At 62.6% G+C, this 57,671-nt stretch carries 46 protein-coding genes (2 of these 46 cut by a window edge); 28 read left to right on the forward strand and 18 right to left on the reverse strand.

The features are described from left to right. Nucleotides 1–334, reverse strand: the 5' portion of a protein-coding gene (locus ACEN84_RS05905) for a methyl-accepting chemotaxis protein (RefSeq protein ID WP_199628988.1). Its footprint begins 1,592 nt before the window's first position; only the first 334 of its 1,926 coding nucleotides appear in the window; the start codon lies at nucleotides 332–334; its stop codon lies beyond the left edge, outside the window. A 419-nt stretch (nucleotides 335–753) separates the two neighbouring features. Here ACEN84_RS05905 and ACEN84_RS05910 point away from each other — a divergent pair, with 419 nt between their 5' ends. Beyond that, nucleotides 754–1,713, forward strand: coding sequence for an acetylxylan esterase (locus ACEN84_RS05910; RefSeq protein ID WP_413710276.1), 960 nt, complete (start codon nucleotides 754–756; stop codon nucleotides 1,711–1,713). 7 nt (nucleotides 1,714–1,720) lie between these two features. Here ACEN84_RS05910 and ACEN84_RS05915 read toward each other — a convergent pair whose 3' ends face one another. Next, entirely contained in the window at nucleotides 1,721–2,785 is a 1,065-nt protein-coding gene (locus ACEN84_RS05915; RefSeq protein WP_413710277.1) for an ABC transporter substrate-binding protein, read from the reverse strand. A 134-nt stretch (nucleotides 2,786–2,919) separates the two neighbouring features. On the opposite strand from ACEN84_RS05915, the gene ACEN84_RS05920 reads away from it, so the two are divergent. The 14 genes from ACEN84_RS05920 (at nucleotide 2,920) to ACEN84_RS05985 (ending at nucleotide 26,929) form a co-directional block, all read left to right on the forward strand. Then, nucleotides 2,920–4,833 (forward strand): TPR end-of-group domain-containing protein, encoded by a 1,914-nt coding sequence (locus ACEN84_RS05920; protein WP_413710278.1) that lies wholly within the window; start codon nucleotides 2,920–2,922, stop codon nucleotides 4,831–4,833. Nucleotides 4,834–4,859: 26 nt separating this feature from the next. Further along, entirely contained in the window at nucleotides 4,860–5,537 is a 678-nt protein-coding gene (locus ACEN84_RS05925; protein ID WP_413710279.1) for a response regulator, read from the forward strand. After that, complete coding sequence (locus tag ACEN84_RS05930; protein WP_413710280.1) at nucleotides 5,534–6,916, forward strand: sensor histidine kinase; 1,383 nt, start codon at nucleotides 5,534–5,536, stop codon at nucleotides 6,914–6,916. Before ACEN84_RS05925 ends, ACEN84_RS05930 begins: the two co-directional genes overlap by 4 nt. Nucleotides 6,917–7,025: 109 nt before the next feature. After that, the gene (locus ACEN84_RS05935) at nucleotides 7,026–10,349 is read left to right on the forward strand and encodes a DUF2126 domain-containing protein (protein WP_413710281.1); all 3,324 of its coding nucleotides are present in this window, start codon (nucleotides 7,026–7,028) and stop codon (nucleotides 10,347–10,349) included. 11 nt (nucleotides 10,350–10,360) lie between these two features. After that, entirely contained in the window at nucleotides 10,361–12,775 is a 2,415-nt protein-coding gene (locus ACEN84_RS05940; protein WP_413710282.1) for a circularly permuted type 2 ATP-grasp protein, read from the forward strand. A gap of 4 nt (nucleotides 12,776–12,779) precedes the next feature. Then, nucleotides 12,780–13,661, forward strand: coding sequence for a transglutaminase family protein (locus ACEN84_RS05945; RefSeq protein WP_413710283.1), 882 nt, complete (start codon nucleotides 12,780–12,782; stop codon nucleotides 13,659–13,661). A 195-nt stretch (nucleotides 13,662–13,856) separates the two neighbouring features. Continuing rightward, nucleotides 13,857–15,059, forward strand: a complete 1,203-nt coding sequence (locus ACEN84_RS05950) for a pilus assembly protein TadG-related protein (RefSeq protein WP_413710284.1) — start codon at nucleotides 13,857–13,859, stop codon at nucleotides 15,057–15,059. Nucleotides 15,060–15,335: 276 nt separating this feature from the next. Next, the gene (locus ACEN84_RS05955; RefSeq protein ID WP_413710285.1) at nucleotides 15,336–17,798 is read left to right on the forward strand and encodes a glycogen/starch/alpha-glucan phosphorylase; all 2,463 of its coding nucleotides are present in this window, start codon (nucleotides 15,336–15,338) and stop codon (nucleotides 17,796–17,798) included. Continuing rightward, nucleotides 17,795–20,002, forward strand: a complete 2,208-nt coding sequence (gene glgB, locus ACEN84_RS05960) for a 1,4-alpha-glucan branching protein GlgB (RefSeq protein ID WP_199628981.1) — start codon at nucleotides 17,795–17,797, stop codon at nucleotides 20,000–20,002. The genes ACEN84_RS05955 and glgB overlap by 4 nt, the downstream gene beginning before the upstream one ends. Before the next feature lie 22 nt (nucleotides 20,003–20,024). Then, on the forward strand, nucleotides 20,025–21,287 hold the full coding sequence (gene glgC, locus ACEN84_RS05965) for a glucose-1-phosphate adenylyltransferase (RefSeq protein WP_413710286.1): 1,263 nt from the start codon (nucleotides 20,025–20,027) through the stop codon (nucleotides 21,285–21,287). Nucleotides 21,288–21,291: 4 nt separating this feature from the next. Beyond that, nucleotides 21,292–22,734, forward strand: a complete 1,443-nt coding sequence (gene glgA, locus ACEN84_RS05970; protein WP_413710287.1) for a glycogen synthase GlgA — start codon at nucleotides 21,292–21,294, stop codon at nucleotides 22,732–22,734. A 6-nt stretch (nucleotides 22,735–22,740) separates the two neighbouring features. Further along, nucleotides 22,741–24,372, forward strand: coding sequence for an alpha-D-glucose phosphate-specific phosphoglucomutase (locus tag ACEN84_RS05975; protein ID WP_413710288.1), 1,632 nt, complete (start codon nucleotides 22,741–22,743; stop codon nucleotides 24,370–24,372). Nucleotides 24,373–24,382: 10 nt separating this feature from the next. Continuing rightward, nucleotides 24,383–26,353: a glycogen debranching protein GlgX gene (gene glgX / locus ACEN84_RS05980; RefSeq protein WP_413710289.1), complete on the forward strand. Its 1,971-nt coding sequence runs from the start codon at nucleotides 24,383–24,385 to the stop codon at nucleotides 26,351–26,353. 90 nt (nucleotides 26,354–26,443) lie between these two features. Next, nucleotides 26,444–26,929, forward strand: coding sequence for a MaoC family dehydratase (locus tag ACEN84_RS05985; RefSeq protein ID WP_112719715.1), 486 nt, complete (start codon nucleotides 26,444–26,446; stop codon nucleotides 26,927–26,929). A gap of 37 nt (nucleotides 26,930–26,966) precedes the next feature. Here the strand turns inward: ACEN84_RS05985 and soxG are convergent, their stop codons facing one another. From soxG to ACEN84_RS06010, 5 genes are read right to left on the reverse strand one after another with little or no spacing between them, the layout of a single operon-like run. Beyond that, nucleotides 26,967–27,515 (reverse strand): sarcosine oxidase subunit gamma family protein, encoded by a 549-nt coding sequence (gene soxG, locus ACEN84_RS05990; RefSeq protein WP_413710290.1) that lies wholly within the window; start codon nucleotides 27,513–27,515, stop codon nucleotides 26,967–26,969. Then, a complete protein-coding gene (locus ACEN84_RS05995; protein WP_413710291.1) occupies nucleotides 27,508–30,501 on the reverse strand; it encodes a sarcosine oxidase subunit alpha in 2,994 nt (997 codons plus the stop codon). The genes soxG and ACEN84_RS05995 overlap by 8 nt, the downstream gene beginning before the upstream one ends. Then, nucleotides 30,498–30,836, reverse strand: a complete 339-nt coding sequence (locus ACEN84_RS06000; RefSeq protein WP_130282178.1) for a sarcosine oxidase subunit delta — start codon at nucleotides 30,834–30,836, stop codon at nucleotides 30,498–30,500. The genes ACEN84_RS05995 and ACEN84_RS06000 overlap by 4 nt, the downstream gene beginning before the upstream one ends. 12 nt (nucleotides 30,837–30,848) lie before the next feature. Then, the gene (locus ACEN84_RS06005) at nucleotides 30,849–31,250 is read right to left on the reverse strand and encodes a hypothetical protein (protein ID WP_112719719.1); all 402 of its coding nucleotides are present in this window, start codon (nucleotides 31,248–31,250) and stop codon (nucleotides 30,849–30,851) included. Beyond that, nucleotides 31,250–32,503 (reverse strand): sarcosine oxidase subunit beta family protein, encoded by a 1,254-nt coding sequence (locus ACEN84_RS06010; RefSeq protein ID WP_413710292.1) that lies wholly within the window; start codon nucleotides 32,501–32,503, stop codon nucleotides 31,250–31,252. Before ACEN84_RS06010 ends, ACEN84_RS06005 begins: the two co-directional genes overlap by 1 nt. A gap of 181 nt (nucleotides 32,504–32,684) precedes the next feature. Between ACEN84_RS06010 and ACEN84_RS06015 the strand changes: the two genes are divergently transcribed. From ACEN84_RS06015 to ACEN84_RS06030, 4 genes are all read left to right on the forward strand, one after another. After that, nucleotides 32,685–33,368, forward strand: a complete 684-nt coding sequence (locus ACEN84_RS06015; RefSeq protein WP_112719721.1) for a response regulator transcription factor — start codon at nucleotides 32,685–32,687, stop codon at nucleotides 33,366–33,368. Further along, nucleotides 33,365–34,717, forward strand: a complete 1,353-nt coding sequence (locus ACEN84_RS06020) for a sensor histidine kinase (protein ID WP_413710293.1) — start codon at nucleotides 33,365–33,367, stop codon at nucleotides 34,715–34,717. The genes ACEN84_RS06015 and ACEN84_RS06020 overlap by 4 nt, the downstream gene beginning before the upstream one ends. A 71-nt stretch (nucleotides 34,718–34,788) precedes the next feature. After that, the gene (locus tag ACEN84_RS06025; RefSeq protein WP_130282188.1) at nucleotides 34,789–35,349 is read left to right on the forward strand and encodes a methyltransferase domain-containing protein; all 561 of its coding nucleotides are present in this window, start codon (nucleotides 34,789–34,791) and stop codon (nucleotides 35,347–35,349) included. Nucleotides 35,350–35,415: 66 nt separating this feature from the next. After that, nucleotides 35,416–36,402 (forward strand): FecR domain-containing protein, encoded by a 987-nt coding sequence (locus ACEN84_RS06030; protein WP_413710294.1) that lies wholly within the window; start codon nucleotides 35,416–35,418, stop codon nucleotides 36,400–36,402. Here the strand turns inward: ACEN84_RS06030 and ACEN84_RS06035 are convergent. Continuing rightward, entirely contained in the window at nucleotides 36,399–38,576 is a 2,178-nt protein-coding gene (locus ACEN84_RS06035; protein WP_413711267.1) for a CHASE2 domain-containing protein, read from the reverse strand. The two genes, ACEN84_RS06030 and ACEN84_RS06035, sit on opposite strands and share 4 nt — an antisense overlap. A gap of 268 nt (nucleotides 38,577–38,844) precedes the next feature. Here ACEN84_RS06035 and rpsU point away from each other — a divergent pair, with 268 nt between their 5' ends. The 5 genes from rpsU to ACEN84_RS06060 all read left to right on the forward strand — a co-directional run bounded on the left by rpsU (nucleotide 38,845) and on the right by ACEN84_RS06060 (nucleotide 43,569). Further along, nucleotides 38,845–39,057, forward strand: a complete 213-nt coding sequence (gene rpsU, locus ACEN84_RS06040) for a 30S ribosomal protein S21 (protein ID WP_003585885.1) — start codon at nucleotides 38,845–38,847, stop codon at nucleotides 39,055–39,057. A 139-nt stretch (nucleotides 39,058–39,196) separates the two neighbouring features. After that, a complete protein-coding gene (locus tag ACEN84_RS06045) occupies nucleotides 39,197–40,066 on the forward strand; it encodes a tetratricopeptide repeat protein (protein WP_112719725.1) in 870 nt (289 codons plus the stop codon). Nucleotides 40,067–40,090: 24 nt separating this feature from the next. After that, entirely contained in the window at nucleotides 40,091–41,155 is a 1,065-nt protein-coding gene (locus ACEN84_RS06050; RefSeq protein WP_413710295.1) for an NAD(P)/FAD-dependent oxidoreductase, read from the forward strand. 209 nt (nucleotides 41,156–41,364) lie between these two features. Continuing rightward, nucleotides 41,365–43,023, forward strand: a complete 1,659-nt coding sequence (locus ACEN84_RS06055; RefSeq protein ID WP_203428000.1) for a sensor histidine kinase — start codon at nucleotides 41,365–41,367, stop codon at nucleotides 43,021–43,023. A gap of 63 nt (nucleotides 43,024–43,086) precedes the next feature. Continuing rightward, nucleotides 43,087–43,569 (forward strand): DUF992 domain-containing protein, encoded by a 483-nt coding sequence (locus tag ACEN84_RS06060; protein WP_130282194.1) that lies wholly within the window; start codon nucleotides 43,087–43,089, stop codon nucleotides 43,567–43,569. A gap of 76 nt (nucleotides 43,570–43,645) precedes the next feature. Here the strand turns inward: ACEN84_RS06060 and ACEN84_RS06065 are convergent, their stop codons facing one another. The 6 genes from ACEN84_RS06065 to ACEN84_RS06090 all read right to left on the reverse strand — a co-directional run bounded on the left by ACEN84_RS06065 (nucleotide 43,646) and on the right by ACEN84_RS06090 (nucleotide 50,292). Beyond that, a complete protein-coding gene (locus ACEN84_RS06065) occupies nucleotides 43,646–45,040 on the reverse strand; it encodes an NAD(P)(+) transhydrogenase (Re/Si-specific) subunit beta (RefSeq protein ID WP_112719729.1) in 1,395 nt (464 codons plus the stop codon). Nucleotides 45,041–45,050: 10 nt separating this feature from the next. Next, nucleotides 45,051–45,449, reverse strand: coding sequence for a proton-translocating transhydrogenase family protein (locus ACEN84_RS06070; protein WP_112719730.1), 399 nt, complete (start codon nucleotides 45,447–45,449; stop codon nucleotides 45,051–45,053). Then, on the reverse strand, nucleotides 45,449–46,597 hold the full coding sequence (locus ACEN84_RS06075; RefSeq protein WP_112719731.1) for a Re/Si-specific NAD(P)(+) transhydrogenase subunit alpha: 1,149 nt from the start codon (nucleotides 46,595–46,597) through the stop codon (nucleotides 45,449–45,451). Before ACEN84_RS06075 ends, ACEN84_RS06070 begins: the two co-directional genes overlap by 1 nt. A 97-nt stretch (nucleotides 46,598–46,694) precedes the next feature. Continuing rightward, entirely contained in the window at nucleotides 46,695–46,919 is a 225-nt protein-coding gene (locus ACEN84_RS06080) for an aa3-type cytochrome c oxidase subunit IV (RefSeq protein ID WP_112719732.1), read from the reverse strand. 178 nt (nucleotides 46,920–47,097) lie between these two features. Continuing rightward, nucleotides 47,098–47,850, reverse strand: coding sequence for an N-acyl amino acid synthase FeeM domain-containing protein (locus tag ACEN84_RS06085; RefSeq protein ID WP_112719844.1), 753 nt, complete (start codon nucleotides 47,848–47,850; stop codon nucleotides 47,098–47,100). 144 nt (nucleotides 47,851–47,994) lie between these two features. Beyond that, nucleotides 47,995–50,292 carry a putative bifunctional diguanylate cyclase/phosphodiesterase gene (locus tag ACEN84_RS06090; protein WP_413710296.1) on the reverse strand — a complete coding sequence of 766 codons (2,298 nt, stop codon included), beginning with the start codon at nucleotides 50,290–50,292 and terminating at the stop codon, nucleotides 47,995–47,997. Between the two features lie 323 nt (nucleotides 50,293–50,615). On the opposite strand from ACEN84_RS06090, the gene ACEN84_RS06095 reads away from it, so the two are divergent. Both ACEN84_RS06095 and ACEN84_RS06100 read left to right on the forward strand, forming a co-directional pair. Further along, nucleotides 50,616–51,155: a TRAP transporter small permease subunit gene (locus ACEN84_RS06095; protein ID WP_112719734.1), complete on the forward strand. Its 540-nt coding sequence runs from the start codon at nucleotides 50,616–50,618 to the stop codon at nucleotides 51,153–51,155. Between the two features lie 21 nt (nucleotides 51,156–51,176). Next, nucleotides 51,177–52,715, forward strand: a complete 1,539-nt coding sequence (locus tag ACEN84_RS06100; protein ID WP_413710297.1) for a TRAP transporter large permease — start codon at nucleotides 51,177–51,179, stop codon at nucleotides 52,713–52,715. A gap of 57 nt (nucleotides 52,716–52,772) precedes the next feature. On the opposite strand, the gene ACEN84_RS06105 is transcribed toward ACEN84_RS06100, so the two are convergent. Next, nucleotides 52,773–53,879 (reverse strand): TRAP transporter substrate-binding protein, encoded by a 1,107-nt coding sequence (locus tag ACEN84_RS06105; protein ID WP_130282204.1) that lies wholly within the window; start codon nucleotides 53,877–53,879, stop codon nucleotides 52,773–52,775. A gap of 292 nt (nucleotides 53,880–54,171) precedes the next feature. Between ACEN84_RS06105 and ACEN84_RS06110 the strand changes: the two genes are divergently transcribed. Further along, nucleotides 54,172–54,942 (forward strand): gamma-glutamyl-gamma-aminobutyrate hydrolase family protein, encoded by a 771-nt coding sequence (locus tag ACEN84_RS06110; protein ID WP_413710298.1) that lies wholly within the window; start codon nucleotides 54,172–54,174, stop codon nucleotides 54,940–54,942. Here the strand turns inward: ACEN84_RS06110 and ACEN84_RS06115 are convergent. From ACEN84_RS06115 to ACEN84_RS06125, 3 genes are all read right to left on the reverse strand, one after another. Next, nucleotides 54,939–55,901 carry a 2-hydroxyacid dehydrogenase gene (locus ACEN84_RS06115; protein WP_413710299.1) on the reverse strand — a complete coding sequence of 321 codons (963 nt, stop codon included), beginning with the start codon at nucleotides 55,899–55,901 and terminating at the stop codon, nucleotides 54,939–54,941. The genes ACEN84_RS06110 and ACEN84_RS06115 overlap by 4 nt on opposite strands. Nucleotides 55,902–55,929: 28 nt before the next feature. Continuing rightward, complete coding sequence (locus tag ACEN84_RS06120) at nucleotides 55,930–56,952, reverse strand: LacI family DNA-binding transcriptional regulator (RefSeq protein ID WP_112719739.1); 1,023 nt, start codon at nucleotides 56,950–56,952, stop codon at nucleotides 55,930–55,932. Between the two features lie 121 nt (nucleotides 56,953–57,073). Next, on the reverse strand, nucleotides 57,074–57,586 hold the full coding sequence (locus ACEN84_RS06125) for a MarR family winged helix-turn-helix transcriptional regulator (RefSeq protein ID WP_112719845.1): 513 nt from the start codon (nucleotides 57,584–57,586) through the stop codon (nucleotides 57,074–57,076). A 72-nt stretch (nucleotides 57,587–57,658) separates the two neighbouring features. Between ACEN84_RS06125 and ACEN84_RS06130 the strand changes: the two genes are divergently transcribed. Further along, nucleotides 57,659–57,671, forward strand: the 5' end (the start) of a protein-coding gene (locus ACEN84_RS06130; protein WP_413710300.1) for a creatininase family protein. 779 nt of this gene lie beyond the right edge of the window; 13 of the gene's 792 nt are visible here — the first part of the coding sequence; it begins with the start codon at nucleotides 57,659–57,661; the stop codon falls past the right edge of the window.

The following is a 57,671-nucleotide window of genomic DNA, read 5'->3' on the forward strand; positions in this document are numbered from 1 at the left end:
CCTCACGCTCGGCGTCGGTATCGACCTGATCCTTGAAGTCGGCAACGGCCTTCAGCAGCGCTGCCTGCTTCGACTTGATCTTCTTCACGAAGCCATCCGGACCGCCTTCGGTGCGGCCCATGACGTAGTCGCCGTAGGAGCCGCGCAGCGAGTAGCGCGCCAGCTGGATATCGGTCGCCTTCGAAACGCCCGGCAGATAGCTGGTCGCGAAGTCGTCGGCATTTTCGTTGAACGTGTTGAGGCTGCGCAGCGAAATAAAGCCGGTCAGGCCGAACAAGACCGCGATGACCGCGAATATCGCCACCATCGATGTTTTTACGTTTGGACGCTTCATGAAAAAGAACCTCTGAAAAAGGGGGCCCCGCGCTCTCGCGCTCCCCCGCCCCGTCATTGTGGAGAGATATGATTTGCAGCTTCATGCCGCCCGCACGGACATTCTGACGGCCCCGCGCAAGCCGTTTCATATCGAGAATAACCACCGGTTTTCGATTAATTTTCGCTAAATGCGACACAGAAAAAATAATAATAAAAACAACGAACTTGTAAAATCAGATGTAAAAAAGCGGCATTTTCGGCGACACTCGGACGAAGTAAATTTTTCTTACTTTCAGAGTAAAATTTTCTTTTGTGGGATCCGCATAAATATTATCACTTGAGAATATGCGTAAGTATAAATTCCCGCTCTCACCCAGCTTCAAAATAGCTGGATCAAAGCCGCTTGCGCACATCAGGCTTTCGGGAAATGAATGTGCCATGAGCATCCCAAAGCAACATCCGTTTCCCTTCGATCCCACCTACGGCGCCACCCTGTCGGCGCTGCAATCGATCCGTCCGCCGGAAGCGCCCGATGGCTTCGATGCCTTCTGGGAAGAGCGCTACTCCCGGGCACTCACCATCGACCCGACAACTGCCGTTTCGCGCAGCGAGACCGAGCATGCCCGCTGGCATGTGCTGGATATCACCTACGCCTCGACGGACGGCGTGATGATCGGCGGATGGCTGCTTTTGCCGAAGCACGGACAGGTGCGCCGCGGCCTCGTCGTCGGTCATGGCTATGGCGGCCGCGATCAGCCGGATCTCGACATACCCGTCGAAGACACCGCCGTTCTGTTCTTCTGCGCCCGCGGCATGTCGCGAAGTGCCCACCCACCAATCCCTAGTGAGGCGAGCGGCCATGTGCTGCATGGCATCGAGAGCCGCGACAGCTATGTCATCGGCGGCTGCGTCGAGGATATCTGGCTTGGCGTGTCGGCGCTGATCGCACTCTACCCTTGGCTCGATGGCGCGATCGGCTATTCCGGCGTCAGCTTCGGCGGCGGGCTGGGCGCCCTAGCGATCCCCTTCGACCGGCGTATCGACCGCGGCTTCCTGACTGTGCCGACCTTCGGAAACCGGCCGCTCTGGCTGCGGCTGCCGACCGTCGGCAGCGCCGATTCCGTGCAGCAATATCAGCGCAAGCACGGCAGCGTTCTGGAAACCCTGCGCTTCTTCGATGCCGCAACGGCCGCAACGCGCATCCGCGTGCCGATGCTCGTCGCACCCGCCCGTTTCGATCCCGCCGTGGCACCCCCCTGCCAGTTTTCCGTTGCCAATGCCCTGCCGGGCGAGAAGGAGATCTTCATCCTCGATGCCGGCCATTTCGACTATGACAGCGCGGCCGAACAGAATGACGAACTGAGAGGCCGGACCGCGGCCTTCTTCAAGGGACGCTGAGCCGGACTTACTGCCGGCGCAGCACCTCGTTCCAATGGGCGATCAGCCGTGCCCGCTTCACCTGATCGAGATAGACCATCAAACCGGGGCTGACCGGCACCGGCTTCAGCTGCGCGCCGAGCAGCTCCTGCATGGTGTTGGCAGTATTGTCACCCGCCACCTCGGGGCTCACGGCAGGTATCTGCAGCTCGCGCGCCATGATCGTCTGCCCCTCCTTCGACATGAAGAACGAGAGATATTGCCGCCCGAGTTCAGGATCGGCCGCTGCCTGCGGCACCAGCCCGATGCGTGACATGACGACCGTATAATCCTTCGGCAGCACGATCCCGACATCCGGATGCCGGGCCGCCCAGTCAGCGGCATAGGAGCCGAGGATGTTATAGCCAAGCACGAAGCGCCCGTCGGCAACGCGCTCGAGGATCGCTGAGCTCGTCGAGTAAAGCTTGACGCCCGCCGCACCCATGGCGCCGATCACCGACCAGATATCGCCGAACTGCTCCTGGTCGCGCGCCATGAACAGGAAGCCGACGCCCGACCGCTCGATGTCATAGGTGCCGATACGGCCATAAACGGCGTTGCCCTTGCGCGTGAGGTAATCGACGAATTCGGCACGCGACGACGGCACCGCCTCATGCTTGAAGCTCGGCTTGTGATAGACGAAGACGGCGGGTTCGAAGGTCAGTGCATAGGCGGTGTTGCGCCAGTTCGCCCATTTCGGCCATCGCCCGCTCATCGGCAGGTTGCTGACCTGCGCGTAACCGTCGTTGGACAGCTTTACCTGCAGGTCCATGGCCGATGAAAAGGCGAAATCAGCCGTCTTCTTGCCGGCATCGGTTTCCCCCACGATCCGGTCGTAAATCTCCCCGGTCAGCATATCCTCATAGCGGATCGCCACATCGGGATTGGCATGCTGGAAGCCCGTTATCATCGGCTTGGCAAGCGGCTCGTCCAGCGACGAATAAACCGTCAGCACCCTGGCATCCGCCTTGCCCGACTTTGCCGGATAGAAGGTCTGGTTGCCGTAAGCAAAGCCCGGACAGAGTATTAGTAAAAGAATGAAAAGTCTCCTCATGCCCCAAGGATTGCATGCGTGCAAAACGGGAGCAAGCGCCGATACTCTAGTCAAAGCGGCAAAATCGCAGTCGCCCCGCGACAAGAACTTCAAAAGAAGTTAAGCTAAATTAGACCGTTTTCATGGAGGGGATGTTGGAACGACGGCTGAGTGCAATACTCGCTGCCGACGTCGTGGGTTATAGCCGCCTGATGGGTATCGACGAGTCCGGCACCCTCCAGGCTCTCAACCGTCACCGCTGCGAACTGATCGATGTCAGGATCTCCGACTACAAGGGTCGGACATTCAAGCTGACAGGCGATGGAATGTTTGTCGAGTTCCAGAGCGTCGTGAATGCCGTTGCCTGCGCGGTCGAAATCCAGCGAAACATGGCGGCGCGCAACGAGGGCGTACCGAAGGAACAACGCATCGAATTCCGCATCGGCATCAATCTTGGCGACGTCGTCGTCCAGGATGGTGACGTGTTCGGCGATGGCGTCAACGTGGCGGCGCGGCTGGAAAAGCTCGCGCAGCCCGGCGGCATCTGCGTGTCCGGCTCGGTGCGCGATCAGGTCGGTACGCGGCTGAATGTCGGCTTCGAGCTGCAGGGCGAGCATGCGCTGAAAAACATCAAGCAGCCGGTGCAGGTCTATACCATCGACATCACCAAGGGTTCCGGCAGCAGCCGCAGCGCCACCCAGCGGCGCAACACCTGCTTCATCGCCGTCCTGCCCTTTACCAATATGAGCGGCGACACCGAGCAGGACTACTTCTCCGACGGGATCACCGAGGACATCATCACCGATCTCTCCAAGGTCTCCAGCCTGCATGTCGTGCCGCGCCACACGGTTTTCACCTACAAGGGGACTTCGGTGCGCATCAAGCAGGTCGCCCAGGAACTCGGCGTCCGCTATGTGCTGGAGGGCAGCGTGCGCATGGCGGGCACCCGCGTGCGCATCTCCAGCCACCTGATAGACACCACCGATGGCGACCACCTCTGGGCCGACCGCTATGACCGGAACCTGACCGACATCTTCGCCATTCAGGACGAAATCGCCAACTCGATCGTCGGCCAGCTGAAGATCCGGCTGCTGCCGGAGGAGCGCAAGGCGATCGCCGAAGAGCCGACCGCCAATGTCGAGGCCTATACCTATTACCTCCGCGGCCGGCAGCTCTCCCATACCTGGACGAAATCCTATCTGGTGCTTGCCCGCCGCATGTTCGAAAAGGCCGTCGAGCTCGATCCCGAATATGGCCGCGCCTATGCCGGCATTGCCGATTGTGACGCCGCCATCCGCGACTGGGATCCGGACCAAGTCTCCGTAGAGCAAATCCTGAAGGCGAGCGCCCGGGCGCTGGAGCTCAATCCTGATCTGGCCGAGGCCCATGCCTCGCACGGGCTGGCGCTGCATCAGAACGGCGAGGAGCAGCAGGCGATCGAATCCTTCGAGCGCGCGCTGGCCCTCGACCCGAACCTCTATGAAGCGAATTTCCACTACGGCCGCTTCTTCTTCATGCGCGGCGACTATGCGAATTCGGTGCATTATTTCACCCGCGCCGCCCATATCCGCACCGACGATTACGTATCGCCGATCCACCTGATGAGTGCCTACCGCTCGCTCGGGCGCGCCGCCGACACCGAAAACTGGGCAAAGCTCGGGCTGCTGCGCGCCGAACGCGCCCTCAACCTCAACCCGGAAAATTCCGGGCCGGCGCATCGCGGCGCGCTGGCGCTCGCCCATCTCGGCGATGCCGGGCGAGCCCGCAACTGGGCGGCGCGCGCCATCGCTATCGACCCGGATGATATCGTCGCGCAGTACAATCTCGCCTGCGTCTATTCCGTTCTCGGCGATGTGGACGAGGCGATGGTGCTCCTGGAAAGGCTGCTGGTGCGCAGTTCGATCTACCATATCAAATGGTTCGACAACGATTCCGACCTGGACAACGTCCGTACCCACCCGCGCTTCATCAGGCTGCGCGAGATTGCGCAGCAGGAAGAGGCAGCTCACCCCCGCATCAGCAAAAACACCGACAGCACGGCTGATGACAGCGGCACACCCGCCCTGTAATCTCCTTTCCAAAAAAGGAAACATCCGTGCGCATCCTGCTGACCGAAGACAATGTCGCGCTTGCCGATGGCCTGTCCGCGATCTTGCGCGGTACGGGGCATGCGGTCGATGTCGTGCATGACGGAGCCTCCGCCAATGCCGTCATCGCCGCCGAGAATTTCGATCTCGTCATCCTCGATCTCAACCTGCCGGAAATGGACGGCCTCGACGTTCTGCGCAACATGCGCGCCCGCCAGAGCAAGGCCGCCGTCCTGATCCTGACCGCCCGCGGCACGCCGGAAGAGCGCGTCCGCGGCCTCGATCTCGGCGCCGACGACTACCTGATCAAGCCCTTCGATATCGCCGAATTCGAGGCCCGCGTGCGTGTGCTCCTGCGCCGCCAGGCCGGGCTGCATTCGGCGACCGTCATGTATGGTCCTGTTTCCTTCGATCTCAATTCCCGCACCTTCTCGGCGGCCGACGTACAGATCGATATCCCCGCCCGCGAACTCGGCCTGCTCGAAATCCTCTTCATGCGCGCCGGAAAGGTCGTCGCCAAGGAAGCCATCATCCAGTCGCTGACGGCCTTCGACGACGACATATCGGCCAATGCGATCGAGCAATATGTCAGCCGCCTGCGCAAGCGGCTCGCGCCCTATGGCCTGACGGTCAAGACCGCCCGCGGCATCGGCTACTATCTCGACAAAATGACCGAGGCCGCATGAGCGCTGCCTATTCGCTGCGCCGCCGGCTGCTGTTCTGGCTGCTGATCTCGACCGCCATCATCGGAACGCTGGCGCTCGCCGATACCTATCGCGAGGCGATCCAGACTTCGAACATCGTCTCGGACCGCGTGCTCGCCGGCTCGGCGCTGGCCATCGCCGAGCGCGTCGTCGTCGCCGAGGACGGAACGCTCGAAGTCGACATACCCTATGTGGCGCTGGAAATGCTGACCTCCGCCGCCCAGGACCGCGTCTTCTACCGCGTCGACGGACCGCCCGGCGAGTTCATCACCGGCTACCAGAACCTGCCGACGCTTGCCGACATATCCGGCGAAGTCGCAGGCTTTGCCGATGACACTTTCCGCGGCGAGCCGATCCGCGTCGCCACGCTCCGGCGTTCGGCCTCGACAGGCATCCGCTCCGTGCCCTTCGCCGTCACCGTTGCCGAGACCACCATCGCCCGCCGCCAGCTCGCGCGAGCCATCCTGCTCCGCTCGGCGCTGCGCCTGCTGTTCATGATCGCGGGGGCGGCCGTCATCGTCTGGATCTCAGTCACTGTGGCGCTCCGCCCGCTCTACAAGCTCCGTGACGCCATCGGCGAGCGCAGCCCCGACGACCTGCACCCGATCCGCCAGTCGGTCCCGACCGAGGTCGAGCCGCTGGTCGATACGGTCAACAGCTTCATGGTCCGCCTGCAATCGGCGCTCGACGCGCTGCGCAATTTCACAGGCAATGCCAGCCACCAGCTGCGCACCCCGCTGGCAATCATCCGCACTCAGCTTGCGCTCTCCGCCCGCTCCGCGACCTTGGACGAAGCCCATCAATCCGCGCTGAAAGGCGATCAGGCGGTCGCTCACGCCGAGCGCATCCTTGCCCAGCTGCTGCTGATGGCGAAGATCGATGCCGCCACCGCCAAGGAAGCGCTGACGGCGACGGCGATCGATCTCACCCCGATCGCCCAGGAAATCACCGGCGAGCTGATCCCGACCGCCGCCGAGGCGGGGATCGATCTCGGTTTCGAAGGCGAAGGTGCCGCGATGATCCGCGCCGAGCCGCTGCTGATCGGTGAACTCCTGCGCAATCTCACCGGCAACTCCATCGCCTATGCCGGAAAGGGCGCCGAGGTGACCGTCCGCGTTTGCCGCAACGGCGAGACGGTGGCGCTCGAAGTCGAGGATAACGGCCCCGGCATTCCACCGGAAAAGCTTGAAGCCGTGCGCCAGCGCTTCTCGCGCGGCAACGATTCGGGCGCGCCCGGCGCCGGTCTCGGCCTGCCGATCGTCGAGGAGATCGCCAATCTCTTCAATGCCAGCCTGACGCTCGCCAACGGCCCGGATGGAAAGGGCCTCAAGGCTTCGGTCACCTTCGCAAAACTGTCGTAAAGCCTTCCAGCCGTTAACCTTTGTGCCTTGCATTCTTTCGCTGCATTGCACACTATCGCCTTGGGAACAGCTAAGCCGCACAACGATGCGGCGCCGGATAAGGCGAAATATGTCGATCAAGGCCAGCATCTATCATCTAACGCACTATACCTATGACAAGCCGGTCCGGCTCGGGCCGCAGGTCATCCGCCTGAAACCCGCCTCGCATTCGAAGACCCGCGTGCTCAGCCATTCGCTGAAAGTGACGCCGTCGAACCATTTCGTGAACCTGCAGCAGGATCCCTACGGCAACTATCTCGCCCGCTTCGTCTTTCCGGAGCCGGTCACCGAATTCAAGATCGAGGTCGATCTGGTCGCCGACATGACCGTCTACAATCCCTTCGACTTCTTCGTCGAAGAGGAAGCGACGAAATGGCCGTTCGATTATCCCGAGACCATCCGCGAAGATCTGTCGATCTACATGAAGCCCGAGGAGCCCGGCCCGCGGCTCAAGGCGCTTCTGGAAACGCTCGACTACACGCCGGGCCAGCCGACCGTCGATATGGTCGTCGGCCTCAATGCCCGGCTGCAGCAGCAGATCGGCTACGTCATCCGCATGGAAGCCGGCGTCCAGACGCCGGAGCAGACGCTGGAAACCGCCAAGGGCTCCTGCCGCGACACCAGCTGGCTGCTAGTGCAGATCCTGCGCCATCTCGGCCTCGCCGCCCGCTTCGTCTCCGGCTACCTGATCCAGCTGACGCCTGATCTGAAGGCGCTTGACGGCCCCTCCGGCACCGAAGTCGATTTCACCGACCTGCATGCCTGGGCGGAAGTCTATCTGCCGGGCGCCGGCTGGATCGGCCTCGACCCGACCTCCGGCCTGCTCACCGGCGAAAGCCATATCCCGCTCGCCGCCACCCCGCATTTCCGAAATGCCGCGCCGATCTCCGGCGGCTATTTCGGCGAGGCAAATACCGAATTCGCCTTCGACATGACGGTCGCCCGCGTCGCCGAGCATCCGCGCATCACCAAACCGTTCTCCGACGAGAGCTGGGATGAACTGAACGAACTGGGCGAGAAGATCGACCGCATTCTGGAGGCTGAAGACGTCCGGCTCACCATGGGCGGCGAGCCGACCTTCGTGTCGATCGACGATTTCGAATCCGCCGAATGGAACACCGCCGCCGTCGGCCCGACCAAGCGCGAAAAGGCCGATAGCCTGATCCGCAAGCTGCGCGAGCGCTTCGCGCCCGGCGGCTTCCTGCATTACGGCCAGGGCAAGTGGTACCCAGGCGAAAGCCTGCCGCGCTGGACCTTCTCGCTCTATTGGCGCAAGGACGGCATGCCGATCTGGCAGGACCCGAACCTGATTGCTGCCGAAGGCAAGGATACCGGCGTGACACCGGCCGATGCCGAACGGCTGATGACCGGCATCGCCCGCGAACTGGCAATCTCGCCGGACATGGTGCTGCCTGCCTATGAGGATCCCGCCGAGTGGATCGTCAAGGAAGGCAATCTGCCGGAGAATGTGGATCCCTCGAATTCGAAGCTCAAGGACCCCGAAGAGCGCAACCGCATCGCCCGCGTCTTCGAACGCGGCCTGACGGTTCCGACCGGCTACATCCTCCCCGTCCAGGCCTGGAACGCCCAGGCCTCCGGCCGCCGCTGGATGAGCGAGAAGTGGCAGACACGCCGCGGCAAGATCTTCCTCGTGCCCGGCGACAGCCCCGTCGGCTACCGCCTGCCGCTCGGCACCCTGCCCTATATCTCGCCCGCGCAATTTCCCTATATCCACACCGCCGACCCTTCGATCCCGCGTGAACCGCTGCCGAAGCTGATGACACCGCCCGGCCGCGCCATGCTGGAAGCATCCCGCCATGCCGAAGAGGGCGGCCAGACCCGCGTCGAGCAGACGATCGGCGAGATCGGTGGCTCCGTACGCACGGCGATGTCCGTCGAGCCGCGCGACGGAAGGCTTTGCATCTTCATGCCGCCGGTCGAGCGCATCGAGGACTATCTCGAGCTGATCGCCGCTGCAGAGCATGCCGCCCGCGACCTCGGTCTTCCCGTCCATATCGAAGGCTACTCGCCGCCGCAGGATGAGCGCATCAACGTGATCCGGGTCGCGCCCGATCCCGGCGTCGTCGAGGTCAACATCCACCCGGCTTCGAACTGGCAGGACTGCATCGACATCACCACCACCATCTATGAGGAAGCCCGCGAGACACGCCTCGGCGCCGACAAGTTCATGATCGACGGCCGCCACACCGGCACCGGCGGCGGCAACCATGTCGTCGTCGGCGGCGCCAATCCCGGCGACAGCCCGTTCCTGCGCCGCCCGGATCTCTTGAAGAGCCTCGTGCTGCAATGGCAGCGGCATCCCTCGCTCTCCTACATGTTTTCCGGCATGTTCATCGGCCCGACCAGCCAGGCGCCACGCATCGACGAAGCCCGTCACGACAGCCTCTACGAACTCGAAATCGCCATGGCGCAGGTGCCGATGCCCGGCCGCGGCGTCCCACCACTTCCCTGGCTCGTCGACCGGCTCTTCCGCAACCTCCTGACCGACGTCACCGGCAACACGCACCGCGCCGAAATCTGCATCGACAAGCTGTTCTCGCCCGACGGCCCAACCGGCCGCCTCGGCCTCGTCGAGTTCCGCGGTTTCGAAATGCCGCCGAATGCCCGCATGTCGCTTGCCCAGCAGCTCCTGGTGCGCGCGCTGATCGCCCGCTTCTGGATCAATCCTGCCGACGGCAAGTTCGTGCGCTGGGGCACCTCGCTGCACGACCGGTTCATGCTGCCGCATTTCGTCTGGGCCGATTTCCTCGATGTCCTCAACGATCTCCGGGAAAACGGCTTCGACCTCAGCCCCGAATGGTTCAAGGCGCAGCTGGAGTTCCGCTTCCCCTTCTGCGGCGAAGTCGAATACGAGGGCTCGAAGCTCGAACTGCGCCAGGCGCTGGAGCCCTGGCATGTGATGGGCGAGGAAGGCGCGATCGGCGGCACGGTTCGCTATGTAGACAGCTCCGTCGAGCGCCTGCAGGTGCGGCTGGAGACCAACAATGCCTCGCGCTACACCGTCACCTGCAACGGCCGGACGGTACCGCTGACGCCGACCGGCACATCGGGCGTTTCCGTCGCCGGCGTGCGCTACAAGGCATGGCAGCCTTCGTCGGGCCTGCATCCCGTCCTGCCGGTCAACACACCGCTCACCTTTGACATTTATGATACATGGTCGAAGCGTTCGATCGGCGGCTGCATCTATCATGTTGCCCATCCGGGCGGCCGCAACTATGACACCTTCCCGGTCAACGGAAACGAAGCGGAAGCCCGGCGGCTGGCGCGATTCGAACCGTGGGGACATACGGCAGGCGGCTTCATTCCGCGCGCCGAAACAGGTTCGCAGGAATTCCCGCTGACGCTCGATCTGAGACGCCCGGCAGGACTTTAGGCTAGGTTTTAATGGGCAAGAAACCGGCAACAGAGCGCAAGGCAGTCGAGAACCGCAGCGGCAACGATGCGATCCTCGATTATTCGCCATTGCCGGGCGTTGCCGACGAGATGGTCGACAACAACGGCGCCATCCGCCCGGTCTGGCAGCGCTTCCTCTCCGCCTTCGGCCGCGTGCCGAAGCCCGAGCTTGCCGAACGCTTCGCCCGTGCCGACCGCTATCTGCGCGACGCCGGCGTCTTCTACCGCGCCTATGGCAACAAGGGCACCGGCGAGCGCTCCTGGCCGCTCTCCCATATCCCGGTTCTGATCGACGAGCGCGAATGGCAGCAGCTGTCTGCCGGTCTCGTGCAGCGCGCCGATCTGCTGGAAGCAATCGTTGCCGATATCTACGGCAGCAATTCCCTCGTCCAGGAAGGTTTCGTGCCGCCCGGCCTGATCGCTTCCAACCCGGAATTCCAGCGTCCGCTCGTCGGCGTCAAACCGGCGAACGGCCACTACCTACATTTCTGCGCCTTCGAAATCGGCCGCGGCCCCGACGGGAACTGGTGGGTGCTCGCCGACAGGACACAGGCGCCGTCGGGCGCCGGTTTCGCTCTGGAAAACCGCGTGGCCACCACCCGCGCCTTCTCGGATGTCTATGCCGAAACGCCGGTGCACCGCCTCGCCTCCTTCTTCGGCGCCTTCCGCGATACGCTGCAGACGATGAAGCATTCGGGCGACGACCGCATCGCGGTTCTGACACCTGGCCCGGCAAACGAGACTTATTACGAACACGCCTATATCGCCCGCTATCTCGGCTTCATGCTGCTCGAGGGCGAGGACCTGACCGTGGTCAACGGCCGCATCATGGTGCGCACCGTTGCCGGCCTGAAGCCGATCGGCGTGCTCTGGCGCCGTCTCGATTCCGCCTATGCCGACCCGCTGGAACTGAACCAGAACTCACATATCGGCACGCCCGGCCTGCTCGATGCGCTGCGCGCCGAAACGGTGACTATCGTCAACGGCCTCGGCACCGGCATTCTCGAAACCCGCGCGCTGCTCGCCTTCATGCCGACCATCTGTCGCCGCCTGCTTGGCGAAGACCTGCGCCTGCCCTCGATCGCCACCTGGTGGTGCGGCCAGAAGGGCGAGCAGGAACATGTCGCTGGCAATATCGAGAAGATGGTCATCGGCCCCGCCTTCTCCCGCGCCCCGTTCTTCGACGACAATGGCGAATCCGTGCTCGGCTCTTCGCTGCGCGCCACCGCGAAGGATTCGATTTCCGATTGGCTGGGTAGCGACGGCCCGAAGCTCGTCGGCCAGGAAGTCGTGACGCTCTCGACCACGCCCGCCTGGGTCGACGGCAAGCTCACGCCGCGGCCGATGTCGCTGCGCGTCTTCGCCGCCCGCACCGCGAACGGCTGGCAGATCATGCCCGGAGGCTTCGCCCGCATCGGCGCCAGCGACGATGTCGAGGCGATCGCCATGCAATCCGGCGGTGCCGCCGCCGACGTCTGGATTGTCAGCGACAAGCCGGTCGAGCGCCATACGCTTCTGCCGGCCGAAGGCAGCTTCACCCGCAACATGCCGGGCAGCCTGCCGAGCCGCGCGGCGGACAATCTCTTCTGGCTCGGCCGTTACATCGAGCGGGCCGAAGGCGCACTGCGCATCCTGCGCGCCTGGCACGCCCGCTATGCCGAGGCCGCAGACCCGAACCAGCCGCTGCTGGCCGACGTCTCGGAATATCTGGCGGCGCTCGACATCGACACCGAGGAACCGGTGCCGGAAACGCTGCTGCGCAATATCGACAGCGCCGTCTACTCCGCCAGCAATATCCGCGACCGCTTCTCGCCCGATGGCTGGCTGGCGCTGAACGATCTTGCCAAGACCGCCCGCCGCTTCCGCATGACGGTTGCCGCCGGCGACGACGCCAGCCATGCGATGACCATCCTGCTCCGCAAGCTCGCGGGCTTTGCCGGTCTCGTCCACGAAAACATGTACCGCTTCACCGGCTGGCGCTTCCTGTCGCTCGGCCGCTATATCGAGCGCGGCCTGCATCTGACCCGCCTGCTCAGCCACATGTCCGGCCCCGATGCACCCGATGGCGCGCTCGACATGCTGCTCGAGATCGGCGACAGCGTCATGACCCACCGCCGCCGCTACAACGTCAACACCGCCCGGCTGACGGTGACCGACCTGCTGGCGCTCGATCCGCTCAATCCGCGCTCCATCCTCTTCCAGATGAACGAGATCCACCGCGAGGTGGAGCAGCTGCCGAACGCCTTCATCAACGGCCAGATGTCGCCCTTCTACCGCGAGGCGATGCGCCTGCATTCCGGCCTCGCCGTGATGACGCCGGAAACGATGAGCGTCGAGGTCTACAAGAAGCTGGAGCGCGAACTCGAAGCGCTCTCCGATCTGCTCGCACAGACCTATCTGGGGTGACGCCGTGCTCTACGACCTCTCGCTCCATATGGGTTACATCTACGACAGCCCGGCCTCCGGCGCCCGCCACATCATGCGGCTGATGCCGCTGTCCCTGCCCGACCGCCAGCGGCTGATCGCCGGCTCGATCACCATTTCGCCGTCACCCGACGAGCAGTCGCATTTCACCGATTTCTTCCGCCATCCCTCCACATCCTTCCTGCTGCGCTCGCCGCACGAAACGCTGGATATCCGCATGCAGGCGCGCGTCCAGGTGGAGAGCCATTCGATCGCCGCCGACTTCTCGCCGATGCTGACGGGCTTACCCGGAGAAGTCGCAGCCATCTGGTCGCTCGACCCGGAATCGCCGCACCATTTTCTGGGCGACAGCCCGCGCCTTAGCGAGACCAAGGCGATCTCCGACTACGCCCGCGGAAGCGCCGATGCCTCACGCACCGTGCTGCAGATAGCCACGGCCGTCTGCGCCCGCATCAACAAGGATTTCACCTACGACACCGAGGCGACCTCGGTGGACTCGACGCCGCTCGATGCCTTTGAGCTCAAACGCGGCGTCTGCCAGGATTTCTCTCATGTGATGATCCTGGCGCTGCGCAGCCTCGGCATCCCCGCCGGTTATGTCTCGGGCTTCCTGCGCACCATCCCCCCACCCGGCAAGGAACGCCTCGAAGGCGCCGATGCCATGCATGCCTGGGTCCGCGTCTGGTGCGGCAAGACGCTAGGCTGGGTCGAGCTCGACCCGACCAACAACATCCCTGCCAGCACCGACCATATCGTCGTCGCCTACGGCCGCGACTACAGCGATGTGGCGCCGGTGATCGGCGTGCTCAAGAGCTATGGCGGCCAGCGGGCGGTGCAGGCCGTGGATGTCGTGCCGCTGAAGCAGTGAAGCGCAAAGGCCCGTGCCATAGATATTAATGGGCCGATGTCACGAATATTCCGGCTTCAATATCAACGATGCATTGATACGCATAAGTTCTGTGCCGAAATCGTGAGTTGCATTCAATTTTAGGTTTTACCTTAAGGAGTACGGTAACAATCGGGCTGTAAACCGTCATGTTAACTCAACCCCTTTGCAGGTGACATGATGTCTCCCATTTCGACTTTGCTCTCCGAGGCATCCGCCCTGCTTCGCGATCGCTCCGGTAATTTTGGCATGGTGACCGCAATCGTCCTTCCGATTCTCTTAGGATCGGCAGGCGTTGCCATCGACATTTCGAATGTGGTCGTATCCCAACGTCAGCTCCAGGTCGCGTCTGATTCTGCTGCCCTCGCGGCGGCAAGCGCCCTTGCAGACGGAAAGGTAGCCGATACGGCGGCCGCCCAGCAGCTCGCCAAGGACTTTGTCGCCGGCCAGATGGCAAACTACCTCAGCGCAAGCGATGTGGCCTATCTGAAGAACAATGTCACCGTGAACATCGTGACAACCACGACGGCGACCGGCAAGAACTACAAGGTCAACGTCAGCGCATCTTACAACATGGGTCTGACACCGCTGATGAGCGTCTTTGGTAAGAAGACGGTTTCGCTCGCGAGCAACAGCGCTACGACCAGCGGCACGAGCGATACCAAGACCGCGCTTTCGATGGAGCTTGTTCTCGATCAATCCGGTTCGATGGGCTACAACACAAGCACCTGCGACACTTATAAAAAGAACGGCAGCTGCAAGACATACGTCATCAAGATCGAAGCTCTCAAGGCGGCGGCGGTTAAGCTGTTTGACGCGCTAGACAAAGCCGATCCCCAGCATGCGCTGGTTCGCACGGGTGTCATATCGTACAACAACGGCATTACACGCGATAACAACAACAAGATTATCGGCATCAGCCCGATGAACTGGGGTACATCGGTCGGTCGAACCTATGTATCGACATTGACGGCCAACGGCGGCACCGACGCAACAGAGCCCATGCAGTCCGCCACAACAGCCATCCAGAAGAAGGCCGATGGCTCCGACACCGAGGCGGTGGAACATACCAAGAAGGGCAATACAACGGTCGATCGCTATATCGTACTGATGACGGACGGTGAAATGACCGGCAACAGCTCCGATTGGAACAGTACAAAGGACAAGAACGTCCGCGACGCGTGCGACGCATCCAAGAAGGCCGGCATTCAGATCTTCACCGTCGCTTTCATGGCGCCGGACAACGGCAAGAGCCTGCTGAGATATTGTGCATCGTCGGGCAGCAATTACTTCGAAGCCGAGACGATGGAAGATCTCGTCGATGACTTCGACAGCATTGCACAGACCGCAACCCGTGCGCTGACTCTTCTGACCAACTAACCCGCCCAAATCCTCCCAAAACAAAAGCCGCTCCGGAACAAACCGGGGCGGCTTTTCGTTGTCTGCTAATCCTCTGTATCAAATCGGGAAAATCGATTGAAATCAAGTCCCGGGGCGGAGGGGAATGTGAAGGTTTCGCAAATTTTTGCTTTGGTTAAATCGGCTGTTGCAAGTGCTTGGTAACGGTGCATAAACTGACAGTATTCGTGTGTGTGACAAAGCGATTACCTCAGGCATAACATACTGAAATCCAATCAAAATTGGCGAGACCTGACGATGAACACAGCTTCCAAGCCGACCATCCCCTCCCCCGCTCCTCGCAGCTCCCGGCCTGAAATTCTTGCAGAAGAAATTATTGAGCGCCTCACATACCGCATCGGCAAGGATGCCAAAGTCGCCAAGCCGCATGACTGGCTGACCGCCACGATCCTCGTTGTACGCGACCGCATCATCGACAAGTGGATGGACTCCACGCGCAAGGTTTACGCCACGGGCGACAAGCGCGTTTACTATCTATCCCTCGAGTTCCTCATCGGCCGCCTGATGCGCGATGCCGTCTCCAATCTCGGCCTGATGGAAGAGGTGCGCGATGCGCTGACCTCTCTCGGCGTCGATATCAACGTCATTGCCGGCCTTGAGCCGGATGCCGCTCTCGGCAACGGCGGCCTTGGCCGTCTCGCCGCCTGTTTCATGGAATCGATGGCAACGGTTGATGTCCCCGCCTATGGCTATGGCATCCGCTATGTCCACGGCCTGTTCCGCCAGCAGCTGGCCGACGGCTGGCAGGTCGAGCTGCCGGAAAGCTGGCTCGCCCACGGCAATCCCTGGGAATTCGAGCGCCGCGAAAGCGCCTATGAAATCGGCTTCGGCGGCGCTGTGGAAGTCGTCGGCGATCACGATGGCGAACCGCGTTATGTCTGGAAGCCCGCCGAGCGCGTCATCGCCGCCGCCTTCGATACGCCGGTGGTCGGCTGGCGCGGCAAGCGCGTCAATACGCTCCGCCTCTGGTCGGCCCAGCCGATCGATCCGATCCTGCTCGACGCCTTCAATGCCGGCGACCATATCGGCGCGCTGCGCGAGAGCAACAAGGCCGAAAGCCTGACCCGCGTTCTCTACCCGGCAGACGCAACGCCCGCCGGGCAGGAGCTGCGCCTACGCCAGGAATTCTTCTTCTCGTCCGCTTCACTGCAGGACATCCTGCGCCGCCACCTGCAGCAATATGAGGATTTCACCTCGCTGCCCGACAAGGTCGCGATCCAGCTGAACGACACGCACCCGGCGGTCTCGGTGGCCGAGCTCACCCGCCTGCTCTGCGACGTTCACGGCCTCGATTTCGAAACCGCCTTCGATATCGTCCGCCGCACGATCTCCTACACCAACCACACCCTGCTGCCGGAAGCGCTGGAAACCTGGCCGATCCCGCTCTTCGAGCGCCTGCTGCCGCGCCACATGCAGCTGATCTATGCGATCAATGCCAAGGTTCTGGTCGAGGCGCGCCGCGAGAAGAACTTCTCCGACACCGAAATCCGCTCGATCTCGCTGATCGACGAAAGCGGCGATCGCCGCGTGCGCATGGGCAACCTCGCCTTCGTCGGCTCGCATTCGATCAACGGCGTCTCGGCGCTGCATACCGACCTGATGAAGGTCACGGTCTTTGCCGACCTGCACAAGCTCTATCCTGACCGCATCAACAACAAGACCAACGGCATCACGCCGCGCCGCTGGCTTCAGCAGTGCAATCCGGGGCTGACGGGCCTGATCCGCGAAGCGATCGGCGACGAATTCATGGACGACGCAGAGAAGCTGAAGCCGCTCGATAAGTTCGCGAGCGATCCGGCTTTCCAGCAGAAGTTCGCCGCCGTGAAGCGCGCCAACAAGGTGGCGCTCTCCAATCTCGTTGCCAGCCGCATGGGCGTGAAGCTCGATCCGTCGGCGATGTTCGACATCCAGATCAAGCGCATCCACGAATACAAGCGCCAGCTGCTGAACGTCATCGAAGCCGTGGCGCTCTACGACCAGATCCGCTCGCATCCGGAAATGGACTGGACGCCGCGCGTAAAACTCTTCGCCGGCAAGGCGGCGCCGAGCTATCACAATGCCAAGCTGATCATCAAACTGATCAACGATGTGGCCCGCACGGTCAACAACGACCCGGCCGTCCGTGGCCTCCTGAAGGTCGTCTTCGTGCCGAACTACAACGTCTCGCTGGCCGAAGTCATGGTTCCCGCAGCCGACCTTTCCGAGCAGATCTCGACGGCCGGCATGGAAGCATCCGGCACCGGTAATATGAAATTCGCACTGAACGGCGCACTGACCATCGGCACGCTCGATGGCGCCAATGTCGAAATGCGCGACAATGTCGGCGACGACAACATCGTCATCTTCGGGCTGCAGGCCGACGAAGTGGCTAAGGTGCGCAGCGACGGCCACAATCCGCGTGAAATCATCGAAAGGTCGCGCGAGCTGTCTCAGGCGCTCGCCTCGATCGCCGGCGGCGTCTTCTCGCCTGACGACCGCAACCGCTACACCCAGCTGATCGACGGCATCTACTCGCACGACTGGTTCATGGTCGCCGCCGATTTCGACGCCTATGCCGCTGCCCAGCGCGAGGTCGACCAGATCTGGAACAACCAGTCGTCCTGGTACACCAAGACGATCAACAACACGGCACGGATGGGCTGGTTCTCCTCCGACCGCACGATCCGGCAATATGCCGACGAGATCTGGAGAGCCGGATGAAAACGCCGAAAGCCACCCCTGAGGTAAAGCGTCCCTGGGAAATTTCGGCAGACGAAATCGCGGCGATTCTCGCTGGCTCGCATGCAAATCCTTTTGCCGCGCTCGGCGTGCATCAGGCGGGTGACAGCTATGCCGCCCGCTGCTTCATTCCCGGCGCGGAGGAAGTCACCGCCATGTCGCTCGATGGCACTGTCATCGGCGAACTGACACAGCTTCACCCGGATGGCTTCTTTGCCGGACCGGTGAAACTCACCAAGCAGCAGCCGGTGCGCTATCGCGCCCGCAAAGGCGATGCGGAATGGGCCGTCACCGACCCTTACAGCTTCGGCCCGGTTCTCGGCCCGATGGACGACTATTACGTTCGTGAAGGCTCGCATCTGCGCCTTTTCGACAAGATGGGCGCCCACTGGATCAAGCATGAAGGCGCGCAAGGCATCCACTTCGCCGTCTGGGCGCCGAATGCCCAGCGCGTCTCCGTCGTCGGTGATTTCAACAATTGGGATGGCCGCCGCCACGTCATGCGCTTTCGCTCCGGCGCCGGCATCTGGGAGATCTTCGCCCCTGATGTGCCGACCGGTGTGCCCTACAAGTTCGAGATCCGCGGCAATGACGGCGTGCTCTTGCCGCTGAAGGCCGACCCCTTCGCCCGCCGCAGCGAGCTGCGCCCGAAGACCGCTTCGGTCACCGCGCCGGAACTTCTGCAGGAATGGGAGGATGCCGCCCATCTCAAACACTGGCGCGAGACCGACAAGCGCCGCCAGCCGATCTCCATCTACGAGGTCCATGCCGGCTCATGGCAGCGCCGCCAGGACGGCACGTTCCTGTCCTGGGATGAACTCGCCAATACGCTGATCCCCTATGTCACGGATATGGGCTTCACGCACATCGAATTCCTGCCGATCACCGAACATCCCTACGACCCCTCCTGGGGCTACCAGACGACCGGCCTCTATTCGCCGAGCGCCCGCTTCGGCGAGCCGGAGGGTTTTGCTCGTTTCGTCAACGGCTGCCACAAGGTCGGCATCGGCGTCATCCTCGACTGGGTGCCGGCGCATTTCCCGACCGACGAGCACGGCCTCGGCTGGTTCGACGGCACGGCGCTTTACGAGCATGAGGATCCCCGCAAGGGCTTCCATCCGGACTGGAACACGGCGATCTACAATTTCGGCCGCACCGAAGTCCTCTCCTATCTGGTCAACAACGCGCTCTACTGGGCCGAGAAATTCCATCTCGACGGCCTGCGCGTCGATGCCGTCGCCTCGATGCTCTATCTCGACTATTCGCGCAAACACGGCGAATGGATCCCGAACGAATATGGCGGCAATGAAAACCTCGAGGCCGTGCGCTTCCTGCAGGACATGAACATGCGCATCTACGGGGAACACCCCGGCGTCATGACCATTGCCGAGGAATCGACGTCCTGGCCCAAGGTCTCGCAACCCGTCCATGAAGGCGGCCTCGGCTTCGGCTTCAAGTGGAACATGGGCTTCATGCACGACACGCTGAGCTACATGAAGCGCGATCCCATTCATCGCCGCCATCATCATAACGAACTCACCTTCGGCCTGCTCTACGCCTATTCCGAAAATTTCGTCCTGCCGCTCTCGCATGACGAAGTCGTGCACGGCAAAGGATCGCTGATCGCCAAGATGCCGGGCGACGACTGGCAGAAATTCGCAAACCTGCGCGCATATTACGCCTTCATGTGGGGCTATCCCGGCAAGAAGCTGCTGTTCATGGGCCAGGAATTCGCCCAGTGGAGTGAATGGAGCGAGGCGACCTCGCTCGACTGGAACCTGCTGCAATACCGCATGCATGAAGGCATGCGCCGCCTGGTGCGCGATCTCAACCTCACCTACCGCTCGAAGCCTGCACTTCATGCCCGCGATTGCGAGGGCGAAGGCTTCGAATGGCTGATCGCCGACGATCACGAGAACTCGGTCTTCGCATGGCTGCGCAAGGCACCGGATCAGAAGCCCGTGGCCGTCATCACCAATTTCACCCCTGTTTACCGCGAGAACTACTCGATCCGCCTGCCTTTCGAGGGGCGCTGGCGCGAAATCCTCAATACCGATGCCGATATCTATGGCGGCAGCGGCAAGGGCAATGGCGGGCGCGTGCAAGCCGTCAACGCCGGTGGCACCATCGCCGCCACGATCACCTTGCCGCCGCTGGCGACGATCATGCTTGAACCCGAGACTTGAAGACTGGTGGGAGGAGTAGACTATGGTAGAGAAGCGCATTCAGCCACTTGCCCGTGATGCAATGGCTTACGTTCTGGCCGGCGGTAGAGGAAGCCGCCTGAAGGAACTCACCGACCGCCGAGCCAAGCCTGCGGTCTATTTCGGCGGCAAGGCGCGCATCATCGACTTCGCGCTGTCCAACGCGCTGAATTCCGGCATCCGCCGCATCGGCGTCGCCACCCAGTACAAGGCGCACTCGCTGATCCGCCACATGCAGCGCGGCTGGAACTTCTTCCGGCCGGAACGCAATGAGAGCTTCGACATTCTGCCGGCCTCCCAGCGCGTTTCCGAAACGCAGTGGTATGAAGGCACCGCCGACGCGGTCTATCAGAACATCGACATCATCCAGGATTACGGCGTCGAGTACATGGTCATCCTTGCCGGCGACCACGTCTACAAGATGGACTACGAATACATGCTGCAGCAGCATGTCGATTCCGGCGCCGACGTCACCATCGGCTGCCTTGAAGTGCCGCGCATGGAAGCGACCGGCTTCGGCGTCGTCCATGTCGACGAGACCGACCGGATCATCGACTTCGTCGAGAAGCCCGCTGATCCGCCATCGATCCCCGGCAAGCCGGAAAGCTCCTTCGCGTCGATGGGCATCTATGTCTTCCACACGAAGTTCCTGATCGATGCCCTGCGGCGCGATGCCGCCGATCCGAATTCCAGCAAGGACTTCGGCAAGGACATCATCCCCTATATCGTGAAGAACGGTAAGGCCGTCGCCCACCGCTTCGCCCAGTCCTGCGTCCGTTCCGATTTCGAGAACGAGCCCTACTGGCGTGACGTCGGCACGATCGAAGCCTACTGGCAGGCCAATATCGACCTGACGGCTATCGTTCCCGATCTCGATATCTACGACAAGTCCTGGCCGATCTGGACCTATGCCGAGATCACCCCGCCGGCGAAATTCGTCCACGACGACGAGAACCGCCGCGGTTCGGCAACGTCCTCGGTTGTCGCCGGCGATTGCATCATTTCGGGCGCCAGCCTCAACAAGAGCCTTCTCTTCACCGGCGTTCGCGCTAATTCCTATTCGAAACTGGAAGGCGCGGTCGTTCTGCCGAGCGTCAAGATCGGCCGCCGCGCCCAGCTGAAGAACGTCGTGATCGATCATGGCGTCGTCATCCCGGAAGGCCTCATCGTCGGTGAGGATCCGGTACTCGATGCCAAGCGCTTCCGGCGGACTGATAGCGGTATTTGCCTGATCACGCAGCCCATGATCGATAAGTTGGATCTTTAAACATATGAAAGTCCTTTCGGTTTCGTCCGAAGTCTTCCCTTTGATCAAAACAGGGGGGCTCGCCGATGTGGCGGGCGCCCTGCCCATCGCTCTCAAGCGGTTCGGTATCGAGACGAAGACCCTCATGCCCGGCTATCCCGCCGTCATGCGGGCCATTCGCAATCCGGTCGTCCGCCTTCAGTTCGATGATCTCCTGGGAGAGCCTGCGACGGTTCTGGAAGTGCAGCACGAGGGTCTCGATATCCTCGTGCTCGATGCCCCCGCCTATTACGATCGCCCGGGCGGTCCCTATCTGGACCAGACCGGCAAGGACTATCCCGACAACTGGCGGCGCTTTGCCGCCCTGTCTCTGGCAGGCGCCGAGATCGCTGCCGGCCTGATGCCCGACTGGCGCCCGGATCTCGTCCATGCCCATGACTGGCAGGCGGCACTCACGCCCGTCTACATGCGCTACTACCCGACGCCGGAACTGCCGAGCGTTCTCACCGTCCACAACATCGCCTTCCAGGGCCAGTTCGGCGCCGAGATCTTCCCCGGTCTTCGCCTGCCGCCGCATGCCTTCTCGACCGAGAGCATCGAATATTACGGCCATATCGGCTATCTCAAGGGCGGCCTGCAGACTTCTTGGGCGATCACCACGGTCAGTCCGTCCTATGCGGACGAAATCCTGACGCCGGAATTCGGCATGGGTCTCGAGGGCGTCATCGCCAGCCGCCGCGACGCGCTGCACGGCATCGTCAACGGTATCGACGCCGATATCTGGAACCCGGCGACCGACCCAGTCGTCCACACCCATTACGGCCCGGCGACGCTGAAGAACCGCGCCGAGAATCGCAAGTCGATCTCCGAATTCTTCCGCCTGCACGACGACGACGCGCCGATCTTCTGCATCATCAGCCGCCTGACCTGGCAGAAGGGTATGGACCTGATCGCCGCGACGGCCGACCAGATCGTCGCGCTCGGCGGCAAGCTCGCCATTCTCGGCTCCGGCGATCCGGCGCTCGAAGGCTCGCTGCTCGCCGCTGCCGCCCGCCATCCCGGCCGCATCGGCATCTCGATCGGCTATAACGAGCCGATGTCCCACCTGATGCAGGCCGGCTGCGATGCGATCATCATCCCCTCGCGATTCGAGCCATGCGGCCTGACGCAGCTCTATGGCCTGCGCTATGGCTGCGTGCCGATCGTCGCCCGCACCGGCGGCCTGAACGACACGGTAATCGATGCTAACCATGCCGCGCTTGCGGCTAAAGTTGCGACAGGAATACAGTTTTCTCCCGTCACGGCTGAGGGTATGCTACAGGCCATCCGCCACGCGATGACGCTCTATGCGGATCAAAAAGTCTGGACCCAACTGCAAAAGCAGGGCATGAAATCGGATGTCTCGTGGGAGAAGAGCGCCGAACGCTACGCTGCCCTGTATTCAAGCCTCGCCCCGAAAGGCAAGTGACAGAAAATGAACAAGTCCGTATCCACCACGCCCTACCAGGATCAGAAACCCGGCACCTCGGGTCTCCGCAAGAAGGTCCCGGTCTTCCAGCAGCCGAACTATGCTGAGAATTTCATCCAGTCTATTTTTGATTCGCTGGAAGGCTACCAGGGCAAGAGCCTCGTCATCGGTGGTGACGGACGCTACTACAACCGCGAAGTCATCCAGAAGGCGATCAAGCTCGCCGCCGCCAATGGCTTCGGCAAGGTCATCGTCGGCAAGGGCGGCATTCTCTCGACGCCCGCCGCTTCCCACATCATCCGCAAGTACAAGGCGTTCGGCGGCATCATCCTGTCTGCCAGCCACAATCCCGGCGGCCCGACCGAAGATTTTGGCATCAAGTACAATGTCAGCAACGGCGGCCCGGCCCCTGAAAAGATCACCGACGCGATCTATGCGCGAACCAAGGTTATCGACAGCTACAAGATCGCCGACTTCTCCGACGTCAATATCGACCGCATCGGCAAGGAAGAGCTTCCGGGCGGCATGATCCTCTCGGTCATCGACTCGGTCGAAGACTACGCCGCGATGATGGAAGAGCTGTTCGATTTCGGCGCCATCCGTAACCTGATCAGCCTCGGCTTCCGCATCGCCTTCGATGCGATGAGCGCCGTCACCGGCCCCTATGCCAAGGAAATCTTCGAGAACCGCCTCGGCGCGCCGCTCGGTTCCGTGCGCAATTTCATGCCGCTGCCCGATTTCGGCGGCCACCACCCGGACCCGAACCCGGTTCACTGCAAGGAACTCTACGACGAGATGATGGGCGACGACGCCCCTGATTTCGGCGCAGCCTCCGACGGCGACGGCGACCGCAACCTGATCGTCGGCCGCGGCATCTTCGTCACCCCGTCCGACAGCCTGGCGATCCTCGCCGCCAACGCCAACCTGGCGCCCGGCTATTCGGGCGGCCTCGCCGGCATCGCCCGCTCCATGCCGACCTCGGGCGCCGCTGACCGCGTCGCCGAAAAGCGCGGCATCGGCATCTACGAAACGCCGACCGGCTGGAAGTTCTTCGGCAACCTGCTCGACGCCGGCATGGCGACGATCTGCGGTGAGGAAAGTGCCGGCACCGGTTCGAACCACGTCCGTGAAAAGGACGGCCTCTGGGCCGTGCTGCTCTGGCTGAACATCCTTGCCGTGCGCGGCGAGAGCGTTCAGGACGTCGTCACCCAGCATTGGCAGACCTACGGCCGCAACTACTATTCGCGCCACGACTACGAAGGCGTGGATACCGATGCCGCAAACGGCCTGATAGACAATCTGCGCGCCCAGCTTCCGACGCTGCCGGGCAAGACCATCGGCAGCCTGACGGTCGAGAAGGCGGACGATTTTGCCTATCACGATCCGGTCGACAAGTCGGTCAGCGAGCACCAGGGCATCCGCATCCTCTTCAAGGGCGGCTCGCGCGTCGTCTTCCGTCTTTCCGGCACTGGCACGTCTGGCGCAACCCTGCGCGTCTATATCGAGCGTTACGAGCCGGATTCGAGCCGGCACAATATCGAAACGCAGGAGGCGCTGGCCGACCTGATCGCCGCCGCGGAGGCCATCGCCGACATCCGCAAGCGTACGGGCCGGGACGCACCTTCCGTCATCACCTGACCGGGGGCACATGCGGGCAGACAACAGGGCACAAGGCGGCGCCGTTCTTTTCGAAACCGGCGTCGAGTTCACAGTCTGGTCGCACCACGCCGCAGAGATCCAGCTCTGCCTTTTCGACAAGAGCGGCAACAAGGAAGTCGCGCGCCTGCCCATGGCGCGCGAGGACGGCCACTTCCACCGCCTCTTCGTCGACAACCTGAAGGAGGGCGCGCGCTACGGCCTGCGCGCCGATGGCATCTATTCGCCTGATAACGGCCTCTGGTTCGATCCCTCGAAACTCCTCGTCGACCCCTATGCCAAGGAGCTGGACCGGCCGTTCAAGCACAATCCGCGCCTGGGCATCTTGGGCGAAGACACCCAGGATCTGATGCCGAAGGCGATCGTCACCCGCGATCAGAAGGCAAAGCCCGGCAAGCCGCTTTTCCGCTCTGGCGGTTTCATCTACGAAGTGGCCGTGAAACCCTTCACCATCCTGCACCCTGATGTACCCGAAAAGCAGCGCGGCACGGTCGCGGCGCTGGCCCATCCCTCGATCATCGCCCACCTGAAGCGGATCGGCGTCGATGCGATCGAGCTGATGCCTATCACCGCCTGGATCGACGAGCGCCATCTGCCGCCGCTCAATCTCACAAATGGCTGGGGCTATAACCCTGTCGCCTTCATGGCGCTCGATCCGCGCCTCTGCCCTGGCGGCATGGCCGAGCTCAGGGATACGGTCGCCAAGCTGCATGCCGAAGGCATCGCCGTCATCCTCGACCTCGTCTTCAACCATACCGGCGAGAGCGACCGCTATGGCACGACGCTGTCGCTGCGCGGTCTGGACAACCTCTCCTTCTACCACCACCTGCCCGGCCGCAACGGCGAACTCGTCAACGACACCGGAACCGGCAACACCGTCGCCTGCGACCACCCCTATGTTCGACAGCTGATCATCGACAGCCTCAGCCATTTCGTGCTCGGCGCCGGCATCGATGGCTTCCGCTTCGATCTGGCGCCGGTCCTCGGCCGGACCGCCAACGGCTTCGAAGGCCGCGGCCAGACGCTGACCGCGCTCCTCGCCGACGAAATCCTTGCCGACCGCGTCATGATCGCCGAGCCCTGGGATATCGGCCCCGGCGGCTACCAGCTCGGCAATTTCCCTGCGCCCTTCCTGGAATGGAACGACCGCGTCCGCGACGACATCCGCTGCTATTGGCGCGGCGACGACTGGAAGACCGGGCCGCTCGCAACGGCACTCGCCGGCTCCTCGGATATTTTCGGCCGCGATGGCCGCCAGGCGACCCGCAGCGTCAATTTCCTCGCCGCCCATGACGGCTTCACGCTGAAAGACCTCGTCTCCTATAACGGCAAGCACAACGAGGCGAATGGCGAGGCCAACCGCGACGGCCATAACGAGAACCACTCGTGGAACAACGGCGTCGAGGGCGAGACGAAATATCCCGATATCAACGCCAGACGCCGCGCCGACCTGATGGCGCTGATCGCCACGCTCTTCGCCAGCCGCGGCAGCATCATGCTGACGGCAGGCGACGAAGGCGGCCGCACCCAGCGCGGCAACAACAACGCCTATTGCCAGGACAACGAGATCACCTGGGTCGACTGGAAGACGCTGGACGACGAGCTGATCGCCCACACGGCCTTCGTCTCCAGTCTCAGAAAGCGCTTCTCGGTCTTCTCCGAAAGCAACTTCTTCACCGGCAACGGCGATGTCGCTTGGCTCTCTCCGTCGGGTCAACCGATGACGACGGGCGAATGGGAAACACCGAACCTTGCCTCTTTCGGCATGATGCTCGCGACCCGGGACGGAACCGCGCGCAAGATCGTGCGCCTTGCCATCGCTTTCAACCGCTCGAACGATCCCCTTCCCTTCACGCTACCGGCCGGATCCGGATGGCGCGAGCTCAGCCGCTCGGGCAGCAAAAAAGTGGCGGCGGCAGTAACCCTTCCCGCCCGCAGCGCTATGTTCTATCTGGAAAATTAGGCTTCCCGGCCATCCCCGGTGAATCCTTGTCGCAAACGTCACAAAGGCGCGATAAGGCTTCACGCCTGCGGCCGTTTTGACGAGGACTGAATGGGTAAGGAAATTGCACTCGCCGACGTGATGGGTCTCGTCGGCACCGAGACCGGCGTGTCCGACTGGATCACGGTCGACCAGACGATGATCGACGCCTTCGCCGGCGCCACCAACGATCACCAATTCATCCATACCGATCCGGAACGCGCGGCCGCCGAAAGCCCCTATGGCGGAACGATCGCTCACGGCTTCCTGACGCTCTCGCTGCTCTCGGCGATGAATTTCGACGCCCTGCCGAAGATCCGCGAACAGACGATGGGCATCAACTACGGCTTCGACAAGATCCGCTTTATGTCGCCGGTCAAATGCGGCGCCCGCATCCGCGCCCGCTTCACCCTCGCCGACGCCCGCCTGCGCGGCGCAGCGATGATGATGACGACCTACGAAGTGACGGTCGAAATCGAAAACGAGAAGAAGCCCGCGCTGACGGCGACCTGGATCACCATCGCACAGTTTGATCCGAAGGATCGGCCGGAGGTCTAAGAAGGAGCCGCCGGATCACTCCGGCGGCAATAGCAATTTAATGCGCCGCGTCTTCCGCGCCATCGGCGAGCAGGCCGAAGACGAAGTCGGCGAAGGAGCGCCAGCACTCGACGCGGAACGTATCGTCCTCCGTGCGGAAGATGACGATCTCGGCCTTGCCGAAGATGGTGCGCGAGCAGGCTCCAACCGGGAAAGCGGCAAGCGACAGGTCCTGCGGGCAGCCGGAGGCGAGCGCCAGTTCGGCGCCCGGGCCGGAAACGATGATGCCGACATTGCGGTGCGAGACATCGGTTGCCGAATGCAAGACGCCGGCACCGGCAAGCGCACCCATAAGGTCGCCGCCATTCTCGTCGATGACCAGCCATTCATCCGGACCGATCCAGAGAACCGAGCGGCCATTGGCGCGGCCGGAGGTCTTCGGTGCGTTCGGGATGGTAACGCCGAGCGCCGACGACAGGGCCGAAAGCGAAGCCTGCGGCGCACGCAGCGCAACGCGGGTGGCGTTTGCAGCGGGTGTCAGGCGTACGGCCCAGGAGCCGCCCTGACGGCCGGCGAGAACGGATCTACGGGTTGCGGTCTCAGCCATTGATCCGGCCTCCTTCCTTGTCAAAGAACACCATGTCAGTCACCTCGACGGCGATCGTCTTGTCCGGCATCGGGATATAGAGCGTCTCGCCCATGCGCGCGCGGCCACCGGCGACAAGCGCGAAGGCGATCGACCGGCCGCAATTTTCCGACCAGTAGGATGAGGTCACGTGGCCGAGCATCGTCATCGGCTTCGGCTCGTTCGGATTGGCGACGACCTGCGCGCCTTCTTCCAGAACGACCTTCGGATCCTTGGTGACGAGACCGACCAGCTGCTTGCGGCCTTCCTTCGTCAGGTCGATGCGCTTCAGGCCGCGGATACCGACGAAATCGGTCTTCTTCTTGGACACAGCCCAGGAGAGACCGGCATCGTCAGGTGTCACCGTGCCGTCGGTATCCTGACCGACGATGATGTAGCCCTTTTCGGCGCGCAGCACGTGCATCGTCTCGGTACCGTAGGCGCAGGCTCCGAGCGGCTCGGCATTGGCCCAGACAGCTTCGAGAACGGCCTGGCCGTAATCGGCAGGCACGTTGATTTCGAAACCGGCTTCACCGGTGAACGAGACGCGGAACAAACGGGCCGGAACACCCATGACCTTGCACTCGGCAACGCTCATGTGCGGGAAGGCTTCGTTGGAAATATCGACGCCTTCAACGAGCGGAGCGATGATCTCGCGCGCCTTCGGACCCTGAACCGCGATAACCGCCCATTGTTCGGTGACCGAGGTCAGCCAGACGTTCAAATGCGGGAACTCAGTCTGCAGGTAGTCTTCCATGTGGTTGAGAACGCGCGGCGCACCGCCGGTCGTCGTCGTCACGTGGAAGCGATCCTCGCTGAGGCGGCCGACGACGCCGTCGTCGTAAACGAAGCCGTCTTCACGGGTCATGATGCCGTAGCGGCACTTGCCGGGCTTCAGCGTGTCCCAGGCGTTGGTGTACATCAGGTTCATGAACTGAGCCGCATCGGGACCGACAACCTCGATCTTGCCGAGGGTCGAGGCGTCGAAGACACCCGCGACGTCACGCGCCGTCTTGCACTCACGCGCAACGGCCTGATGCATGGTTTCGCCCGCACGCGGATAGAACCAGGCACGCTTCCAGTTGCCGACGTCCTCGAACACGGCGCCCTGGGCCTCTTCCCACTGGTGGAGCGGCGTCTTGCGCGTCGGATCGAACAGCTCGCCGCGCGAATGCGCAATCAGCGTGCCGTAGGTAACTGGCGTATAAGGCGCGCGGAAGGTCGTGAGGCCCACCTGCGGAATGTCCTTGCCCAGCATTTCGGCGGCAATCGCCAGGCCGTGCATGTTGGACAGCTTGCCCTGGTCGGAAGCCATGCCGTTCGTCGTGAAGCGCTTGATGTGCTCGATCGAATGCATGCCTTCGCGAACCGCGAGGCGGATATCCTTGGCGCAGACATCGTGCTGGAAGTCGATGAAAGCCTTGGCGCTGGTCTCCGGACCCGCACCCTCGGCAGCGCCGATCATGCCGCCCGTCCACTGGAAGGCCTGCTCGGCCGAGATGCTGATCTTGCCGCCAGCCTGCTTGCCCGATGCCTGTGCCATCAGTTCACCGGCAGCGAGCGACTCTTCGATCGTCTGCTGCAGATCGTCGGTACCGTTGCAGGCGCCGACAGAGAGGCATTCCTGGGCGTAGGTGCCCGGCAGGAAACGCTCGGTTTCCGGCTCGAACTTCACCTTGCCGCGCGACTGCGAGAACAGATGCACCGATGGCGTCCAGCCGGCCGAAACCAGCAGCGCGTCGATGGCGATCTTGCGCGGCGAACCGCCGCCATTGCGCACGACGCTCATCGAGGAGACGCGCAGCTTGCCTGCCGTGTCGATGACGGCATGGCCGGGCAGCACTTCGATGCCGAGCGAACGTGCCTCGGCGAGAACAGCGGCACCCGGCTGCGGACGGCAATCGACGATCGCGGCAATCGCCACACCGGCGCGCTTCAGATCGAAGGCCGCTTCATATGCCGAGTCATGCGCCGTATAGACGCCAACCTTGGCGCCGACTGCAACCCCGTACTGGTTGAGATACATGCGGGCGGCGGAGGCCAGCATGATGCCCGGACGGTCGTTGTTGGCGAACACCATATGGCGCTCGATCGAGCCGTTGGCGAGGATGACGCGCTTGGCACGGACCTGCCACAGACGTTCGCGCGGCAGATCGCGACCGGGCTTGGCCATATGGTCGGTGACGCGCTCGGCAAGCGCGATGAAATTGTGGTTGTAATAGCCGAACGCAGTCGTGCGGGTCAGCACCTGGACATTGTCCATCGAGCGCAGCTTGGCAGCCGTCTGTTGCGCCCAGGTGTAACCGTCGACGCCGTCGATCTTCACGCCGCTGTCGTAGCGCAGCGCGCCGCCGACATCGGCCTGCTCGTCGCAGATGATGACACTGGCACCGGCTTCCGCAGCCGCAAGTGCCGCCGAAAGACCGGCAACGCCGGCACCGGCAACCAGCACGTCGCAATGCGCATAGCGGCTGGCATAGTGATCGGGATCGGCTTCGGTTGGCGCAACACCGAGACCAGCCGCACGGCGGATCATCGGCTCATAAATGTGCTTCCACGCAGCCTTCGGCCACATGAAGGTCTTGTAGTAGAAGCCGGCCGCGAAGAAAGGCGACATCAGATTGTTGACGCCGCCGATGTCGAAGGCCAGCGACGGGAAGCGGTTCTGCGACTTGACGATCATGCCGTCGAAGACTTCCTGAACCGTGGCGCGCACGTTCGGCTGTTTGCGGGCGCTGTCGCGGGCAACGTCGATCAGCGCATTCGGCTCTTCCGCACCGGCCGACAGGATGCCGCGCGGACGGTGATACTTGAACGAGCGGCCGACGAGGTGAATGCCGTTGGCAATCAGCGCCGAGGCGACGGTATCGCCTTCAAGCGCGGTATAGCTCTTGCCGTCGAAGGTGAAACGAGCGGTCTTGGCAGGCGTCAGGCGGCCCTTGCCGGCAATACGGTTTGCGCCACTCATTTCGCGTCTCCCTCGGTCGCTTGGGTTTCGACGGGGGCGTGCGGGATGGTGGCCGCGCCAATATCCGGCTTCGGCTCGCCTGCCTTGTACGTCTTGATGAATTTGTCGCTGATCGTGTCGCGCGCCGCATTGAAGAAGCGGCCGCAGCCATGCATGTGGCGCCAGCGCTCGAAGATCAGGCCCTTCGGGTTGTCGCGCAGGAAGAAATATTCCTCGAAAGCCTCATCGGAGATCGAGGCGATATCGGTAGGGCGGGCGATATGCGCATCGCCGGCGCCGCGGAATTCGAGCTCGGAGCGCTCTTCCTGACAATATGGGCAGTAGATCAGTAGCATTTGATACCCGTCTTAGAGTTCCGATCCGGACACGATGGTTCCGGGAGGTTGATTGCAAAGCCGCCTGCCAAGCGCGACATAGGGGCCGATCCGTTTGAGCAGCTGCTCGAAATTGTCATAGGGCTTCAGCACATCCGTTATTCCGATATTTGCGAAAGCCATTCCGTATAAGTCCGTGTCGATCACGTAGGCCCGGTCTTTGGAGCCACCCTCCGACGGCAGGAAATAGACCGCCGGCTGGTGGAAAACGAAAGCGCAGGCGAGCATCCCGCTATCTGCGACAAAGGGCCAATCCTTCTCGCCCCCTGCCCGCTCGATCTTCTGAAGCCGGAAATCCTGGGCTTCCGGCACGACATTGCCAGCGGGCACCGCCCCCATGACAAGTCCTGCCGAAAGGAGGACCTCCGCAATCATCAGTGCGCAACGGCGGCAGCCGCTGCCTCGTCGATCAGGCGGCCGGTGCGGAAGCGGTCCAGCGTCAGCCCGGCATTGAACTTGTGCGGCTCATCGCGGGCGATGAGATGCGCAAACAGGTTCGCCGAACCCGGCGTCGCCTTGAAGCCGCCGGTACCCCAGCCGCAGTTGACATAAAGACCCGGAACCGGCGTCTTCGACTGGATCGCCGAACGATCCGGCGTGTTGTCGACGATACCACCCCACTGGCGCATCATCTTGACGCGGCGGAACATCGGGAAGAGTTCGCAGATCGCGTCGAGCGTATGCGTGATGATCTGCAGGCCGCCGGTCTGCGAGTAGGAATTATACTGGTCCGTACCGGCGCCGATGACGAGCTCGCCCTTGTCCGACTGCGAAATATAGGCATGCACCGTGTTCGACATGACGACGCAGGGGAAGATCGGCTTCAGCGGCTCGGAAACCAGCGCCTGAAGCGGGCTCGACTGCAGCGGCACGCGGACATCGGCCATGTTCATGACGACGGTCGAGTGACCGGCAGCGGAAACGCCGATCTTCTTCGCGCCGATATAGCCGCGATTGGTCTCGACACCGGTGACGCGCCCGTCCGGTCCGCGGCGGATGCCGGTGACTTCGCAATTCTGGATAATGTGGACGCCGCGGTCGGAGGCAGCGCGAGCATAGCCCCAGGCAACCGCATCGTGACGGGCCGTGCCACCGCGGCGCTGCAGGGCGGCGCCATTGATCGGGTAACGCGCCGTCGCCGAGATATCGAGCGGCGGGCAATAGGCCTTGGCTTGCTCCGGCGTCAGCCACTCATTGTCGATGCCATAGAGGCGGTTCGCATGGATATGGCGCTTGAAGGACTGCTGGTCGTGTACATTGTGCGAGAGCATCATCACGCCGCGCGGCGAGTACATCACATTGTAGTTGAGGTCCTGGGAGAGGTTCTCCCAGAGCTTCATCGAATGCTCGTAGATGTGCATGCTCTCTTCATAGAGATAGTTCGAGCGGATGATGGTCGTGTTACGGCCGGTATTGCCGCCGCCGAGCCAGCCCTTCTCGAGCACCGCGACATTGGTGATGCCGTGCTCCTTGGCAAGGTAATAGGCAGCGCCCAGACCATGGCCGCCGCCGCCGACGATGATGACGTCGTATTCCGCGCGCGGTTCCGGAGAGGTCCACTGCTTCTCCCAGCCCTTGTGGGCTCGCAGGGCTTCTCTCGCAACGGCAAAGACCGAGTATTTCCGCATCCGCCATCATCTCCTTCAGGGACAGGCATTCTTCTTCGTGGCAATACAAATCGCAAATCCAAATGCGGCACAACGTTTCTTTTGCGACGTGGACAGGCTTTTGTTTGACATGCGCGAAATCGCTGACCGCGCGTCATGTTCACGCAATGTTGGGCAGGCATGCCGCTGCAGGGAGATTACCATGCGGTTGCTGCTAGCCGAAGACGAAGCCGAGCTTGCCGCCGTTTTGTCGGCGGCGCTGCAGAGCCACGACCTCGTCGTCGATCATGTCGCGACACTGGCCGATGCTGCCGAAGCACTGAAATCCAACCGCTACGATGCCTTGCTGCTCGATCGCAGCCTGCCGGATGGAGACGGCCTGTCGCTGCTCGGCCAGGGCCGCAGCGCCACCCTCAACGCCAGCACGCCGGCAATCATGCTGACGGCCCGCGGCGATCTCGCCGACCGGATCGAAGGGCTGGACAAGGGCGCCGACGACTATCTCGCCAAACCGTTTGCGACCGCCGAACTGATGGCACGGTTGCGCGCCGTGCTTCGCCGGCCGGGTACGCTGGAAACCGCACCGCTGAAGCTCGGCGCGCTGACATTCGATATCCTTAACCGCGAGGCCAGTGTCCGTGGCATTCCGCTCGTTCTGCCGCGCCGGGAGCTCCTGGTGCTGGAGGCGCTGATGCGCCGTGCCGGTCGGACCGTCGAACGCTCGGTGCTGGAAAATGCCGTCTACGGCATCGACGACGAGATCCAGTCGAACGCGCTCGATACGCATGTCTCCCGCCTGCGCCGCCGGCTGGAAGCCGCCGAAGCCGGTGTCGATATCCACACGATCCGCGGCGTCGGCCACCTTCTCAGGCAGACGCATCCATGAACCGCCGTTTCCCATCGCTGAAATGGCGGCTGATCCGGCGCCTCGTCGCACTACAGGCCCTGACCATCCTGTCGCTGGGAACGGCCTTTGTTCTCGGCCTCTGGAGCATGGGCTTCATCGGCATCATTGCGCCGGATGAAGACGCCATTGCCAATGTCGCTTCGTCGATCGCCTGGTCCGAGAAAGGCGACCTTACGATCCGGAGCACGGCGGAGCTGGAGAAGGAGCGGACGGCGCCCGGCTTCTGGTTCATCGCCCGCAACGCCACGGGAAGCACCGTTTCCGAAGGCGCAGTTCCTGATGAGTTCAGGACGATCGCCGCAATCGGCGCCGGCATTTCGGAAGCGCGTTTCAATGGAGACGAACGAAAAGCCGATTCCATTGCTGCCAGAATGCAGGTTCTCGATACCCCTCACGGTCCGCTGACCGTGATCCTGGGACGCCAGGGCATCCTGCCGCCCGGTCGGCTGCTGCTGACACTGACCGCCCTCGCCTCAAGCGCGGTCTTTCCTGCGATCCTGCTGACCGGATTGATCACCATGGCCGTGACGCTGCTTGTGATGCGCAGCATCCCGCGCGATCTGGAAACCCTGGCAGCCGCTGCCGGGCGGATTACCGCGGAGCAGCGCGATTACCGCCTGCCGCTCGACGCAGTTCCAGCGGAGATCGCGCCGCTGGTGACCGCCATGAACGAGACCCTGACGCGTCTGGAACAAGCCTATACGCGGCAGAAGCGCTTCATGCTCTCGGCCGCCCATGAGCTGCGCACGCCGATCGCCATCCTGCAGACGCGGATCGAAACGATGGAGCGGAGCGCCGCCACCGAAAAGCTTCTTGAAGACCTCGCCCGGCTCGCGACCCTCACCGAACAGTTGCTCGACCTGCAAAGGCTGAACAGCGAACCGGCGCAGCTGAAACCGGTCGATCTTGCCGCGCTCGCCAGACGCCAGGTCGCAGACCTCGCGCCGCTGATCGTCGCAGCCGGATACGAAGCGGACTTCGACATCCAGTCGCAGCCGCAGACGATCATGGCCGATCCATCCTCTATCGAGCGCGCCATCGCCAACCTTGTGCAGAATGCCATCCGCCATGGCGGGCGGCGCGGCATGATCAGCATCCGCGTCTCGGCTCCGGCGGAAATCTCGGTAACGGACGATGGCCCGGGCATCGCGCCTGCCGATCGCGAGCGGATCTTCGAGCCCTTCCAGCGGCTGTCCGCCGATCGCGCCGGCATCGGTCTCGGCCTGCATCTCGTCCGCGAGATCGTCGAATTTCACGGTGGCGAAGTGCGCGCCGGGGAAGCGCCCGGCGGCGGCGCGCGTTTCACCATGAGTTTTCCGGTGGTCTGAGGCCGCACGCAATGTCCACATCACGTGAGCTCTCCAAGACGGGCGTCAGCAAAAGCCCCGGAGAGCTCACGATGACCAAAACCTTCCTTGCAACCTTTCTGAAGACGCTGTTCGCGGCGCCGAAAACCGTCGGAGCGATCGCGCCATCGGGCTCCGGCCTCGCGCGTCTGATGACCTCGGAGATCGATCCCGCGGCAGGTCCCGTCCTCGAGCTCGGGCCGGGAACAGGCATCTTCACCCGGGCCCTGATCGCCCGCGGCATGTCGCCAAGAAATCTCACGCTGGTCGAGGTCGAGACCAGCTTCGTCAATCTGCTGCGCCGCCGCTTTCCGCAGGCAACCGTCCTGCAGCACGACGCCCGGCGGCTGCATCAGCTGGACCGTGGGGATTTCGCAGCCGTCGTCAGCGGTCTGCCGCTGCGCAACATGAGCGAGGAGACGATCCATGCGATCGTCTCCGGCGCCTTCTCGCTGATGCCGCGGGGCGGCCGCTTCTATCAGTTCACCTACGGCCAGCGATGCTCGGTCCCGGCCCCCGTTCTGCGCTCGCTCGGGCTGCAGGCGCGCAGGCTCGGCCGCGTTCAGCTGAACCTGCCGCCCGCCTCGGTCTACTGCCTTTCCAGACAGGGTTAGCCCAAGAGGGCAGGCAGACCCGCCAATGCCGCACATGCTAATATCCATATGTGTGAGGGGTATTTCATGTTGCGTTTGCGTTGCGCCATCGTCGTGGCGCTCGGTCTGTTGTTGCTGAATGCCTGGACGGCCGCCGCTGCGGAGCCTGTCGGCGAAGCTGTGCAGATCAAGACGGAAGTCACCGGCGAGCAAGGCCCCCTCATCGTCAGCTCCTCCGTCTATCGCGACGAGCGCATCCGCACGTCGCAATCCGGCCTCGGCCAGTTCGTTTTCCGCGACGGTACCAAGCTTGCCGTCGGCTGGGGTTCGTCGGTGGTCATCGACCGCTACGTCTTCGACGATTCCGATTCCGTGAAGCGCCTCAGCATCAAGGCCGCCAAGGGCACCTTCCGCTGGATCAGCGGCAGCTCGAAATCGTCGGCCTACCAGATCCTGACACCGGCCGGCACGATCGGCGTGCGCGGTACCGCCTTCGACTTCTATGTCGGCCCCGATGGCACGACGGCGGTGGTGCTGTTGAATGGCGCCGCGCAATTCTGCGGTCCCGGCGGCTGCCGCCAGCTGACGCAGCGCTGCGATTGCGTGGTCGCCAAGCGCAACGGGGCGATGACGGACGTAAGGCCTGTCGACCGCAACGTGCTCGACACCCTGGGCACGGCACGCGCCCTGCCGTTTCTCTCCGGCAACCAGCGTCTTTCCGGAATGATGGGAACGAGCTGCGGCATGACCGCGGCTCTCCGCGACCGGCGCGATCCGGTCGCCCCTGCGCCCCGCGTCGCGCCACCACCACCTCCGCCCCCGGAAAAGCCGCCGAAACCGCACAAGCCGGATAAGCCGCACAAGCCTCATAAGCCCGAAAAGCCGCACAAGCCTGACCGGCCGGACAGACCGGATAGGCCAGACAGGCCGGATCGTCCCGACCGCGATCACCACGGCAATCACGACCGCGGCGACGATGACCACGGAAGAGGCGATCGCGACGGCGACCGGGGCAATGACAGGGATCGCGGCGGCTGGGGCGGCAAGGGCCGCGGCTGGAGCAACAACCGCTAGGTCGCCGCCCGAGGCTGCTCATCCGCCTCCGTATCCGCGTGGCGGAAGTGATCGGCGCGCCGCGCCAGCTTGCGATAGAAATCCGGCAATTGCGGCGAGACGATCTTGGCCCGCAGACGCACCGCGCTTGCAAGCCGCCGGAGCTTCGACGAGCGGATGCGCAGCGCCGCCAGCAATTCATTGTGCAGGCTGCGCAATTCCTCAAACTCCGCAGAGGCGGCAAGCTCGGCATCGCCGACGACGGCAAAGAGCTCGGTGCGCGTACTCTTGCCCTTCAGCCCCACGGCCCCGGCTTCGAGGAGGGCGATCTCCGGCTGGCGCCGCGCTGTCTCCTCGGAGATCAGAATATCGAAGCCGACCTCTTTGCAGGAGGATTCGATGCGTGCTGCGACATTCACGGCATCGCCGACGGCCGAGTAATTGAAGCGCGTTTCCGCCCCCATATTGCCGACGCAGGCAATGCCGGTGTGGATGCCGATGCCGATCCCGACCGGATTTTCCGTGCCGAAACCGAAGGCATCCGTCGCGTTCAGCCGCTCCAGCGTCTCGCGCATGGCCAGCGCCGCGCGCACCGCCTTGGCCTCATGATCGGCGACATCAACGGGCGCATTCCAGAACGCCATGATCGAGTCGCCGATGAACTTGTCGAGCGTCCCCTCGTTCTCGATCACATGGCGGCTCAATGCATCGAGCAGCGTGTTGAGGAAGCCGACGACGGCGGTCGGCGCCAGCCGCTCGCTGATCGCCGTGAAATGCCGGACGTCGACGAACATCACGGTGAGCTCACGATCATCACCGCCGAGCCGCAGCGCATCGCGGTTATGCTCGATCCGGTAGAGCAACGACGGCGAGAGATAATGACCGAAGGCACGCCGCACCTCGCGCCGCTCGCGGTCGATGACCAGGATGCGGAAGGAGGTCGCGGCGAAATGGGTGATCGATCCGCCGACGATCGGCGCCAGCGGATCGAAGAGCAGGCCGAGCGCCGAGAAGCAGAACCAGGAAGCCGCAAGCGCCAGCGCCGTAATCGCCAGACCGCAGACGAGCGCGACGGCCGGGCTGACGAAGGTGGTGACGAAAACCAGCAGCGTGCCGAGCACAGCGATCGACAGGATCTCCAGCCCATCGGCCCAGTCCGGCCGCGACAGGAAATGGCCGGACAGGATCTGCTCGGCCGTCTGCGCATGCAGCGAAACACCCGGCACGTTCTCGCCGAGCGCCGTGGTGCGGATATCCTGAAGTCCCGCGGCCGAAGTACCGACGAAGATGATGCTGCCATTAATCGCCTCGGCGACCGCAGGCGGCGGATCGGCCGCTCCGAGGATCAGCCGGGCGGAGATATAGCGCTCGGCCCGATCGGGCGTCACATAAAGCCAGAGCTCACCGGCAGAGGTAACGGGGACAACGAAATCGCCGATCTTGGCCGAGGTCATGACACCAGCAATTCCAGGCGCGCCGGCAAGCACATAGGTCGATGCCCGCTGCGCGACGCGCAGCGCCTCCATCGCAAGATTGGGATAGAACTGATTGCCGTCGCTGACGAAGAGCGGAACCGCGCGCACCACGGGCGAGGGATTGCCGGGATTGAGGCTGATATGCCCGATCCCCGCGGCATTCTCAGCCAAACCCGGCCGCAATGGTGTCGCGGCGGAAAGATGCGGCAGGGCCGAGGCCGGATCCTCGCCGGTGAAGGCGAAGCCTGCCTTGACCGGTGGCCGGTAATCGCCCTCGTTGGAAAGACCGAAGCCCAGCACCACGGGCTTGCCGGCGATCGCATCGGCAAAGATCTGATCGTTGTCGGGGAGCCTGGCGATGACGTCAGGCGCAATCCCCTCGATCCCCGCGGCCAGCGAGCGCGGCGACAGCCGGTCCGGCTCAGCAAACAGCATGTCGAAGGCGATGGCCGCCGCACCCAGGTCCGAGAGCCGCCGGACAAGCAGTGCCAGCCGGTCGCGCGGCCAGGGCCACTGGCCGAATTCCTTCAGCGATGCCTCGTCGATATCGATGACATGAACCGGCACCGGCTCGAAGGGCCGCGGCGCAATCCGCTGATACTCGTCGAAAGTGACATCCCGCGCCTGCTGCAGCAGCGGCGGATCGCTCGCCCGAACGGCGGTCAGCGCCGCAACGATCAACAGACCGATGAAGACGCCGATTTGCTGCGTACGCGTCATAAACATGCAGCGCCCTTGAGCTTGAGCCGCAAATCTACGATGCTTTCCGGGGAAAGACCATTCGCCCGTATGGATGGGTTTCGGTCTTGCAACCTCGGCGCCAATCCCCATTTTTTCCGTGAAAGCCGCTATCCCGGCTGGACTTCACCAATCCGATCTGCTATCCCGCATCACCAATCGCAAGGCTCTCGCCGCGCGAACGTTATGTTTTTGCCTCTGGCGCCGTGTCGCCTCATGGCGCAACCAAAACCAAAGGAACGTGATTCTCGTGCAGGTACTCGTCCGCGATAACAATGTTGACCAGGCTCTCCGCGCTCTCAAGAAGAAGATGCAGCGCGAAGGTATTTTCCGCGAAATGAAGATGCGCGACTATTACGAGAAGCCGTCGCAGAAGCGCGCTCGCGAAAAGGCTGAAGCCGTTCGCCGCGTTCGCAAGCTGGCTCGCAAGCGGGCACAGCGCGAAGGTCTGGTTGCACGCTAAGGCGTTGCCGTCGTTATTTCGACGTTTTCAGATGCATGTTGGCGGGGGCGATTGGTGTCGCCGCCGCCTTTTTAATTTTTGCCGCTGAAAGATCGCATATCCGGCTGCCGCGGATATGACGCATGGGGAAAGCGCACGAATGGCTGATTTCTTGTTCTCTTCGTCCCGGTCCTTGCGCGCGCCCAAGGCGCGGCTGCTGCCGATGCTCGCGGTTCTTGCCGCGGCCGGTCTCGCAGGTTGCCAGACCGACAACACCTCCGATGCCGTGATCCGCATCGACAAGGCCCAGGGCTCGGAAGGGAACATCGCCTCGCTGACCTCGGTGATCAACGCCAATCCGCGCGATCCCGAAGGCTATAACGTTCGTGGCTCCGCCTATGGCCGCGCCGGCCAGTTCAAGGCTGCGCTGAACGACTTCAACACCGCGCTGCAGATCAACCCGCGCTTCTACCAGGCCTATGCCAACCGCGCGCTGGTCTACCGCAATATGGGTCAGCAGCAGCAGGCGATCGGCGACTATAACGCCGCCCTGCAGATCAACCCGAACTACGACGTCGCTTATATCGGCCGCGGTAACGTTTACCGTCAGGCTGGTCAGGACGACGCTGCCTTCAACGATTTCTCCAAGGCGATCCAGCTCGGAACGACCGACGGACGCGCCTATCACAATCGCGGCCTGATCTTCCAGAAGCGCAATCAGCAGGACAAGGCGATCGACGACTTCTCGAAGGCGATCTCGCTCTCTCCGAATTCGCCCGAGCCCTATAACGGCCGTGGCATTTCCTATATTGCGCTGAACGACGACGACAACGCGTTTGCCGATTTCAATCACGCGATCGAGCTCAACGGCAACGTGGCCGAATCCTGGGCAAACCAAGCCTTGGTCTACGAACGCCGCGGCGACAAGGACAAGGCGATGCGCTCCTATCGCCACGCTGTCGGCCTCGACCCGAAATACCAGCCGGCGCGAGACGGCATGGCCCGGCTCGGCGCCCCCAGCAACGGCTGATCCTGAAGCATCGGAGACGGCACCATGGCGGCGAAACAACGTGTGATCGTCGCCGGTGCCGGCATCATCGGCGCCTCCATAGCCTGGCACCTGACCCGCGATGGCGCCGATGTCACTGTGATCGCCGAAGATACCGGCGGTGTCGCGACACCCAATTCCTTTGCCTGGATCAATGCCAGCTGGGGCAATCCCGAATTCTATTTCCGCTTCCGCCGCCGCTCTATGGCCGAGTGGAAACGTCTGGCTGCGCAACTGCCCGGCCTGCCGCTTTCCTGGTGCGGCGGCATCTGCTGGGATCTGCCAGAGGCTGAACTGCTCACCTATCAGAAAGAGCATGCGAGCTGGGGCTATGACATCCGGCCGATCGGCAAGACCGATATCGCCGCCCGCGAACCCTTCCTGACACAAATCCCCGATTTTGCCCTCGATGCAGCCGAAGAAGGCGCCGTCGAACCGGTGGCCGCCGCCCGGTTGATGCTCGCCGATGCCGAAGCCCGCGGCGCCAAGTTCGTCACTGCTGCGGTGCGTGGATTGCTGCGCAGTGGCGAGCGCATTACCGGCGTCGTCACTTCCGAAGGGATTTTCGAGGCTGACCATGTCGTGCTTGCGGCCGGCGCAGGATCTGTTCCGATCGCCGCCTCTGCCGGCGTTGCCCTGCCGCTCGAAGCACCGGCCGGGCTGATCGTCCATTCCCGTCCTTTCGAAAAACGCCTGAACGGCCTGGTGATTGCGATGGAACTTCACATGCGCCAGACCGCCGAAGACCGCATCATTGCCGGAAGCGATTTCGGTGGCAGCGATCCCGGCGAAGATCATCGGGTCACAGCGGCAGCGCTGTTTGCCAAGGTGAAGGCCAACCTTGCTGAGAGCGACAGGCTGTCGATGGACTTCTTCACCGTCGGCTACCGGCCGACACCGAAGGATGGTTTCCCGATCATCGGCAATGGCGGCGTTGACGGCCTCTACATCGCCGTCATGCATTCCGGCGTGACGCTGGCGCCGGTCGCCGGCCTGCTCGCATCGAAGGAAATCCTCTCGGGAGAACGCGACGCCATGCTGGAGTCTTTCGGGCTCACTCGGTTCAGCTGAACCTGTGTACGGAATCCGACAGAGCGCCTGCGTGCATTTAGTATGTTGCAACCCCTTCCCCCACCCCCTAACATGACGGCGCATCGATAGCAGGCTATCGGGAATCAGGACGCGTTGAGGGCAATGGCGGCAATGCAGTTTTCTGCTTTCGTAACTGTTGGCAAGAATTTCGCGCGCCTTGCCGCCCGGCATCCGGGAAGACCCTGCCGATGAGCCTGCGTTCCCGCATGTTTCCCAAGGCCTCGATCGGCACTTATCTGGTTGCCATGGCGGTTGCGATCGCCGTTCCGATCTTCGCCTTCGTGACCCTTCTTCTGTTGCAGCTGGAAGACAATCAGCGCGACACGCTGCGCCGCGAGACGGCGCAGGATGCGCTCGCCCTTTCCCGGTCCGTCGACCGGCAGCTGCAGGACATGGCGACAACGCTGCGCCTGCTCGCTACCTCGCCGGAGCTCGAGCACGAGGACTATGCTTCCTTCCACGCCCGCACCGAGACGGCCTTGCGCGGCGACACGCTCTTCGTCATCGCCACTGACAAGGAAGGCCAGCAGTTCCTCAACACCCGCCGCGATTTCGGCACCCAGCTCGGCAAGATGAGCAATCTGACGGCGCTGAAATATGCCCTCGACAGCGGCCGCATCGAGGCATCCAACGTCTTCAAGGGATCGGTCAGCAACGAGTGGGTCTATAACGTCACGATGCCCGTCGATATCGGCAAGACGGCCGCGCTGATCATCACCCAGAATGCCAGCGACCTCGCCAAGATCCTGCAGCCGGAAGGCCTCGCACCCGGCTGGTCCGCCGCCGTCATCGACCAGTCGGGCCATGTCGTCGCTTCCAGCGGCCCGTTTGCGATTGCGCCCGGCACCGCCTTCGATTCCCGTATCCTGCCGTCGCTGATCGCCTCGCGCGGCGTCTTCGAGGACACGGCAATCCTGCCCGATCAACTGCTCGGCTACGCGCAGATCCCCGGCTGGTCGTGGAAGACGGTCATCTGGGGACCGATCTCGACGGCGCAGGCCTCAATCCTGACAACCTGGCGCTTCCTGATCATCGGTGGCATCGCGCTCCTCGCCGTCGCGGTTTTCGCCGCCTATGCCGTCGCCCGTCAAGTGCGCACGACGATCCGCGATATCGCCGAGATGGCAAACCGCATGGGCGAAGGCCATATCGTCGCCCCCATCGATACCAGCGTCATCGAAGCGAACCAGGTGGCGGTGGCGCTGTCTAATGCCTCCTTCGACCGCAGCCAGACCGAAGACCGGCTGCATTTCGTCATGCACGAGCTCGTGCATCGCACGAAGAACCTGCTGACGCTGGCGCAGGCGATGATGCGCCAGCTCGCCAAGCAGGCCGACAGCGTCGAAGGCTTCCAGGCGGCCGTCGCCGAGCGCCTCGATGGCCTCATCCGCTCGATCGAACTCCTGACCAGCGAGCAATGGGCAGGCGCATCACTGCGCCGCGTCATCGACATCCATCTCGATGCCTTCCCGCAGGCCGTCGATCAGATCGAGATCTCGGGCAAGGATTTCATGCTGAAGCCGGAAGCGGTTCAGAACCTCGGCCTGACGCTGCATGAGCTTGCCACCAACTCGGTGAAATACGGCGCGTTCTCCGTTCCCGAGGGACGGGTGGCGCTCTCCTGGGAAGACGCGGAGGAAGAAGGCCAGACCGAGCCGATGCTGCGTTTCGTCTGGCGCGAGTCGCAGGGGCCGGAGGTCAGGAGCCCCGACCGTTCAGGCTTCGGCACGACCGTGATCAAGACCCACGCCGCCGCCGCATTCCGCGGCACGGTGCAGGTCGATTATCTGCCGGAAGGCCTTCTCTGGGTGCTGACCGCGCCGCGCAGCACGCTTGCCCGCGACTAGCCGGCAAAGGGAACAATCAAAAGCATCGCCCGTTTCGAACAGGTCATTCAAAGGAGAAGGACCATGTTCAAGCACACGATGATCGCAGCCGCCGCGCTGACCGCTGCAGCCTGCGCCACACCGGCGGCAGCTGCGGACTATGTCACTCTCGGCCGGCTGGTCTGCGGATCGGACGGCGGCCAGGGGCTCATCATCAAGTCCGAGAAGAACCTGATCTGCACCTACACCCCGGCCTCCGGCGGCATGAAGGCCGTCTATGCCGGCAAGATCGAGAAATTCGGCCTCGATATCGGCGAGACCGGCAAGAGCGTGATGATCTGGCAGGTGCTCGCCAAGACCGGAACCGACTTCCCGCAATTTGCGCTGGCCGGCGAATATTACGGCGTCGGCGCCGATGCGAGCCTCGGTGCAGGTGCAGGCGCCAAGGTGATTGCCGGTGGCACCAACCAATCCTTCATGCTGCAGCCGCTGAACGTCCAGGCCCAGGAGGGTCTCAATCTGGCTGTTGGCGTGGAGAAGATGACGCTGGCGCCCGCCGCGACCTGAGAGGGTCCGGCGGCAATGGAAAAGGCCCGCTCTCCGGCGGGCCTTTTCGTATTCGGCATTGTCGATACGGGCAGCGTCAGTGGCCGATCGACTTGTTGATCTCTTCGGTGACCTTCTTGGCATCGCCGAGCAGCATCATCGTCCCGTCCTTGTAGAACAGCGTATTGTCGATGCCGGCGTAACCCGAGCCGAGCGAGCGCTTGACGAAGATGCAGGTCTTCGCCTTGTCGACGTCGAGGATCGGCATGCCGTAGATCGGCGAGGTCTTGTCGTCGCGGGCGGCCGGGTTGGTGACGTCGTTGGCACCGATGACATAGGCGACGTCGGCCTGCGCGAATTCCGAATTGATGTCCTCGAGCTCGAAGACCTCGTCATAGGGCACATTCGCTTCGGCAAGCAGCACGTTCATATGGCCCGGCATACGGCCGGCGACCGGATGGATCGCGTATTTGACCTCGACGCCGGCCTTCTTGAGGTTATCGGCGAGTTCGCGCAGCGCATGCTGCGCCTGGGCGACGGCCATGCCGTAGCCCGGCACAATGATCACCTTGGAGGCATTGGCCATCAGGTAGGCGGCGTCCTCGGCCGAGCCGAGCTTGACCGTCTTGTCGGAATTGTCGGCAGCCCCACCCGACACCTCGCCGCCGAAGCCGCCGAGAATGACCGAGATGAAGGAGCGGTTCATGCCCTTGCACATGATGTAGGACAGAATCGCACCCGACGAGCCGACCAGCGCACCGGTGATGATCAGCGCCAAATTGCCGAGCGTGAAGCCGATACCGGCAGCGGCCCAACCCGAATAGGAATTCAGCATCGATACGACGACGGGCATATCAGCGCCGCCGATCGGCACGATCAGCAGCACGCCGAGCGCCAGCGCCAGCACGATGATCGCCCAGAAGTCGAAATGGCTTTCGGTGACTGCAAGGCCGATGATGAAGAAGACGATCAGCACGAGCAGCGCGATATTGATGATGTGCCGGAAGGGCAGCATGATCGGCTTGCCGGACATGCGACCGTCGAGCTTCAGGAAGGCGATGATCGAGCCGGTGAAGGTCAGCGCGCCGATCGCCGCGCCGATCGCCATTTCGACACGGGCTTCCGTATGGATCGAGCCGATATCGCCAATGCCAAAGGAGAGCGGCGTATAGAGCGCCGAGGCAGCAACGAGCACCGCGGCAAGGCCGACCAGCGAGTGGAAGCCGGCGACGAGCTGCGGCATCGAGGTCATCGGGATGACGCGGGCGATATAGGCGCCTGCGCCGCCGCCGATCGCGAGGCCAAGAACGATCAGCACGAAGCCGATGAAGGACGGCGTTGCCAGCACCAGCGTCGTGAGGATGGCGATCCCCATGCCGATCATGCCGTAGAGATTGCCCTTGCGGCTGGTGGCCGGATGCGAGAGGCCGCGAAGCGCCAGGATGAAGAGGACGCCGGAGACCAGATAGAGAAAAGCTGCGATATTGGTCATGCGCCCGGCCTCACTTGTCCTTCTTGCGGTACATCGCCAGCATGCGCTGCGTGACGAGGAAGCCGCCGAAGATGTTGACCGAGACGAGGACCAGCGCGACGAAGCCGAAGCCTGTCGCAAGGCCGCTGGCCGAAATGCCGACCGCAAGCAGCGCACCGACGACGATGACCGAGGAGATGGCGTTGGTAACCGCCATCAGCGGCGTATGCAGCGCCGGCGTCACCGACCAGACGACGTAATAGCCGACGAAGATCGCCAGCACGAAGATCGCCAGCTGGAAGACGAAGGGATCGATCATTCCGCCCGTTGCGGCGCTTGCCGCTTCAGGCGCATGGGCGGCGGCGGTCGCGACGGCCGTTACGGCGTCGTTCAGCTGCTGCAGCGCCTTGTCCATTTGTTCGCCGGCCATCAGTTGTCCCCCTTCTTCGCACCGCCGAATGCCGGATGCACGACATCGCCTGCATAGGTCAGCATTGTCGCCTTGATCAGCTCGTCTTCGAGGTTGATGACGACAGTCCTGGTGTCCTTGTTGACCATGGTCTCCAGGAAGGTGACGAGGTTCTTGGCGTAGAGCGCCGAGGCGCTGGCCGCGACGCGGCCGGCCATATTGGCAAAGCCGATGACCTTCACGCCTTCGACCTCGGCCACCTGATCAGCCACGGCACCTTCGATATTGCCGCCGCGTTCGACGGCCAGATCGACCGCGACCGCACCCGGCTTCATCGAGGTCAGCATCTCGCGCGAAACGAGGCGCGGTGCAGGACGGCCAGGGATGAGAGCGGTGGTGATGACGATGTCCTGCTTGGCGATATGCTCGGCAACCAGCGCCGCCTGCTTCGCCTGATACTCCTTGGACATTTCCTTGGCGTAGCCGCCGGCCGTTTCCGCTGCCTTGAACTCTTCATCCTCGACGGCGATGAACTTGGCGCCAAGCGACGCAACCTGTTCCTTGGCAGCCGGGCGAACGTCGGTTGCAGAAACCGCAGCCCCGAGACGGCGTGCGGTGGCGATCGCCTGCAGACCGGCGACACCGGCGCCCATGACGAAGACCTTGGCCGCGGGCACGGTGCCTGCCGCCGTCATCATCATCGGCATGGCCCGGTCATAGACCGCAGCTGCCTCGATGACCGCCTGGTAACCGGCAAGATTGGCCTGGGAGGAGAGCACGTCCATCGACTGGGCGCGGGTGATGCGCGGCATCAGTTCCATGGCGAAGGTCGAGAGCCCGGCCTTCGCCATGCCGGCGATCGCTTCGTCGTTGCCGTAGGGATCCATGATGGCGATGACCACGGCACCGCTCCTGTAGCCGGCGATTTCGGCTTCCGCCGGACGCCGCACCTTCAAGACGACATCGGCAGTCGCGGCATCGGCAATCGTTCCGATCCGCGCACCCGCCGCTTCGAACTCCCCGTCAGGGATGCGGGACAACGCGCCGGCCCCAGCCTCGACGACGACGTCGAAACCGAGGTTCTTCATCTTCTTGACGGTCTCGGCAGACGCGGATACGCGCGTTTCCAAGTCCGCCGCTTCCTTTGCGACGAAAACGATATTGCCCAACTGCCCCCTCCTCCGGGTCAGCCAGACCGCCACGGGTCTCCCCGCTTATGGCCCAAGCGTCAGCTTACGTTCTGGGAATGCCCTCCCCCTGCCGCGATCAACGCAGCAGGACGATACCGGCAACGAGAATGATGAGGAAAACCAGGATGCCGCCGAGCAGGCCGCCACCGGTGAAGAAACCAGCCGTCATGCCGAGCAGCAGGGCAACGAGGAACATCGTGCCGTATTTCGCGCCAGCGATGAACAGGTTGTAAGTGGACTCATGTTCCTTGTAGTCCATCGGTGCGCCAACTTCGGCGGGTCCGGTGTGATGTTCGGCCATGAATTTCGTCTCCCTCAAATGCCCGGCCCGCACAGTGCGGCAGACCGCCTGAATGCCATGATTCCGCAGCACTTGCGGCGGAACAATCCCTGTTCAGGGCTTACACAAAGCTTTGTGAAAGCGCAATGCATGAGAATGCCGCATGCAGTACGGCCAAAGGCTTTCTTGCGACACGCAATCAGAGCGGCAGATCGGTGCCCAATTGCCCATCCGGAACGAAACGCGCTGTCGGCACGATCGTCAGCGCCGGAGCGCCCTTGCCCGGCGCCCTGCCATACATCATCCGCTGCTCGCTGGCGCTTGAGATGAAGAACGGATAGCGGGTCAGCAGCTTGCGCCCGACCTCCAGCACATTGGTCGCCATCAGCGTCAGGTCGAAGCCGTACATCTCGGTCATGCGCGAGGCGACGACCGTATCGGCATAGAAGACGCGCTTGTAGAAAGCCGCGTGCGCCGGACGCACATGCTGCAGCACCCGGTCAGCCCGGAAATGCGCAGCCGCGACGATATTCGGCCGCAGCGTCAGATAGGGAAGCCAGGGAAGCTCGGCCGCCGCCTGCGGATCGGCGGCAAACCGCGCCGGATCGATCAGCGTCATCCCTGCATCGAGAAAGGCATCCATCTCGGCGGGAAAGATCCCGCCCGACTGCGAGACGCGATGATCGGGCGTCACATGGTGGATGCGGATCGTGCTGACGAGCTCTTCATAGTAGTAGAGGCCGAAGACATAGGCCTGACTGTCGAAGTCGACATCGTCGATCAAGGTCTTCGCGGCGACAGGCAGAACCTCGCGCGCCTTATAGGCGCGGAAGCGCAGACGCTCGACATCCTCCATGTCCTCGGTGCTCTCGATACGCCGGTATTCGACGTGATCGAGAACCTCCATGAGCTTCATGCTGAAATCGCTGACTGTCGAAAACCCGTCCGCCATCACGCCCACCGTTTGTTAACGGACTATTAAGCATACGGTTTCTTCTCGCGCAATGATTGCAAACAATCTTAATCACATTTGAATCAGTAAGGTTAACGGCGCCCGGAAAAGGCGCCGAGAAAAATACCGATCAGGCGGTGGGGTTCAGGCGGCACCGGCCTTGCGGCGCGATGCCGGGCGGAGATTTCCGGAGAGGATGCCGATGTTCTGCGAGGGTACCGGCGGAGAGAACACATAGCCCTGGATGAGGTCAGCGCTGCGTTCCTTGTTGATGATCGCCAGCTGATCCGTCGTCTCGACGCCTTCGATGACGATTTTCAGGCCAAGCTCGCGGGCAAGGTTGACCGTGCCGCGCAGCAGCTTCAGCCGCCGCGTATCCTGGGCGATGTTGCGCACGAAGGAACGGTCGATCTTGACGATATCGAGCGGCAGCGTGTCGAGATAGCTGAGGCTGGAGAAGCCGGTGCCGAAATCGTCGATGGCAATGGTGATGCCGCGCGAGCGCAGCTCCGCAAGGATCGCGCGCACCGCGGCCGGCTCATCGATCAGGCAGCTCTCGGTGATCTCGAGATGCAGGCGCGAGGCCGGCAGGCCGGTCTTGGCGAGCGCCTCGGAGACCAGCAACAGGATATCGTTGTCGCGCAGGTCGCGCGCCGACAGGTTGACCGAGACGGCAATATGCTCCGGCCAGGTCATGCAGTCGCTGCAGGCCTGTACGAGGATGAAGCGGGTGATGTCGGAGATGATACCCATCTCCTCGGCCAGCCGGATGAAGACATCGGGCGGGATCGAGCCGCGCTCCGGGTGCACCCAGCGCGCCAGCGCCTCGGCACAGTCGATCCGCGAGCCATCGGCGCGATACATCGGCTGGTAGACAGCGTTCAGCGCACCGGCGGCGACGGCATCGCGAAGATCGGCCTTCAGTTTCTGCTGCTCGACATAGCGGCCATCCATTTCGCGCTCGAAACCGGCAATGCCGCCGCGTCCACGCGACTTGCTTTCAAAGAGCGCCAGATCCGCCTTGATACTCCACTCGTCCATCGCGAAGGCATTGCCCTCGAGCACGGCATAACCGGCACTGAGCGAGATCAGGAACGTCACCTCATCGGCCTCGTAATGGCCCTGGATGTCGGCATGCGCGGTGCGGATCTCCGCCTCCAGCATTTCCCGGTTCTTGGCATGTGGGAAGAAGATCACGAACTGGTCGCCCATCAGGCGCCCGACGATCGCGCTTCCGGCCTTTTCCTTGACCCGTTCGGCAATCGCGCAGAGCAGCTTGTCGCCGGTGATATGGCCGCGCATGTCGTTGACATGCTTGAACTCATCAATGTCGATGACCATGAAGCCGAGCGGCCCTTTGCGGCGCGGATGGCGGTTCAGATAGTCCTGGACGAGCTGGCCGAAATATTCACGGTTCGGCAGGCCGCTCAGCGCATCGAAGCGGACCATGTGGAGAATCTTCTGCTCGGCCTTAACGCGGCTGGAGACGTCTTCGAAGATCAGCACCGCCCCGCCGTCGATACGGCGCTTGGCGGAGAACTCCAGCGACAGGTCCTCAGGCAGATGGATCAGCACGCGCGACATGCTGCCTTCGGCCACCTGCGACAGCTGGCGCAGGATCAGGTCCGGCTGCGAGGCATCAACGAAGCTGTAGCGCGCGCCATAGCGCAGCACCGCGCCGAGATCGCGATCCTTCAGCCTGTCGGGGTCGCCGATCTTCAGGAGTTCGCAGGCCTTGCGGTTGATCACCTGAATCCGGTTGCCGGGGTCCACCATGACGAGGCCGTGCGGCATGTTGTTGAGCGCGGTATCGAAACGGTCGGCGATCAGCGAAATCTGCCGGTGAGCGATGACATTCTCATAGAGGAATTCGCGAACGCCATTGGCCATCGCCCGCGTCGTCAGCCCGAAGGGAATGAGGAAGGCCGAAAGAATGGCGCGATAGAAATCGAGCGCCATCAGGCTACAGACGATCATCGGCAGACAGCAGGCAAGCGTCTGCAGGTCGATCGCCCGCTGCGAACCGTAATTGCGGCCGACGACCGACACCATCGATGCCATCGTCACCGCGATGCAGGCGAGCTCAGCGAAGGGATCGCGCAGAATGAAGATCGCATAACCGCTGCCGATGCCGAGGATTGCCGCGGTCGAGGTTGCGCCAATCACATAGAATGTCTCCCAACGCTCGATATCGGCGCGCGTCAGCGACTGCTTCTCCACCTTGTCGAACTGGCGGAAGGTCAGCATGCGGCCGACGAAGGTCAGCAGGAAGGCGAGAGCGAGGAGATAATAGAGCGGCGCATCCGCCTTGGCGGCGACGGCAACGAAGGCAACGACATGCACGATAACGCCGGCCACGAGCGTCATGCGGTTCCCGAAGAGGGAACTCACGAATGACAGATACACATCCTTAGGGACCCTGTTCGGGTTATGTGGCTTCATCCATATTTTCCCTGTGCGCGGGCAAGATACTCAGAACCTTTTAAAAATTGATTGCATGAACCCTATGTATTTGGCCGGTTTTTCTAAAACTTTGAGACGAAATCCAAAATATTGACGCGTTATACGCAGCCTCGGGATGTATTATTTCCGACTGATATTCCGCTCATAGGTTGCCGCCGCCGGGATGGCCGGATGCGGGCGCCGGGCGCCGCGCCTACGACTAAACTCCTAGACGGCCCATTTAATCTTTCATTTTAGAAACCCTTCGTTTACACAAATTTCAACGAGGAGAACTTGCCGTAAAGGCAAACATGGGGAGAGGAATGGCGGCTCTGCTGAGTGTCAGCCGGCTGATCGATCGATTCAGCCAAGTTATCGGTAAGATTGCAGACTACATGGTGCTCTTCTGCTGCCTGATCAGCGCAGCCAATGCCATCGTCCGCTATACCTTCAATTACAGCTCGAATGGCTGGCTTGAGATCCAGTGGTATCTCTTTGCCTATGTCGTCGTGCTCGGCGCCGCTCACACGCTGCGCAACAACGAGCATGTGCGCGTCGACCTGATCTACGGATCGGTCTCCGATCGCGCCCGGCTCTGGATCGACGCGATCGGCCTGATCGTCTTCCTGATCCCGGCCTGCATCTTCCTCTCGATCCTCTGCTGGCCCTATTTCATGCACTCCTTCCAGCAGGGCGAGGTCTCGGCCAATGCCGGCGGCCTGATCCGCTGGCCGGTCAAGTTCATGCTGTTTGCCGGTTTCGCGCTTCTCACCCTTCAGGGCATTTCGGAGCTGATCAAGAGGATCGCGGCACTCGTCGGCGATATCCAGATCGACACGAAATACGAAAAGCCGCTGCAATAAGACGACTGGGGGAGAAAGCACGTGTTCGATTACGGTATTATTCCGCCCGCCATGTTCGTCGGCATGATCATCTTCATGCTCTATGGCTTCCCTGTCGCCTTCTCGCTCGCAGCCGTCGGCCTGTTCTTCGGCCTGATCGGCATCGCAACGGGCCACTTTGGCGAAGTGTTCCTGCAGGCCCTGCCGCTGCGCTTCTTCGGCATCGTCTCCAACGACCTGCTGCTTGCCATCCCCTTCTTTACTCTGATGGGCGCGGTGCTCGAGCGATGCGGATTGGCGGAAGACCTGCTTGAGGGCACCGGCAAGCTGTTCGGCGCCATTCCGGGCGGCCTGGCCTACGCCGTTATCCTCGTCGGCGCCGTGCTTGGCGCCATCACCGGAACGGTGGCGGCGTCCGTCATTACCATGGGCGTCATCTCGCTGCCGATCATGCTGCGCTACGGCTACAGCCCACGGCTTGCCACCGGCGTCATCGCCGCCTCCGGCACCATCACCCAGGTCATCCCGCCGTCGCTGGTTCTCGTCGTTCTCGCCGACCAGCTCGGCCGCTCCGTCGGCGACATGTATCTCGGCGCCATCGGCCCCTCGATCCTGCAGGTGGCGATCTTCGTCGGCTACATCCTGATCCTGTCGATCATCAATCCGAAGTCGATGCCGCCGCTGCCGAAGGAAGTGCGCGGCGACTTCGACTGGAAGCTGCTTGCCACCGTCCTCTGGGGCATGATCCCCTCGATCGTGCTGATCTTCCTGGTGCTCGGCACCATCTTCATGGGCCTGGCGACGCCGACAGAAGCCGGCGCACTCGGCGTCGTCGGCGCCATCGCGCTTGCCGCCCTGCACCGCCGCCTCACCTGGCCGTTGATCCGCGAGGCGATGACCTCGACCATGCACATAACATCCATGGTGGTGATGATCCTGATCGGCTCCACCTGCTTCAGCCTCGTCTTCCAGGGCATGGACGGCTCGCGCTGGATCGAGCACATGCTCTCGGGCATTCCGGGCGGTCCTGTCGGCTTCCTGATCTTCGTCAACATCTTCATCTTCATCCTCGCCTTCTTCCTGGATTTCTTCGAGATCGCCTTCATCGTCATCCCGATGCTGGCCCCGGTGGCCCACAGCCTCGGCATCGACCTGATCTGGTTCGGCGTACTGATCTGCGTGAACATGCAGACGAGCTTCATGCACCCGCCCTTCGGCTTCGCGCTCTTCTACCTGCGCTCGATCGCCAGCCGCGACGTGAAGACGAAGGATATCTACATGGGCGCGATACCCTGGGTCGGCATGCAGCTGATCCTCGTCGCGATCATCATCTTCTGGCCGCAGTCCGTCACCTACTGGCTGGACAAGGGTCCGCAAGTCGATCCGAACACCATCAAGATCGAGGTTCCCGGCTTCGGCGGTCAGCTCGGCCTGCCGCCGATGGGTGTTCCGGGCGGCGCATCGGCGCAGATCCCGGGCCTCACCCTGCCGCCACTCGGCACGCCCGGCCAACCGCCGGCAGCCCCCGCCCCGGCAGCGCCGGCGCAGCCCGACCTCAGCCAGCCGCCGGTCATCAAGTAGGTAGCAAAAAAGCCCCGGATTACTCCGGGGCTTTTTGTTGGCGGGTAGCTTCTAAGCTCAGAGCTTGCCAGCGCGCTGCTGGATCATCATGAACGTATCGAAGGTGTATTCCGACAGCTGCATCCAGAGATAGGCGTCACGCTTGAAGGCAGCCTGGTCCTCGTAGATCTTCTTGAAATACGGGTTCTTCGAGGAGATGTCCTTGTAGAGGTCCATCGACGCCTGGAAGCAGGCCTCCATGATTTCCTGGCTGAACGGACGCAGCGTCGCGCCTTCGGCGACGAGCTGCTTCAGCGAGCCCGGGTTCTTCATGTCGTACTTCGCCATCATGTTGGTGTTGGCGTAGGCGCAAGCGTCGGTGAGGGCCGCCTGATAGTGCTTCGGCAGGCTGTTCCACTTTTCGAGGTTGAAGAAGGCATGGACCGTCGGGCCACCTTCCCACCAACCCGGATAGTAGTAATACTTCGCAACCTTGTGCAGACCGAGCTTCAGGTCGTCATAGGGACCGACGAATTCGGCCGCATCGATCGTGCCCTTTTCGAGCGCCGGATAGATGTCGCCGCCACCGATCTGCTGCGGGATGACGCCGACCTTGGACATGACCTGACCGGCAATGCCGGCGATACGCATCTTGACGCCCTTGAGGTCGTCGAGCGTGTTGATCTCCTTGCGGAACCAGCCGCCCATCTGCGCGCCGGTATTGCCGGCCGGCATCGCGTAGATGCCCTGCGTCGCGTAGAATTCGTTCATCAGCGCATTGCCGTTGCCTTCGTAGAACCAGGCATTGGTCAGGCGGCCGTTGAGACCGAACGGAATGGCGGTGCCGATCGCGTAGGTCGGGTCCTTGCCGACGAAGTAATAGGAGCAGGTGTGAGCCGCTTCGACAGTTCCGGAGCTGACGGCATCGGCCGCTTCGAGAGCCGGTACGATTTCGGCCGCAGCAAAAGTCTGGATCTGGAAGTTGCCGTCGGTCGCCGCGGCAACATGCTTGGCGACGTCATCGGCGCCGCCATAGATCGTGTCGAGGCTCTTCGGGAACGATGACGTCATGCGCCACGAGATCTTCGGATTTTCCTGCGCGATAGCAGGTGCAGCCAATGCGCCAGCCGCGACGGCGCCTGCCCCCGTTGCACCCGCCTTCTTGATAAATGAACGACGATCCATCAAAAACCTCCCGTATAGATGGCAATGCGCGGCTAAACTCTTCCCTACCCGTCGCAATGGCGACGAGCTAAGCATGCAGCCGTTCGCGTTTCAAGCGTTAGTCTATGAGACTTTGGCATCACGGCAGCAATGCGGCATAGGCGGGCTTTCCATCAAAATCAGCAGTTTAGCCGATTTGCGGGAGGGACGGAGGACATTGCCGCAATTTGGCCAGCCATTGCGCCGAGAAGTTGACTTTGCAGCCGTTCTCGGCTCTCAAATAGCGATCACCAAGAGATTTTCCGGATAGACCATGACCAAGCCGATCGTTGCCGTTCCCGCCGATATCCGCATCCTCGATGGCGCCGTCTGGCACGCCGCCCAGCACCAATATGTCCGCGCAGCATTGAATGCCGCCGAAGTCATGTCGCTGATCGTGCCGGCTTTCGAGAAGGGCTACGACATCGACGCCGTTCTGGACCGCGTCGACGGTGTGCTCGTCTCCGGTTCGGCCAGCAATGTCCACCCTTCGCTTTATGGCGTCGAAGCACGGGACAGCGACGGCCCCTTCGATCCGGCGCGTGATGCGACCAGCCTGCCGCTGATCCGCCGCGCCATCGACCGCGGCATCCCGCTGCTCGCCATCTGCCGCGGCATCCAGGAGCTGAATGTCGCGCTCGGCGGCTCGCTCGCCAGCGAGATCCAGGAACAGCCGGGCACATGGGACCACCGCAGACCCGAAGGCGTCGACCGCGACGGCATGTATGCCATCCGCCAGAGCGTCTTCGTCAAGGAAGGTTCCTGCATCGCTGGCATCATCGGCTCCGGCGAAGTGCAGGTAAATTCGCTGCACCGCCAGGCGATCGCCAAGACCGCGCCGCGCCTGCAGGTCGAGGCACTTGCCGAAGACGGCACGGTCGAAGCCGTTTCCGTGATCGACGCCAAGGCCTTCGCCGTCGGCGTCCAGTGGCATCCGGAATATTGGGCCGAGACCGACAAGGCCTCGAACCAGATCTTCGCCGCCTTCGGCGACGCCGTGCGCGATTATGTGGCGAAGAAGGCCGGTGCTAAGACCATCGCTTAAGCCTTGACGGGCGTTTCCGGCACTGGCGTCAGCGGCTTGCCCTGCTGGAACCAGCTGATCAGATTGTCGGCGACCAGATCAGCCATGGCATTGCGCGTCGGCACCGAGCCCGATGCGAGATGCGGCAGCAACACTGCGTTCGGCAGGTCGAGCAGACCGGCAGGCACATTCGGCTCGTCATAGAAGACATCGAGACCGGCGGCGCCGATGACGCCGTTCTTCAGTGCTGCGATCAGCGCATCCTCATCGACACTCCAGCCACGCCCGACATTGATGAAGATGCCGTCGGATCCGAGTGCCGAGAGGATATCGGCATCGACGACCTTGTGAGTCTGCGGCGTCTTCGGAACGATGGCGATCAGCGTATCGACGGCTGCGGCCAGTTCCTTCAGCGACGAATAGTAGTCATAAGCGACATCCGGGTTGCGGCTGCGCGTGTGGTAGCTGATCTTGACCTTGAATGGCTCCAGGCGCGCGGCGATTTCCTGGCCGATACGGCCAAGGCCGAACATGCCGACATGCCGTCCCTTCAGCGAAAAGCGCGACAGCGGATAATTGACGCCCGGCTTCCAGTTGCCGTCGCGCAGCCAGTTTTCGGCACGCGGGAATTCGCGGGCGGTGTTGAGAAGCAGCGCCAGCGCCGTGTCGGCGACCTCGTCGTTCAGCACATCGGGCGTATTGGTGACGACGATGTTCTTAGAGGCCGCATGCTTCACATCGACACCGTCATAGCCGACGCCGAAGCTCGAGATCATCTCGACCGCGGGAAGCCCGTCGATATCGGCTGCATTGATCGTGCCCGAAACCGCCACGCCGCGGATGCGCTTCGCCGTTTCCGCATCGATTGCCAGCCTGCCATTTGCATCGCGCGCCGCCGGAACCAGCTCGAAATGCTCCTGCAGTCTGGCAGGAACGCGATCGTGTATCTTCCCGGGAACGAGAATGGCAATGCGGGACATGGCTTTTCCTCTTGGCTGTGGGCTGGGGCTATGAGCGGGAGTTAACAGGACTCGTCGACTGACGGATGCGCATCTCCGGCTTGATCAGGTGGATACCATCGGGCTCGTGACTGCCGGCAAGGCGATCGAGCAGCGCGCGCGCCGCAAGCCGGCCAACTTCCGCCTGGCCGTTCCAGACGGTGGTCAGCGCCGGTGTCGCGATCGATGCTTCCTCAAGGTCGTCGTAGCCGGTGACCGAGATGTCGCGGCCGGGAACAAGACCGGCGCGGGAAATACCGTTCATCAGGCCGATGGCGACGAGATCGTTCCAGCAGACGGCGGCCGTCGGCTTCTGCGGCAGAGACAGGAAGTGGACGGCGGCTTCGAAACCGCCCTGCTTCGAGCGCGGCCCGGGAATGCGCAGGTTCGGATCGACTTCGATGCCGGCCTTGCGCAGCGCGTTGACATAGCCCTGGTAGCGGTCGCGGCCGGTCGAGGTCTGGTCGGTGCCGCCGATCATTGCGATCGAGCGATGGCCAAGGCCGATCAGGTGATTGGTGGCAAGCGAAATGCCGTAGCTGTCATCGCCGCGATAGGTCGGCAGGTCCATGACATCCATCGAACGGGCAACAAGGATCGCCGGCATGCCGTTATCCTCGGTCAGCTGCAGGTCCTCGGGCGGCGTGCCGATCGCCGGCGACATGATCACGCCGTCGCCGCCGAGCTGCAGCAGCGTCTCGATGAAGGTGCGCTGCTTTTCGACGGAGTCGTAATGGTTCGACAGAATGAAGGTGTGGCGGCTGCGGTCGAGTTCACTCTCGATCGCTTTCAGGATTTCCCCGTAGAACGGGTTCATGATGTCATGCACCACGACACCGATGATGCCGGAGCGCGAGGTGCGCAGGCTGGCGGCGCGGCGGTTATAGATATAGCCGAGCGCCCGGGCCTGTTCCTTGATCTTGTCGCGGGTGCTGCCAGCCACGAGCGGGCTGTCGCGTAGGGCAAGAGAGACGGTTGCCGTTGAAATACCGAGTGTTTCGGCAATCGTCGAAAGCTTGATCTTCTGAGCCACGCATCCTCCCCAGGCAACGCGCAAGATGGTGGAGCGCGATATGAGACCGGATGACGACGCCCCTTAAAATGTTTAATTAAAAGATTAAACGCATAGAGGCAAACCTAAATTTCAGCCAGGTTTAATTTTCGTCCGGCTCTTCGAAATGCTGCACCTCGGCCTGGAGATTGCTGTCGATCGCTTTCAGCAGACGAACGAGATTGCGGATTTCCTTGTCGGAGAAATCGAGGGTCGCCAGCTTGTCGCAGGAGGATCCGGCCATTTCGATCGCCTGCACGCTGCCGCGGCCGAGCTCGGTCAGATAGACCTTGGTGAGACGCGCATCTTCGGCATCCGGCTTGCGCTCGAGGAAGCCCTGCGCCTCCATGCGGCCGATGGTGCGGGTCATCGTCGGCGCCTTGACGCCAAGCCGCTGGGCAAGGCCGCCCGCCGTCATGCCGTCGCTTTCGGAAAGCGACAGGATCACGCCGTCCTGCCCGGCATAGAGGCCGCTTTCGAGAAGATTGCGTGACAGCACGGTGCGCATCGAGCGCGCCGCCTGCGTCAGGGCGGGCGAGAGATCGGCGACCGTATATTCGGTCTGGTCCTTCTTCTTGGACTTGTTCTTCTTGCCGTCCTTGTTCTTCTTGCCCATCGCCATCCCTTTGATTTACTGCAATATGACATTGCGCAGCTTCACGTCACAAACAAGGGGCATTGAAACCGGATGACAGTCCCCT

This window comes from Rhizobium sp. Rhizsp82 (assembly GCF_047325115.1).
Classification (GTDB): Bacteria; Pseudomonadota; Alphaproteobacteria; order Rhizobiales; family Rhizobiaceae; genus Rhizobium.

Bases quoted from the DNA above. Each gene is read 5' to 3' on its own strand.
- ACEN84_RS06070 (WP_112719730.1), bottom strand. From the start codon at position 45,449: ATGGCCGGCGAACAAATGGACAAGGCGCTGCAGCAGCTGAACGACGCC.
- ACEN84_RS05955 (WP_413710285.1), top strand. From the start codon at position 15,336: ATGAACACAGCTTCCAAGCCGACCATCCCCTCCCCCGCTCCTCGCAGC.
- ACEN84_RS06015 (WP_112719721.1), top strand. From the start codon at position 32,685: ATGCGGTTGCTGCTAGCCGAAGACGAAGCCGAGCTTGCCGCCGTTTTG.
- ACEN84_RS05940 (WP_413710282.1), top strand. From the start codon at position 10,361: ATGGGCAAGAAACCGGCAACAGAGCGCAAGGCAGTCGAGAACCGCAGC.
- ACEN84_RS05985 (WP_112719715.1), top strand. From the start codon at position 26,444: ATGGGTAAGGAAATTGCACTCGCCGACGTGATGGGTCTCGTCGGCACC.
- ACEN84_RS06090 (WP_413710296.1), bottom strand. From the start codon at position 50,292: ATGAAGCCACATAACCCGAACAGGGTCCCTAAGGATGTGTATCTGTCA.
- ACEN84_RS06010 (WP_413710292.1), bottom strand. From the start codon at position 32,503: ATGCGGAAATACTCGGTCTTTGCCGTTGCGAGAGAAGCCCTGCGAGCC.
- ACEN84_RS06045 (WP_112719725.1), top strand. From the start codon at position 39,197: ATGGCTGATTTCTTGTTCTCTTCGTCCCGGTCCTTGCGCGCGCCCAAG.
- ACEN84_RS05975 (WP_413710288.1), top strand. From the start codon at position 22,741: ATGAACAAGTCCGTATCCACCACGCCCTACCAGGATCAGAAACCCGGC.
- glgB (WP_199628981.1), top strand. From the start codon at position 17,795: ATGAAAACGCCGAAAGCCACCCCTGAGGTAAAGCGTCCCTGGGAAATT.
- ACEN84_RS05915 (WP_413710277.1), bottom strand. From the start codon at position 2,785: ATGAGGAGACTTTTCATTCTTTTACTAATACTCTGTCCGGGCTTTGCT.
- ACEN84_RS06050 (WP_413710295.1), top strand. From the start codon at position 40,091: ATGGCGGCGAAACAACGTGTGATCGTCGCCGGTGCCGGCATCATCGGC.
- ACEN84_RS06020 (WP_413710293.1), top strand. From the start codon at position 33,365: ATGAACCGCCGTTTCCCATCGCTGAAATGGCGGCTGATCCGGCGCCTC.
- ACEN84_RS05995 (WP_413710291.1), bottom strand. From the start codon at position 30,501: ATGAGTGGCGCAAACCGTATTGCCGGCAAGGGCCGCCTGACGCCTGCC.
- glgA (WP_413710287.1), top strand. From the start codon at position 21,292: ATGAAAGTCCTTTCGGTTTCGTCCGAAGTCTTCCCTTTGATCAAAACA.
- ACEN84_RS06065 (WP_112719729.1), bottom strand. From the start codon at position 45,040: ATGACCAATATCGCAGCTTTTCTCTATCTGGTCTCCGGCGTCCTCTTC.
- soxG (WP_413710290.1), bottom strand. From the start codon at position 27,515: ATGGCTGAGACCGCAACCCGTAGATCCGTTCTCGCCGGCCGTCAGGGC.
- ACEN84_RS06035 (WP_413711267.1), bottom strand. From the start codon at position 38,576: ATGACGCGTACGCAGCAAATCGGCGTCTTCATCGGTCTGTTGATCGTT.
- ACEN84_RS06080 (WP_112719732.1), bottom strand. From the start codon at position 46,919: ATGGCCGAACATCACACCGGACCCGCCGAAGTTGGCGCACCGATGGAC.
- ACEN84_RS05930 (WP_413710280.1), top strand. From the start codon at position 5,534: ATGAGCGCTGCCTATTCGCTGCGCCGCCGGCTGCTGTTCTGGCTGCTG.
- ACEN84_RS06125 (WP_112719845.1), bottom strand. From the start codon at position 57,586: ATGGGCAAGAAGAACAAGGACGGCAAGAAGAACAAGTCCAAGAAGAAG.
- ACEN84_RS05935 (WP_413710281.1), top strand. From the start codon at position 7,026: ATGTCGATCAAGGCCAGCATCTATCATCTAACGCACTATACCTATGAC.
- ACEN84_RS06085 (WP_112719844.1), bottom strand. From the start codon at position 47,850: ATGGCGGACGGGTTTTCGACAGTCAGCGATTTCAGCATGAAGCTCATG.
- glgC (WP_413710286.1), top strand. From the start codon at position 20,025: ATGGTAGAGAAGCGCATTCAGCCACTTGCCCGTGATGCAATGGCTTAC.
- ACEN84_RS06105 (WP_130282204.1), bottom strand. From the start codon at position 53,879: ATGGATCGTCGTTCATTTATCAAGAAGGCGGGTGCAACGGGGGCAGGC.
- ACEN84_RS05910 (WP_413710276.1), top strand. From the start codon at position 754: ATGAGCATCCCAAAGCAACATCCGTTTCCCTTCGATCCCACCTACGGC.
- ACEN84_RS06110 (WP_413710298.1), top strand. From the start codon at position 54,172: ATGACCAAGCCGATCGTTGCCGTTCCCGCCGATATCCGCATCCTCGAT.
- glgX (WP_413710289.1), top strand. From the start codon at position 24,383: ATGCGGGCAGACAACAGGGCACAAGGCGGCGCCGTTCTTTTCGAAACC.
- ACEN84_RS06060 (WP_130282194.1), top strand. From the start codon at position 43,087: ATGTTCAAGCACACGATGATCGCAGCCGCCGCGCTGACCGCTGCAGCC.
- ACEN84_RS06095 (WP_112719734.1), top strand. From the start codon at position 50,616: ATGGCGGCTCTGCTGAGTGTCAGCCGGCTGATCGATCGATTCAGCCAA.
- ACEN84_RS06000 (WP_130282178.1), bottom strand. From the start codon at position 30,836: ATGCTACTGATCTACTGCCCATATTGTCAGGAAGAGCGCTCCGAGCTC.
- ACEN84_RS06025 (WP_130282188.1), top strand. From the start codon at position 34,789: ATGACCAAAACCTTCCTTGCAACCTTTCTGAAGACGCTGTTCGCGGCG.
- ACEN84_RS06005 (WP_112719719.1), bottom strand. From the start codon at position 31,250: ATGATTGCGGAGGTCCTCCTTTCGGCAGGACTTGTCATGGGGGCGGTG.
- ACEN84_RS06055 (WP_203428000.1), top strand. From the start codon at position 41,365: ATGAGCCTGCGTTCCCGCATGTTTCCCAAGGCCTCGATCGGCACTTAT.
- ACEN84_RS06115 (WP_413710299.1), bottom strand. From the start codon at position 55,901: ATGTCCCGCATTGCCATTCTCGTTCCCGGGAAGATACACGATCGCGTT.
- ACEN84_RS05950 (WP_413710284.1), top strand. From the start codon at position 13,857: ATGATGTCTCCCATTTCGACTTTGCTCTCCGAGGCATCCGCCCTGCTT.
- ACEN84_RS06030 (WP_413710294.1), top strand. From the start codon at position 35,416: ATGTTGCGTTTGCGTTGCGCCATCGTCGTGGCGCTCGGTCTGTTGTTG.